Origin of the sequence: Pseudomonas sp. BF-RE-21, from assembly GCF_019947305.1 — a bacterium.
Classification (GTDB): Bacteria; Pseudomonadota; Gammaproteobacteria; order Pseudomonadales; family Pseudomonadaceae; genus Aquipseudomonas; species Aquipseudomonas migulae.
Genome location: NZ_JAGYGF010000053.1, coordinates 1 through 45359, shown reverse-complemented (window position 1 = coordinate 45359; position 45359 = coordinate 1). Strand labels below are relative to the sequence as shown.

At 60.4% G+C, this 45359-nt stretch carries 42 protein-coding genes; 18 read left to right on the top strand and 24 right to left on the bottom strand.

All coding sequences use genetic code 11. The annotated features are described in order from the left end of the window. Nucleotides 1–181 precede the first annotated feature (181 nt). Nucleotides 182–1030: a XopAW family type III secretion system calcium-binding effector gene (gene xopAW, locus KGB25_RS25025; protein WP_223437147.1), complete on the top strand. Its 849-nt coding sequence runs from the start codon at nt 182–184 to the stop codon at nt 1028–1030. Nucleotides 1031–1135: 105 nt separating this feature from the next. On the opposite strand, the gene KGB25_RS25020 is transcribed toward xopAW, so the two are convergent. From KGB25_RS25020 to KGB25_RS25000, 5 genes are all read right to left on the bottom strand, one after another. Then, nucleotides 1136–2191, bottom strand: coding sequence for an AI-2E family transporter (locus KGB25_RS25020; RefSeq protein WP_008029297.1), 1056 nt, complete (start codon nt 2189–2191; stop codon nt 1136–1138). Between the two features lie 71 nt (nt 2192–2262). Beyond that, nucleotides 2263–3069 carry a DUF4892 domain-containing protein gene (locus KGB25_RS25015; protein WP_008029299.1) on the bottom strand — a complete coding sequence of 269 codons (807 nt, stop codon included), beginning with the start codon at nt 3067–3069 and terminating at the stop codon, nt 2263–2265. A gap of 8 nt (nt 3070–3077) precedes the next feature. Then, complete coding sequence (locus KGB25_RS25010; RefSeq protein WP_008029301.1) at nt 3078–3737, bottom strand: glutathione S-transferase family protein; 660 nt, start codon at nt 3735–3737, stop codon at nt 3078–3080. Between the two features lie 50 nt (nt 3738–3787). Further along, nucleotides 3788–4642, bottom strand: coding sequence for an alpha/beta hydrolase (locus KGB25_RS25005; RefSeq protein WP_008029303.1), 855 nt, complete (start codon nt 4640–4642; stop codon nt 3788–3790). Continuing rightward, nucleotides 4639–5445 (bottom strand): alpha/beta fold hydrolase, encoded by an 807-nt coding sequence (locus tag KGB25_RS25000; protein ID WP_008029305.1) that lies wholly within the window; start codon nt 5443–5445, stop codon nt 4639–4641. The genes KGB25_RS25005 and KGB25_RS25000 overlap by 4 nt, the downstream gene beginning before the upstream one ends. Nucleotides 5446–5651: 206 nt before the next feature. On the opposite strand from KGB25_RS25000, the gene KGB25_RS24995 reads away from it, so the two are divergent. After that, nucleotides 5652–8618 (top strand): RHS repeat-associated core domain-containing protein, encoded by a 2967-nt coding sequence (locus KGB25_RS24995; RefSeq protein WP_223437146.1) that lies wholly within the window; start codon nt 5652–5654, stop codon nt 8616–8618. A gap of 30 nt (nt 8619–8648) precedes the next feature. Here KGB25_RS24995 and KGB25_RS24990 read toward each other — a convergent pair whose 3' ends face one another. The 5 genes from KGB25_RS24990 to KGB25_RS24970 form a co-directional block, all read right to left on the bottom strand. Continuing rightward, nucleotides 8649–9092 carry a hotdog fold thioesterase gene (locus tag KGB25_RS24990; RefSeq protein WP_223437144.1) on the bottom strand — a complete coding sequence of 148 codons (444 nt, stop codon included), beginning with the start codon at nt 9090–9092 and terminating at the stop codon, nt 8649–8651. 32 nt (nt 9093–9124) lie between these two features. Further along, nucleotides 9125–10792 (bottom strand): AMP-binding protein, encoded by a 1668-nt coding sequence (locus KGB25_RS24985; protein ID WP_223437142.1) that lies wholly within the window; start codon nt 10790–10792, stop codon nt 9125–9127. 197 nt (nt 10793–10989) lie between these two features. Further along, nucleotides 10990–11442: a phosphohistidine phosphatase SixA gene (gene sixA / locus KGB25_RS24980; protein WP_223437140.1), complete on the bottom strand. Its 453-nt coding sequence runs from the start codon at nt 11440–11442 to the stop codon at nt 10990–10992. Next, a complete protein-coding gene (locus KGB25_RS24975; RefSeq protein WP_008029309.1) occupies nt 11439–11786 on the bottom strand; it encodes a DUF4389 domain-containing protein in 348 nt (115 codons plus the stop codon). Before KGB25_RS24975 ends, sixA begins: the two co-directional genes overlap by 4 nt. A gap of 33 nt (nt 11787–11819) precedes the next feature. Further along, nucleotides 11820–12845, bottom strand: a complete 1026-nt coding sequence (locus KGB25_RS24970) for an NAD(P)H-dependent glycerol-3-phosphate dehydrogenase (protein WP_223437138.1) — start codon at nt 12843–12845, stop codon at nt 11820–11822. A gap of 196 nt (nt 12846–13041) precedes the next feature. On the opposite strand from KGB25_RS24970, the gene KGB25_RS24965 reads away from it, so the two are divergent. From KGB25_RS24965 to KGB25_RS24940, 6 genes are all read left to right on the top strand, one after another. Further along, a complete protein-coding gene (locus tag KGB25_RS24965; protein ID WP_223437136.1) occupies nt 13042–15165 on the top strand; it encodes a TonB-dependent receptor plug domain-containing protein in 2124 nt (707 codons plus the stop codon). Beyond that, the gene (locus KGB25_RS24960) at nt 15166–16098 is read left to right on the top strand and encodes an ABC transporter substrate-binding protein (protein ID WP_223437134.1); all 933 of its coding nucleotides are present in this window, start codon (nt 15166–15168) and stop codon (nt 16096–16098) included. Next, the gene (locus KGB25_RS24955) at nt 16095–17996 is read left to right on the top strand and encodes an ATP-binding protein (protein ID WP_223437132.1); all 1902 of its coding nucleotides are present in this window, start codon (nt 16095–16097) and stop codon (nt 17994–17996) included. The genes KGB25_RS24960 and KGB25_RS24955 overlap by 4 nt, the downstream gene beginning before the upstream one ends. 247 nt (nt 17997–18243) lie before the next feature. Then, nucleotides 18244–18759 (top strand): 3-hydroxyacyl-[acyl-carrier-protein] dehydratase FabA, encoded by a 516-nt coding sequence (fabA, locus tag KGB25_RS24950; RefSeq protein WP_003179264.1) that lies wholly within the window; start codon nt 18244–18246, stop codon nt 18757–18759. Between the two features lie 11 nt (nt 18760–18770). After that, a complete protein-coding gene (gene fabB, locus KGB25_RS24945) occupies nt 18771–19991 on the top strand; it encodes a beta-ketoacyl-ACP synthase I (protein ID WP_008029314.1) in 1221 nt (406 codons plus the stop codon). A 403-nt stretch (nt 19992–20394) separates the two neighbouring features. After that, nucleotides 20395–20583, top strand: a complete 189-nt coding sequence (locus tag KGB25_RS24940) for a hypothetical protein (RefSeq protein WP_192420389.1) — start codon at nt 20395–20397, stop codon at nt 20581–20583. Between the two features lie 70 nt (nt 20584–20653). Here the strand turns inward: KGB25_RS24940 and KGB25_RS24935 are convergent, their stop codons facing one another. From KGB25_RS24935 to KGB25_RS24900, 8 genes are all read right to left on the bottom strand, one after another. Continuing rightward, complete coding sequence (locus KGB25_RS24935) at nt 20654–21196, bottom strand: DUF2058 domain-containing protein (RefSeq protein ID WP_008041629.1); 543 nt, start codon at nt 21194–21196, stop codon at nt 20654–20656. 28 nt (nt 21197–21224) lie between these two features. Beyond that, nucleotides 21225–22058, bottom strand: coding sequence for a nucleoside triphosphate pyrophosphohydrolase (gene mazG / locus KGB25_RS24930; protein WP_223437130.1), 834 nt, complete (start codon nt 22056–22058; stop codon nt 21225–21227). Nucleotides 22059–22182: 124 nt separating this feature from the next. Continuing rightward, complete coding sequence (relA, locus tag KGB25_RS24925) at nt 22183–24426, bottom strand: GTP diphosphokinase (RefSeq protein ID WP_008029318.1); 2244 nt, start codon at nt 24424–24426, stop codon at nt 22183–22185. 122 nt (nt 24427–24548) lie between these two features. After that, nucleotides 24549–25901 carry a 23S rRNA (uracil(1939)-C(5))-methyltransferase RlmD gene (rlmD, locus tag KGB25_RS24920; protein ID WP_008029319.1) on the bottom strand — a complete coding sequence of 451 codons (1353 nt, stop codon included), beginning with the start codon at nt 25899–25901 and terminating at the stop codon, nt 24549–24551. Continuing rightward, entirely contained in the window at nt 25901–26803 is a 903-nt protein-coding gene (gene cysM / locus KGB25_RS24915) for a cysteine synthase CysM (protein ID WP_008029320.1), read from the bottom strand. The genes rlmD and cysM overlap by 1 nt, the downstream gene beginning before the upstream one ends. A 108-nt stretch (nt 26804–26911) precedes the next feature. Further along, entirely contained in the window at nt 26912–27934 is a 1023-nt protein-coding gene (locus KGB25_RS24910; RefSeq protein ID WP_223437128.1) for a YhcG family protein, read from the bottom strand. 184 nt (nt 27935–28118) lie between these two features. Further along, nucleotides 28119–29525 carry a sensor histidine kinase gene (locus tag KGB25_RS24905; protein ID WP_317850755.1) on the bottom strand — a complete coding sequence of 469 codons (1407 nt, stop codon included), beginning with the start codon at nt 29523–29525 and terminating at the stop codon, nt 28119–28121. Continuing rightward, entirely contained in the window at nt 29512–30234 is a 723-nt protein-coding gene (locus KGB25_RS24900; RefSeq protein ID WP_223437125.1) for a response regulator transcription factor, read from the bottom strand. Before KGB25_RS24900 ends, KGB25_RS24905 begins: the two co-directional genes overlap by 14 nt. Nucleotides 30235–30448: 214 nt before the next feature. Between KGB25_RS24900 and KGB25_RS24895 the strand changes: the two genes are divergently transcribed. Then, on the top strand, nt 30449–33202 hold the full coding sequence (locus tag KGB25_RS24895; protein ID WP_008029326.1) for a response regulator: 2754 nt from the start codon (nt 30449–30451) through the stop codon (nt 33200–33202). Between the two features lie 201 nt (nt 33203–33403). Next, nucleotides 33404–34393 (top strand): 2-hydroxyacid dehydrogenase, encoded by a 990-nt coding sequence (locus KGB25_RS24890; RefSeq protein WP_207286450.1) that lies wholly within the window; start codon nt 33404–33406, stop codon nt 34391–34393. Nucleotides 34394–34398: 5 nt separating this feature from the next. On the opposite strand, the gene KGB25_RS24885 is transcribed toward KGB25_RS24890, so the two are convergent. Further along, a complete protein-coding gene (locus KGB25_RS24885) occupies nt 34399–34776 on the bottom strand; it encodes a hypothetical protein (protein WP_008041639.1) in 378 nt (125 codons plus the stop codon). Nucleotides 34777–34910: 134 nt separating this feature from the next. Between KGB25_RS24885 and KGB25_RS24880 the strand changes: the two genes are divergently transcribed. Next, nucleotides 34911–35345 carry a hypothetical protein gene (locus KGB25_RS24880; RefSeq protein WP_008029332.1) on the top strand — a complete coding sequence of 145 codons (435 nt, stop codon included), beginning with the start codon at nt 34911–34913 and terminating at the stop codon, nt 35343–35345. Next, nucleotides 35345–35749, top strand: coding sequence for an META domain-containing protein (locus tag KGB25_RS24875; RefSeq protein WP_008041642.1), 405 nt, complete (start codon nt 35345–35347; stop codon nt 35747–35749). Before KGB25_RS24880 ends, KGB25_RS24875 begins: the two co-directional genes overlap by 1 nt. 161 nt (nt 35750–35910) lie before the next feature. Here KGB25_RS24875 and KGB25_RS24870 read toward each other — a convergent pair whose 3' ends face one another. After that, the gene (locus KGB25_RS24870) at nt 35911–36378 is read right to left on the bottom strand and encodes a TlpA disulfide reductase family protein (RefSeq protein WP_223437123.1); all 468 of its coding nucleotides are present in this window, start codon (nt 36376–36378) and stop codon (nt 35911–35913) included. 114 nt (nt 36379–36492) lie between these two features. Here KGB25_RS24870 and arsC point away from each other — a divergent pair, with 114 nt between their 5' ends. Genes arsC through KGB25_RS24855 form a run of 3 tightly spaced genes read left to right on the top strand, consistent with a single transcriptional unit; the run spans nt 36493 to nt 37866 of the window. Beyond that, nucleotides 36493–36846, top strand: a complete 354-nt coding sequence (gene arsC, locus KGB25_RS24865; protein ID WP_008029340.1) for an arsenate reductase (glutaredoxin) — start codon at nt 36493–36495, stop codon at nt 36844–36846. After that, nucleotides 36843–37439, top strand: coding sequence for an NAD(P)H:quinone oxidoreductase (gene wrbA / locus KGB25_RS24860; protein ID WP_223437121.1), 597 nt, complete (start codon nt 36843–36845; stop codon nt 37437–37439). Before arsC ends, wrbA begins: the two co-directional genes overlap by 4 nt. A 1-nt stretch (nt 37440) precedes the next feature. Next, complete coding sequence (locus KGB25_RS24855; RefSeq protein ID WP_008029342.1) at nt 37441–37866, top strand: DUF2069 domain-containing protein; 426 nt, start codon at nt 37441–37443, stop codon at nt 37864–37866. A gap of 91 nt (nt 37867–37957) precedes the next feature. Here the strand turns inward: KGB25_RS24855 and KGB25_RS24850 are convergent, their stop codons facing one another. Both KGB25_RS24850 and ttcA read right to left on the bottom strand, forming a co-directional pair. Further along, complete coding sequence (locus KGB25_RS24850; protein WP_008029344.1) at nt 37958–38632, bottom strand: DNA-3-methyladenine glycosylase I; 675 nt, start codon at nt 38630–38632, stop codon at nt 37958–37960. Between the two features lie 121 nt (nt 38633–38753). Continuing rightward, nucleotides 38754–39578, bottom strand: a complete 825-nt coding sequence (gene ttcA / locus KGB25_RS24845; RefSeq protein WP_008029346.1) for a tRNA 2-thiocytidine(32) synthetase TtcA — start codon at nt 39576–39578, stop codon at nt 38754–38756. Nucleotides 39579–39956: 378 nt separating this feature from the next. Between ttcA and KGB25_RS24840 the strand changes: the two genes are divergently transcribed. Both KGB25_RS24840 and KGB25_RS24835 read left to right on the top strand, forming a co-directional pair. Further along, nucleotides 39957–40559: a Yip1 family protein gene (locus KGB25_RS24840; protein ID WP_008029348.1), complete on the top strand. Its 603-nt coding sequence runs from the start codon at nt 39957–39959 to the stop codon at nt 40557–40559. A gap of 149 nt (nt 40560–40708) precedes the next feature. After that, a complete protein-coding gene (locus KGB25_RS24835; protein ID WP_008029350.1) occupies nt 40709–41203 on the top strand; it encodes a SprT family zinc-dependent metalloprotease in 495 nt (164 codons plus the stop codon). Between the two features lie 112 nt (nt 41204–41315). Here KGB25_RS24835 and KGB25_RS24830 read toward each other — a convergent pair whose 3' ends face one another. Together KGB25_RS24830 and KGB25_RS24825 are read right to left on the bottom strand one after the other, a co-directional pair. Then, nucleotides 41316–42497 (bottom strand): CaiB/BaiF CoA transferase family protein, encoded by a 1182-nt coding sequence (locus KGB25_RS24830; RefSeq protein ID WP_223437119.1) that lies wholly within the window; start codon nt 42495–42497, stop codon nt 41316–41318. A 145-nt stretch (nt 42498–42642) separates the two neighbouring features. Beyond that, the gene (locus KGB25_RS24825) at nt 42643–43977 is read right to left on the bottom strand and encodes a dicarboxylate/amino acid:cation symporter (protein ID WP_008029353.1); all 1335 of its coding nucleotides are present in this window, start codon (nt 43975–43977) and stop codon (nt 42643–42645) included. A 338-nt stretch (nt 43978–44315) separates the two neighbouring features. Here KGB25_RS24825 and KGB25_RS24820 point away from each other — a divergent pair, with 338 nt between their 5' ends. Further along, a complete protein-coding gene (locus KGB25_RS24820) occupies nt 44316–45314 on the top strand; it encodes an AraC family transcriptional regulator (RefSeq protein WP_223437117.1) in 999 nt (332 codons plus the stop codon). Nucleotides 45315–45359: the final 45 nt, after the last annotated feature.

Here is a 45359-nt window from a genome sequence, read left to right as displayed (position 1 = left end):
GGGTCAGTCAACATCAATGCTGAATGATCCACCGCTTTCGCGAGCAAGCCCGCTCCCACAGGGTCTGAGTCTGACCTGTGTGTACCAATCGGTACAAACCCCACATACCCACGACAACTTGCTCCTTGAGGCTGCATAAGCCGGTGCACCCACCGGTTTTCCATTCCAGGGAGTGAGCCCAATGATCGGTAGCGTCAGCAACTACACGAGCTATACCAGCACCAGCAGCACCACAACCAGCAATGCTCGCAGCCAGCAATTCCAGAAAGAACTGCTCGCCAGGCTCGACACCAACAGCGACGGTTCGGTGGATCAGGACGAGCTCACCAGCGCTCTGTCACAGAAAACCGAGGACGGCCTGCTGGTCAGCCTGAGCAAGAACTTCGCCGATCTGGACAGTGACGACAGTGGCAGCCTGAGCAGCGAAGAAATGGCTGCGATGGCACCACCGCCACCACCAACGCGTGATCAGGCACCGAACACCGAACTGGCCGACGCGCTGATCAGCGCACTGGACACCGACAGTGACGGCGCCATCAGCAGCGATGAGCTGAGCAGCGGCCTGACCAACGCCGGCAGCAGTGCCGACAGCACAGAGATTTTTTCGGCGCTGGATAAAAACGAAGACGGCGTCGTCAGCAAGGACGAACTCGCCGCCAGCCTCGCCCCGCCGCCGCCACCTCCGCAACAGGTGTCCAGTGACGAGTTGTTCAGCCAACTCGACGCGGACAGCGATGGCAGTGTCAGCGCCGGCGAATTGAGCAGTGCGTTGCAGGCCAGCAGCACTTCAACCACCAGCAGCGACACCAGCGCCGCGTTGCTCAAGGTGCTGGACAGTGACAGCAGTGGCGGCGTCAGCAGCGACGAATTGGAAGCCGCGCTGCAGGCCGGTCGCGAGAAAAACAGCAACAGCGCCACCGATCAGGCGAACGTGACTGAAGCGCTGAATAAAATGATCGCCAACCTGAGCAAGCAGTACTCGCTCGACAAGGTGGCGACGTTGGGCAAATACCTGAACGTTACAAGCTAATTGTAGGAGCCGGCTTGCCGGCGATTGGATCACCGCGGCGTTTGAGGTGAAACGCGGTGATGCCATCGCCGGCAAGCCGGCTCCTACAATTTATCGGCCATGAGTTTACGGTCGGCGATCTTCCACCCGCGCCTGACTCTTGCTCCAGTCGGTCAACAGGCTGTACGCCACGGCCAGCAACGTCGGCCCGATAAACAGACCGATGAACCCGAACGCAATCAACCCGCCAAACACGCCCAACAGCACGATCACCAACGGCAAATTGCCGCCACGACTGATCAGGTAAGGCTTGAGCACGTTGTCGACCCCACTGATGATGAACGTCCCCCACATTCCAAGGAACACCGCCATCCCGTATTCGCCCTTCCAGGCGAGCCACGCCGTGGCCGGAATCCACACCAGCGGTGGCCCCATGGGAATCAGGCTCAGCAAGAAGGTAACGATGCCCAGTACCAGCGCCCCCGGCACCCCGGCAATCAGGAAGCCGATCAGCGCCAGCACCGCTTGCGCCGCCGCAGTCCCGATCACGCCGTTCACCACCCGTTGCACCGTACCCGCCACCAGTTCGATGTAATAACCGGCGCGGTCACCGATCAACCGTTGCAGCAGCCCATGGACAAACGCCGCCAAACGCGGTCCGTCCCGGTAGAAAAAGAACACGAACACAATGCTGAGCGTCAGCTCGAGAATGCCGCCGCCAATCTGCGCACTGCGCGCCAGCAACCAGTTGCCGACCTGCCCCAGATAAGGTTTGAGCGACACCATCATCGCCGCGCCCTGCTGATCGATGCTGTTCCAGATCACCACCAGACGCGCACCCACCAAAGGAATACTGCCCAGCCATGTCGGCGCCTCGGGCAGGCCATCCATCTGCACGTCCTTGATGAACGCCGTGGCATCACGCACATGGTCCGCGAGGTTGAAACCCAGCCACACCAGCGGCACCGCCACCAGCAACATCCAGCCGAGGGTCAGCAATGCCGCCGCCAGGGATTCTCGCCCATTGAGCCAACGGGTCAGCAAGCGCATCAGCGGCCAACTGGCGAACGCAAGCACTGCGCCCCAGAACATGGCCGACCAGAACGGCGCCATCACCCAGAAGCTCGCACCAAACAGCACCAGCAGCAGGATCTGCACCAACAGTCGATCGTTATTGATCATCCACGTCTCGAAAAAAGTCAGTCAGCCAATAAGAGTAGGCGAACGCGGCAAGCACGTCCGCCTGTCACAGCTTATCGCAACAGTTCGATGTGCAGGCCAGAGCCTTCGACGCTGCCGGTTTCCATCCTGGCCGTACGCACACCCTGGCCGATCAGGGCCTGGCGCCAGGCTTCGGCCTTCGGCCCGGACACACTGACCCGCAACGTGGTGTCCAGGTTCAGTCCACGGGAGATCAGACGCAGCCAGGTATCGTCAGGGTCGCCGGTCAGCTTGGGGAAATCGAGCTCGCCGGTGCTCTTGAGCTCTCGAAGCAAGGTGGCGGAAGTCGGCAGCAAATCACCCAGCGGTGCTGCGGCGTCGAACTGCTCGACGTGCAAATAGGCTTTGCGATTACCGCGAGTGATGCTGTAGAGCGCCACCAGGGTGTTGTCCCGCGGCGCCGCCAGACGCAACAACAGGTAGGCCTGCTGATCGTCGGCCCCATAGAGCTTGGCATTGCCGAAGACCTCATTGGCCCACAGGCTGCTCTCGCCGCAATCACGGGCCTGGCACCAGAACAGCAACTGGGCGTCCTGCTTCTGCAAGGCTTCGCGAGCGGCCGTGAAGGCTTCGGTGGAGGAATGCTCCGCAGGCAGCTCGTAGGTCACCGAGGTGGTTTGGCCGCGGGCGCTGACCTGACCGTCGAAACGCAACTGCCCACTGATCTTGCGGATCGAGCCCAACGGGTAGATCCGTTCGAGTTCAGCGGTAGGGCGATAGTCGACGATCTGCGAATCGGCCAGGCGCGGCACGATCGGCAGGTCCTGACTGCCCGGCACATCGGCGGCAAACAGAGAAGGACTGAAACAACACAGCATTAGCAGACTGAGTGATCGCATGGACAGGCTCATCGGATCAGCATGGCCTGGGCACCCTTGACGACACTGGCGTCGTCGATGCGCTCGGGCACCAGCAAACCGCGCTGCACCGCCGGACGCGCCGCCATCGTCGCCATCCAGCGTTGCAAGGCCGACAAGCCGTCCACTGCCACACCGGACCACTCGTGACCACGGACCCACGGATAGGTCGCGATGTCGGCAATGCTGTATTCGTCCGCCAGAAACTCTACGTCTTGCAGGCGCGTGTCGAGCACTTCATACAGGCGTCGGGTTTCATGCTGATAACGGTCGATGGCGCCCTGGAGCTTTTCCGGAAAGTAACGGAAAAACACGTTGGCCTGGCCCTGCATCGGACCGATTCCACCCATCTGGAACATCAGCCACTGCAGCACCACCGAGCGCCCCTTCGGGTCCTTGGGCAACAGCTTGCCGCTCAGTTCTGCCAGATAAATCAGGATGGCGCCGGATTCGAACACGGCAAAATCGCCGTTGGCGCGGTCGACAATCGCCGGGATCCGGCCATTGGGGTTGATCTTGAGGAAGTCCGCGGACTTCTGTTCCTTTTTGTCGAAACTCAACGCATGCACCGTGTAGGGCAGGCCGAGTTCCTCGAGCACGATAGAGACCTTGTGGCCATTCGGGGTCGCAGCGGTGTAGAGATCTATCATGGTTGTCTCCCATTTCAACCCGCCCAGCCTCGACAGTTGCCCGGCGCAAGTCAAGGAACGGCGAAGAACCGATTGAAACAGTCTGCGACAAGGTCGGCACCGGATTCGTCATTCAGGTGCAAATGATGACCGCCAGGCAGCTGTTCACGGCTAAAGGGTAGACGCTCCAGCAACTCGGGATGTTTGGCGAGCATGCCGTCGGCCGCAACGACCAGCAGCGCAGGACAACTGACGCGCTGGACGAAGGCCATGGCTTGTTCGGTGGTCAGACGCAGCGGCGATGGCAGCGTCAGACGGCTATCGGTGCGCCAGGTGTAACCGCCCGGCACTGGCATCAAGCCGCGTTGCGCCAGCAATTCGGCGGCCTCGCGACTGACCGCCACCAAACCTTTCATACGCGCTTCGATGGCGCGATCCAGGGTGTTGTAGACCGGTTTGCTTTTCTCTCGCAGGTCCAGTTGCGCTTGCAGGGCCATGCCCATGCGCTCGGCAGCATTTTCGCCTTTGTCTGTAGGAGGAATGATGCCGTCGATCAAGGCCAGGTGCGTAACCCGCTCCGGCAGCGACCCGGCGATGATCAGCGAAGCGATCGCCCCCATGGAGTGCCCCATCAGCGCAAAACGCTTCAAGCCCAGCTGTTCGGCGACTTGCAGCACATCATGGGCGTAGTCCCACATCGCGTAGCCGGCACCCGTCGGGCGATGCCCGGAATGACCGTGACCGGCCATGTCCAGCGCGATGATGCGCAGCCCTTTGAGCTTCGGCGCCAACCGGGCAAAGCTGTTGGCGTTGTCCAGCCAGCCGTGCAAGGCAATCACCGGCAAACCGTCTTCGGGGCCGAACAGGTGCGCCGCCAGCTCAATGTGCGGCAGGCTCAGGCGGACTTCTTCGACGGCATGGTTCATGCGCAATCCTGCTGATGACGAGCGTCCCAGCGGCTGAACAGGTTTTTCAGCAGCGTGGCGGTGTCCTGGGGACGTTCGAGGGGAAACATGTGGCCGCCGGGCATGGTCAGGGATTCGCCCAACGGCATGCGCCCGACAGAATTGGCGTGATGGCGCATCACCACGCGGCTTTTGTGCCCTCGCACCACCGCCAGCGGCACTTTCAGTTGCCGTGCGCGACCGGGACTGGTGTGGGGAACGCCCCGGTAGATGCTGATTTCCGTGGCGGGATCGAAACGCAGACGCAGTTTGTCGCCGACCTGATGCAGGCCGTGTTGCAGGTAAGCGTCGAAACATTCAGGGTCGAAACCGCGGAACAGCGTTTTACCGGCGAAATAACGGCGGGCACTCTCGATATCGGCGAACTCTTCGCGACGCCCCAATGTGCGGCCGGCCGGGGTCAGGCGGTCGATAAAACCGAAACGCTTGGCCGCGAGGATCACCCATTGATCGGCGCGGGTCAGCACCGGCGAATCGAGCATCACCACGCCGCGATACAGCTCGGGACAACGCAATGCCGCGTGCAGGTGCAGCACGCCGCCGAAGGAATGGCCGACGCCCCACACCGGTTCCGCCTGTTGCTTGAGGTGATGAATCAGCTCGTCCACCAGGTTGTGCCAGTTGTCATCCGCCGGGAAACGCGGGTCATGGGCATGCTGCTCCAGATGCGTCACCTGATACTCGGGCGCCAGCGCCGCGAACAACTTGCCGTAGGTCCCGGAGGGGAACCCATTGGCGTGGGCGAAAAATATCTGCTGCGACATACCGGTCGTTCCATCAAACGAAAAACAGAACCTGATTGTCCGCAAGCCCACCGGGAACCGCAATGACCGTAACTGCCAGGAATGATGACAGTCGTGCCGTGGCTATGAGCGGCACGGTGGGTCGGACCTGTTATTTATGACAGTTGACAGTCAATCCTCATGACGCGGATAAGAGCACTGTCGCCAAGCCTCAGGCAATGCCTGTCATGACCCACGCCAACACGCCCGCTATTGCAGTGATCGACTCCCGCGGTCTGGGCGTGCGTGCCGTGGCGTATTACCGCCGCGACAATTCTGCAGTCGAAAGCTGCATCACCCAGCAGGTCCACGATGTTGCCGGGCGTGCCGTGCTGAGCCGCGATCCACGGTTGTTTCGTTTACATCAGGCAGGCCAGAGCGCCGCCAATCAAATCAACGCGTTCAGCCTGTCGGGCGCCCTGTTGTTGTCCGAAAACACTGATGCCGGCTGGCGCCTGGGCTTGCTCGGCGAGGACGGACAAGGCGTCGAAGGATGGGATCAGAAGCTCGCCCATAGCCGCCTGCACTACGACGGGCAGCGCCGGCCGATCGCTTCATTCGAGAACGCCCACGGTGAAGCGCAACGCTGCATCGCGAGGTTTGCCTACGCGGCTGCCCGCGCCGATGAAAGCCTTAACCTGTGTGGCCAACTGATTCGCCAGGACGACACCGCAGGCACTTTGCACTACCTCTCGTTCGGCATTGGCGGCACACCGCTGCAACACAGCCGAACTTTTGTCGAAGATCCGCAATGGTCCGTGGATTGGCCCGCGACGGAGAGCGAACGCGATGGTTTTCTGGAGGATGATCCAGCGATCACTCGCCTTCACTGCAACGCCGTGGGCGACCCCATCAGGCAGACCGACGCAAAAGGTAATACTCAAGCGTTCATTCAGACCCGTGCAGCCGAGCTGAAAGAAGTTCGCCTGACACTGGCCGGGCAGACCGAGGAAAAAACCCTGGTCAGTGATATCCAATACAACGCTTTCGGTCAGATCGAGCGACAACGTGCAGGGAATGGCGTTATTTCGTGTGCGACTTTTCGCCCTGAAGACGGGCGCCTGGAACATCTGAAGGCTTACGTGCCAGATCAACCTGCGATCCAGGACCTGACTTACGAGTACGACGCCACAGGCAATATCACGGGCCTGACCGACACTGCCGACCCGATTCGCTTTCACCGCAATCAGCGGATCGAACACACCCATCGCTACCGTTATGACAGCCTTTACCGACTGATAGCCGCCACCGGCCGACAGCTTCGCAATGCCTGCGGCGGGCCGCAGTTACCGGCGTTCCAATCTGCGCCCGACCCCGGGCAACTGGAAAATTACACGCGTATTTACACCTACGATGCCGCCGGCAACCTGGAGGTCATGCAGCATCAGGCCGACAGTGCCAGCCGCACCGAACGTACTGCCATCGCCGCTTCCAGCAATCGCAGCCTGCCTCAAAAGACCAATGGCGAGTTACCCGACGACAACGACATTGCCGCCGGTTACGACCTGAACGGCAACCGCATGACCCTCCAACCGGGACAAGACTTGCTGTGGGATTTACGCAACCAATTGCGCCAGGTCGATCGAGTGGTGCGAGAGGACGAGCCTGACGACACCGAGATTTACCTCTATGACGGCAGCGGCCAACGCCTGCGAAAGATCCGTCAGGCCTACACCGGCACGTTGACCCGCATCCACGAAACCCGCTACCTGCCGGGTGTGGAAATTCGCTCGTGCACTGACGAAATCCTTCATGTCATCACGGTGGAGGCCGGGCGCGGCAAAGTGCAGGTACTTCATTGGGAGAAAAAACCTGCGTCAGGCATTCCCCAGGACCCGCATCGCTACAGCTTCACCGATCATCTGAAGTCCAGCACCGTCGAGCTGGATGAAGCTGCGCGATTGATCACGTGGGAAAGCTACTACCCGTACGGTGGAACCTGCTGGTGGGCGGGGCGCAGCAAGCTGGAAGCCAGTTACAAAACCATTCGTTATTCAGGGCAGGAACGGGATGTTACGGGGTTGTATTACTACGGGTTTCGCTACTACTTGCCTTGGTGTCAGCGGTGGCTGAGTGCGGATCCCGCGGGGACCGCTGACGGGTTGAATCTGTATGCGATGGTTCACGCAAATCCGGTGGGGCATGTAGATATCGCCGGACTGATAGATGACCACACGCTACAAACCAGTAACCTGCGCGATGCGTCTTCATCTGCCTTTGTGCGTGATTTCGTTTCCAGGGGTATGTCCGGCGTGGTGCAAATGTCGACCATTGCGGCGTTGAACACCTTGCCCGCCAGTCGTGCTACCAACGCTGCACTGGAGACAACCGCCGGCCTGCTTGATGGGATTGCCGTCGGGATTGTCGGTGGTGGTTTGGCTGCACGGTATCATCGTAACGCAATGGTATTCGGTGCCATCGGCGGCGCTTTGATAGGCGTTTTACCGGCGGCATTGAGTCATGACAGTGATTCAACGGACGAATCAGAGGTGGAACTGAACCAGACAGCCATCAACCGAATAGGCGCAGATGCAGGCGCTTTCATTCGAGAACTCTTACAACAGATACTCAGGGGGCATGGAGCAAACTTTTCCTGGGGCAATGTCAGCCTGGGAGATCGGGCGCCGACCGTTCATCGAACAGTCTCGGCCTATGCGGTAACTAACGCACTCAATGGCGCGTTCGGTCGATTTGTCCCAGAGTCCATTCGCAGTTGGCTAGGTCCTTTGATTGAAGGGGCGGACGGGTTTGTCGGCACGTGGTTGCGGGGAAATCATCCAGATACAAACTATGCAGCGGGTACGTCGCCAATTCAAAGTCCACCGCTCCTCGATACAGCCTTAGGGACGATCGGCAGGGTTACCTCCAGCCTGTTCATTTTCGGCGTGAATACCGCGGTTGAAGCTGCGACGGCCAGCATCACCGGCCTGAGTGCCTCCGAACGCGGGGATTCGCTGAACATGCTAAGTGGAGCCATCGCCGGTGCCTTCATCGGGCTCGCTGACTATCGAGCTGTGGTCATGCCAGCCGCTCTGGACGGATACAGTGTATTTGATCCGCAGGCCGCAGCTCGCATTAGTCCAGACGTCCAGTCAACGGCGCCTAGATTCAGCAGCCGTTCTGTCGTCCGGCGCCATAGCGTTCATGACATCTGAAGCCGTCAGTCCAGACCCGGTTCGAAAGGATTATCGGGCCGGCGGGCTCTCCCCCAACGGCACCACCGCCATGGTCAACCGCGACACACAACTGGCCTTGCCCTCATCGCTGGTCAACCGAATGTCCCAGACATGGGTCGTGCGCCCGATGTGAATCGGCTTGGCCACCGCCGTCACCCGTCCGCTGCGCAGCCCCCGCAAATGGTTGGCGTTGATCTCAAGGCCTACGCAGTAAAACTTGCTGGCATCGATGCACAGATAACTGGCCATGGAGCCGACTGTTTCAGCCAACACCACCGAAGCACCGCCGTGCAGCAAACCATAAGGCTGGTGAGTGCGGTGGTCGATGACCATGCTCGCGGTCAGGGACTCTTCGTCGAAGGCTTCGAAGCGGATATCCAGCACTTCGCCGATGGTGTTTTTCTGAGTTGCGTTCAACTGCTCGATGTTGGGAGTGGTACGCCACAAACTCATTGCACACATCCTTTGTTGGTTTTGTTCGTGGCTCAATCCTGCCACAGCACCGCTTCGCTATGCTCGCTCCATTCTTCGAACCGGGGGCCGTAAGCCGCTTCGATCACGTTGCGCTTGATCTTCAGGGTTGGCGTCAGGAAGCCGTTTTCCACCGCCCAGCTGTCTTTGACGACAACGAGCCGGCGCAGGCGCTCATGTTTGTCGAGGGCGCCGTTGACCTCTTCGAGAAGTTTTTCCAGGCTTGAATGCAGGCCGGCACGCGCGGTTCCGCCGGCGTCCTGCTGCCCGACTGCCGAGAGCACGCACAACCCCAGCGGCGCGCTCAACCCATCGCCGACCACGCACACTTGCTCGATGCGTGAATGCACCGCCAAACGGTTTTCGATCGGTGCCGGTGCCACGTACTTGCCTTTGCTGGTCTTGAAGATTTCCTTCAGGCGGCCGGTCAGGCGCAGGTTGCCTTCGGCGTCCTGTTCGCCCTTGTCACCGGTGCGCAGGAAGCCGTCCTCGGTGATGGTGTCGGCGGTTTTTTCCGGTTCCTTGAAATACCCGAGCATGGTAGCGCCACTGCGCACCAAGACCTCGCCCGATTCGGCGATCTGCACTTCAACGTCGGGGCAAGGCTTGCCGATCCAGCCCGGTTTGTTGTCGCCGGGCCGGCCGATGTGGGAATAACCGCAGCTTTCGGTCATGCCGTAGACCTCCAGCACGTCCAGCCCGAGTTTGCGGTACCACAGCAACAACGTCTGCGGCACCGGCGCGGCGCCGGACAACGCGACGCGCAAGGCGTCCAGCCCCAGCCCCGCGAGCACTTTGTGCCCTACCCGTTTGCCGATGAAGGGCAGCCCGAGCAGGAAGTCGAGGCGTTTTGCCGGGATCTTGCCGTACACGCCCATCTGGAATTTGGTCCAGATGCGTGGCACGCCGAACAGCGCAGTCGGCCGCGCACGCTGCAAATCAGTCAGGAAGGTGTCGAGGCTCTCGGCAAAGAACACGGTTTGCCCGGTGTAGATAGACGCCAGTTCGACGAACATGCGTTCGGCGACGTGGCACAGCGGCAGGTAAGACAGCAATCGATCCGACTCATTGAGGCCGAACAACTGCGTGCCACGGGTGGTGGCGAACCCCAGATTACCGAAGCTGTGCATGACGCCTTTGGGCATGCCGGTGGTGCCGGAGGTGTAAATGATGGTCGCCAGTTGGTCAGCGGCAGGCTTGGGGTCGTCCTGGATCGGTGAGCAGGCTTGCAGGTCGGCCCAACTGAAATCGAAGGTACCCGGCGGGTGCAACGGCAGGCTGATGGTCGGCAAGTCGGGATTGACCCCGCGGGACATGCCGGGCCAGTCATCGAGTTTGCCGATGAACGCCAGCGCCGCTTCGGAGTGTTCGAGTACTTGCGCGACGGATTCGGCAGTGAGGTTCGGGTACAACGGCACCGACACATGCCCGGCCATCCAGATCGCCAGGTCGGCGATGATCCAGTGGGCGCAGTTTTTCGAGATCAGGGCGATGTGGCTGCCTTGCGGAAGTTCACGGGCGCGCAGCCAGTGCGCGGCGCAGCGGGCCTGATGGCCGACGTCTTCCCAAGTCAGGGTCTCGACCTGGCCACCACCCGTGGGCTGGACCAGAAAGCGCTGGCGGGGATGACGGGCTTCGCGCTCGTAGAAGACGTCCAGCGGCAAACGAAAAGCAGCAGACATGCGACTCGCTCCTTTATTTTTGGTCTGGAGCAAGCGTAGTCAACCAAGCGATTGCTTGGTTGACTATTTCATTACAAAAAATCAGTACTGCAGCCGAACACTGTAGGAGCGAGGCTTGCCCGCGAAGGGGCCCTTGAAGGCGCTAAAAGCTTCGCGGGCAAGCCACGCTCCTACAAAAGCAAAAGCAGCAAAAAGTGTTATGGGTGCTTGAGGCTGTTGAGCGTCATCGACCCAATCAACAACTCGCTATGCTCAAGTTCGGCCAGGCCGGCGGTGCTGACTTTTTCCGGTGGATAGCCGGCGCCATGTTGCAGGTAGCTCAGCAAGTTACCCACCAGCGGGTTGTGACTGACCAAAAGGACGTCACTCACCGACACCAACTGCTCGGCCACTTTATCCGGGTCGGTTTCCGGGGTCAGCCAGTCGACTGTACGAATCTCCGGTTCGAAGCCCAGAGCCTCACGGACCAGTTGCGCAGTTTCCTGCGCTCGCAGGTAAGGGCTGGCATAGATCGCGGTGACGGGCTGCCCCATCAACCGCGCAGCGCTGCGCAGCACTTCTTCACGACCGTGGGTAGTCAATGTCCGTTCGGAGTCCGGACGCGAGCCGTAAGGCTCGGCTTCCCCATGACGCAATACCCAGAGTTTCATAGCTTGGGTTCCTCATCTCGGGCCGGATGCGGCGCAGGCGCCACGACGTGTGGCGCTTCACCTTCCGGTGTACGCGGCGTCGGCCAGTCGGCGAACGGCCAGGGTTTCTGGTCGCTGTGAAACGTGCCGAAACGACCGATCTGCGCCAGGAACTGGCTCAGGCTGTCGCCGAAATTCATCAGGCTGGCGCTCGGGGCGCCATAGATCAAACGATAGACCAGTTGCACCAGCACCACGGCGCCGAGGATGAACTGCGCCACCTGCCAGACCAGCAGGAAGACGATCATCCACAACACCCGCAGCAGGATGGATTCGTATTGGGCTTCTGTTTTCGGATCGTTCATGTCTCGCTCTCCTGCTCCTTATGAGGAGCGTGATCAGTTAAAACCACTGGTGGAAATAAAGTCGACGTCGGTTTTCGGTTCGCCACGCATCAGCAGTTCAATGACCTGATTCAGCGTGCGCCCTTCGAACAGGATCGCGTGCAGCCCGGCGACCAGCGGCATGTAGACGCCAACTTCCTGGGCCTTGGCCTTGAGCACTTTCAGGGTGTTCACACCTTCGGCGACTTCGCCCAGGCGTGTCACCGCGTCTTCCAGGCTCAAGCCCTGACCGAGGGCGAAGCCGACCTGGTAGTTACGGCTTTTTGGCGACGAACAGGTGACGATCAAGTCCCCCACCCCGGCCAGTCCCAGGAACGTCATGGGGTTGGCGCCCTGATTCACCGCGAAGCGGGTCATTTCCGCCAGCGCCCGGGTGATCAGCATGCTCTTGGTGTTTTCGCCCATGCCCAGCGCCACCGCCATGCCGGCGATGATCGCGTAGACGTTTTTCAGCGCCCCGCCCAACTCCACGCCGAAACGGTCGGCGCTGGCGTACACGCGAAAGGTGCGCCCGTGCAGCGCTTCCTGAACCCGTTGGCAGAGTTCTTCGTCTTCGCTGGCGACTACCGTGGCGGTCAGCGCGTGCTCGGCGATTTCACGGGCCAGGTTCGGGCCGGACAGCACGCCGATGCGCGCTTGCGGGGCGATTTCTTCGAGGATCTCGCTCATCAGTTTAAAGGTGTGGGCTTCGATGCCTTTGGTCAGGCTCACCAGCAATTTGCCGCTCAAGCGTTCGGTGTGCGGAACCAGCACCGCACGCAACGCGCTGGAAGGCAGCGCGACAAAACACAGATCGCAGGCGTCCAGCGTGGCTTGCAGGTCGGTGACCGCTTCCACTCCCGGCAGAATCTTGATGCCCTTGAGGTAACGCGGATTCTCGCGATTGACCCGAATGGCCTCGGCCTGCTCGGGGTCACGCATCCACTGCCGGACCTGATGCCCGTTCTCGGCCAGCAGATTAGCCACGGCGGTACCAAAACTTCCGCCTCCCAGGACCGCAATTGGGCGCTGTTCAGTCATATGCAATCCGTTAATCCATACCAATGGCGATGTCGGCATTATACGGAGCGGCCCAGTGGCGGCCAGCCCCCGCGTCAATTACCGGCACTTGTAGAAAGAAGACGGATAAATCCGAGGAAAATGCCGGCATCGTGACTGAAAAAGTCGACCCGCTCGGTTAACATGCGCGCCCATTAATCGCTATCAAGGATGTGTTGTGTCGTTTGGCCCCGCTGCACCTCGCTCTCCGCTGGTCCTGGCGCTGATATTCAGCCCGCCATTGCTGGCCGACGACCTGTTTCTCGACAACGAGCCGGTGCCGCAAGTGCTGACGGCTACGCGTCTTAAACAGTCGCCGGCGGCGGTTCCGGGAAGCATGACGGTGATCGACAGCGAACTGATCAACGCCAGTGGTGCCCGTGACATCAGTGAATTGCTGCGATTGGTGCCGGGGATGATGGTCGGCAACATCAGCGGCAATCAGGCGGCGGTGAACTATCACGGCACCAACGCCAGCGAAGCGCGGCGCATGCAGGTATTGATCGACGGGCGTTCGGTGTACCGCGCCGGCCTGGCCACGGTCGACTGGAGCGACATTCCGGTGGCTATGGAAGACATCGAACGCATCGAGGTTTTCCGCGGCCCGAACACCGTCAGCTATGGCGCCAATGCGTTGATGGCGGTGGTCAACATCATCACCCGCAACCCGGCCGACAGCCATGGTACGCGGGTCAAAGTCACTCGTGGTCAGCGCGGCATCGATGACTTTTACGCCAGTCAGGGCGTGGGTTGGGACGGTGGCGACATGCGCCTGTCGCTGTCCGGCCAGCAGGACGACGGCTTTGACTCGGACCGCCGCGGCGCCGATTACCGCGACAGCCGCCGCTTGAACCGTTTCAACCTCGCCGTCAGCCAGGCGCTCAACGAACAGCAAAGCCTCGATTGGCAATTGAATGCCAAGGACGGCAGCAACCAGCGGCCTTATACCTACCGCCCGGTGTTTTCGGGGATTACCGCCGCCGGGAACAATTCCGACGTTGTGGCCAAGGACTATGCCGGTTCCCTGCGCTGGAACCTCGATGTTAATCCTGATCACAGCCTTTATATCCAGGGCTCGGCCCAGCACTGGGATCGTCAGCAGACCTGGCGCGCCTGCGACGCCGAAGTTTCGTTCAGCCCTGAACTGACCGAGCTCTGGCAGCTCAATCCGAATTACACCGAGCGCCTGGCGCGCAACATCGAGCGTTACGTCGGCCCCGGCGCACCGTCCGGCACGCCGGCAGAACAAGCCTTGGCGAATAAAGTGCTGGACCAGTGGCGCAACGGCGCCCGCCAAACCTTGTGCGGCGACATCGACCAGAGCACCCGCGAGACGCGCTACGACCTCGAACTGCAAGACACCCTCAGCCTGTCCGACAGTCTGCGACTGGTCAGCGGCCTGAACTATCGTTACGACCGGGCAGATTCCGAGACCTACTTCAATGGCACGCTCGACGACACGACATGGCGCGCGTTCGGCCAGCTCGAGTGGCGCGCAAGCGAACACTGGCTGTTACAGGGCGGTGCAATGTTCGAAGACACGCAATTGATCGGCAGCTCGCTGACGCCGCGCGTGGCGGTCAACTATCTGATCAATCCGCGCCACGGCTTGCGTGCGGTGTATTCGGAAGCCATCCGCTCGCCGGACATGTTCGAGAACAACGTCAACTGGAGTTACCGGGTGACCAACCTGCAACCCGCTGCCTACGGCCAGAACAGCGCCCGCTATTTCGTCAAGACCCGCGGTCCCGGCAATCTCGACCAGGAACACATGCGCTCGCGGGAACTGGGCTACAACGGCTACTTCGCTGAGTGGAGGCTGGCGGTGGACGTGAAGGTGTTTCACGACGAAATCACCGGCATGATCAGCGAACCGCTACGCAACAATCAGTACATCGCCAGCAACGCCAACAGCTCGCGCTTCACCGGTACGGAAACCCAGCTCGACTGGCGCCTGAGCAGTGCCGATCGCTTGCGCCTGACCTACGCCTATGTCGATGCCGAGGCAAGCAACCCGCTGGATGCGCAACAGACCGCGCGCAACAGCGGCTCCGCCGGTTGGCTGCGCGATTGGGGCCACGGCTGGAACAGTGCGCTCTTCTACTATGGTGACGACGCGCTCAACGGCTATCGCTTTGAGCGGGTCGACACGCGCATCGCCAAGCGCGTTGGCCTGGGCAAGGCCAGCCTGGAACTGGCCGGCGTCCTCCAACAGCGCCTGGACAATCAACCCACGACGTTCATCGACAACCGCTACGACGAGCGGCGAGTGCTCTACTTCAGCGCGGAGCTGGCGTTCTAAATGTTGCGCTCTCTATCACGGATGATGCCAAACCCTGGCCGCCTGCTGGCCGGGTTGTGCCTGGTGTTTGCCGGGTGGCTGGGTAGCCTTTCGGTCAACGCTGCCGAAATTCTGCTGACCGGCGCCGACGACAGCCCGGGCATGCAGTCGTTTGCCAAGGCCCTGAGCGACCTGCGCCCGGCTGACAACGTTCGCTTTCAGCCACTGGCCAATCTGCCGACACCGGACAAATTGCCCGCCGGCACCCGGTTGATCCTGCTGGATCTGCCGAGCCTCGACTGGCGCCTGCAAGACGCCCGAGGCCCGGCGACGCTGGTGCTGCGCATCAGCCGCCTGCAAGCCCGCCAACGCCTGGGGGCAACCGTGCCGGCGCATTTGAGCCTGTTGTGGAGCGACCCGCCGCTGGATCGGCAATTACGCCTGACCCGAATCCTGTTGCCTCAGGTCAAACGGGTCGGGGTGCTTTACGACAGCCATAGCGAATTTCTCCTGGGCGAACTGCGCGAGATCGCCAAGCCCCTGGGTTTCGAAATCGTCACCGAGCGCTGGGACAATACCCATGACAGCCGACCGTTGCAGACGCTGCTGAAAAACAGTGACGTGCTGCTGGGCCTCGACGATCCCGACCTGTACAACCCCAAAACTGCGAAAAACCTGCTGCTCAGCAGCTACACACGGCAAACCGCACTGATCGGTCCCAACGCCGGGTTCGTCAAGGCCGGAAGCCTGACCAGCACCTACAGCGACCAGAGCGACTGGCTGGCGATTCTCGACGATCTGCTCGACCGGCCACCGGCCACGTGGCCGCGCACGCACTACGCCAATCGCTTCAAAGTATTGAGTAACCCACAAGTGGCTCGTTCGTTAGGCATTGAACAGATTAATGAAGCGTTGGTCGCAACACAGTTGGCCGAAGGAGAACGCCGCCCATGACTTTCCGTCGTCGTTGGGACATCAACACGCGAACCCAGATCATCAGCCTCGGCCCTGCCCTGCTGCTGACCTTGCTGCTGATCAGTTTCTTCACCTTCGTGCGGATCCAGGACCTGCGTCAGGAGCTCAATCACACCGGTCAACTGATCGCCAACCAACTGGCGCCGGCCGCCGAGTACGGGGTAATTTCCGGCAACAACGAGGTGCTTGAAAGTTTGCTCAAGGCCACCCTGGCCACGCCCAATGTGCGCTTTCTGGAAGTCCAGGACAGCGCCAACCGGATTCTGGTGTACGTCGAGCACCCCTCGGAAACCTACACCCGCTCGCAACAGGTCGAAGTGTTCCAGGCGCCGGTGCGCTTGCAACGCATCGCACTGCACAATGATTTCTTCCAGGGCGGCAAAGCCACTGGCGCCGCCCCCGCCGAGGATTATTTGGGGCGGGTGATCGTCGGCCTGTCGAACGATGCCTTCAGCAAGCGCCAACAGGAAATCCTGTTCAAGGCCGGTGTCCTCGCGCTGTTCGCCCTGCTGTTCACTTTCCTGATTGCCCGGCGCCTGGCCGGCAGCCTGTCGCAGCCGATCCGCGACATCGGCAACGCGGTCAAGGCGATCCAGAGCGGCGACTACAAAACGCCATTGCCGATTGTCGACGACACCGAACTCGGCGCGCTGTCGCAGCACATCAACAACCTCGCCAGCGGTCTGGAACAGGCCAGCCGCGAACAGCATCAGGCCATGGCGCAGTTGATCCAGACGCGCGAAGAGGCGGAAAAAGCCAACAACGCCAAATCGGACTTCCTGGCGATGATGAGCCATGAATTGCGCACACCGATGAATGGCGTGCTCGGCATGCTGCAACTGCTGGAAACCACCGACATGACCGCAGAGCAGGTCGAGTACGCGGCGCTGGCCTCGGAGTCCACCGAGCACTTGCTCAAAGTCATCAACGACATTCTCGATTTCTCGCGCATTGAACGTTCGGAGCTGGAACTGGAGCACATCCCGTTCAACCTCGCGGACCTGATCGGCAGTTGCGCCCAGTCGTTCTCGCACAGCGCGATGCAGCGCGGGCTCGATCTGGCGTTGCTGATTCCCGAGGACATGCGTGACTTGCAGGTGCAGGGCGACCCGACGCGGATTCGGCAAATCCTGGTGAACCTGGTGGGCAATGCGCTGAAGTTCACCGAAAAAGGACGCGTCAGCATCGAGCCGCAGTGGCAGTCGCTGGATCACGAGTTGTTGTGGTTCACCTGCACCGTGCGCGACAGCGGGATTGGTATCTCGGCCGAAAGCCTGGAATTGATGTTCAACGCGTTCCAGCAGGCCGACAGTTCTATTTCAAGGCGTTACGGCGGCACCGGGCTGGGGCTGCCGATTGCCCGCACCCTGGCAGAACGCATGGGCGGAACCTTGCGCGCCCAGAGCGAGGAAGGTCGCGGCTCGGTGTTCACCCTGGAAATCCCGCTGGCGCTGTATAAACAGAAGCTGCCGGTACTGACACCGCGCACACCGACCGGCAGCGGTGACGGTGAAGGGCGCAATGTGCTGTTGGTCGAGGACAACCCGGTCAACCAGACCGTTATCGAAGCAATGTTGCGCAGTCTGGGCTTTACTGTCAGCGTCGCCACCGACGGCGCTCAAGCGGTGCGAAGTGCCGAAAGTCTGATTTTCGAAGCGATTCTGATGGACTGCCGACTGCCGATCATTGACGGCTACGAGGCCACCCGCCAGATCCGCCAATTACCCGGCTGCACTGACCTGCCGATCATCGCGCTGACCGCCAACGCCTTGCAGGGCGACCGCGAAGCCTGTTTATCGGCGGGAATGAACGATTACCTGGCCAAGCCCTTCAAACGCACTGATCTGCAGCAGATTCTGCAACGATGGGTGCAGTAGTGCAGGCCTTTCGACCATCTGCGACTGGCGTGAAAGGCGAAAGTGCGGCAGTCTTAGGCACCCGAACAGGCCCGAAAAGGGGCTTGAATAATAATTTCAGTGCACAAGTGTACATTCATGTCCTTGGTGCTGTGACTTTCACCACAACGCAATAGTCTATGAGTAGGCTGCCGATTCGAGGCATGAACGCTTCGATCGGTCGGGAAGATTTGCCCCACCTGCCGCATGGGACTATTGAGGAGCTCGCATGACCAAACAAAACGCCTTTACTCGGGAAGACCTGCTGCGCTGCAGTCGCGGTGAGCTGTTCGGCCCAGGTAACGCGCAACTGCCCGCCCCGAACATGCTGATGGTGGATCGCATCACCCTGATCAGCGAAGAAGGCGGCAAGTACGGCAAAGGTGAATTGGTCGCCGAGCTGGATATCACTCCGGATCTGTGGTTTTTCGCCTGTCACTTCGAAGGTGACCCGGTGATGCCAGGCTGCCTGGGCCTCGACGCCATGTGGCAACTGGTCGGTTTCTTCCTCGGCTGGCAAGGTCTGCCGGGCCGTGGCCGCGCCCTGGGTTCGGGCGAAGTGAAGTTCTTTGGTCAGGTTCTGCCGACCGCGAAGAAAGTGACCTATAACATTCATATCAAGCGCGTCCTCAAAGGCAAGCTGAACCTGGCCATCGCCGATGGTTCGGTGACTGTCGACGGTCGCGAGATCTACACCGCCGAAGGCCTCCGGGTCGGCGTTTTCACCTCCACTGACAACTTCTAAGGGTTATCCGCATGCGCCGCGTCGTTATCACTGGTCTGGGCATCGTTTCGTGCCTGGGCAATGACAAAGAGACCGTCTCCGCTAACCTGCGTGCAAGCCGCCCTGGCATCCGGTTCAACCCGGAATATGCCGAAATGGGTCTGCGTAGCCAGGTTTCCGGCTCCATCGACCTTCCCCTCGAAGAACTGATCGATCGCAAGATCTATCGCTTCGTCGGCCACGCGGCGGCTTACGCCTATCTGGCCATGAAAGACGCCATCGCCGACTCCGGTCTGACCGATGAGCAAGTCTCCAACCCGCGTACCGGCCTGATCGCCGGTTCCGGTGGCGCCTCCACGCTGAACCAGATGGAAGCGCTGGACATCCTGCGCGAGAAAGGCGTGAAGCGCGTTGGTCCATACCGCGTGACGCGGACCATGGGCAGCACCGTTTCCGCCTGCCTGGCCACGCCGTTCCAGATCAAGGGCGTGAACTACTCGATCTCCTCCGCCTGCGCCACCAGTGCTCACTGCATTGGTACTGCGGTCGAGCAGATCCAGTTGGGCAAGCAGGACATCGTATTTGCCGGTGGCGGTGAAGAAGAACATTGGAGCCAGTCGTTCCTGTTCGACGCCATGGGCGCCCTGTCCACCCAGTACAACGAAACCCCGGAGAAGGCCTCCCGCGCCTACGACGCCAAGCGTGACGGTTTCGTCATCGCCGGCGGTGGCGGCATGGTGGTGGTCGAGGAGCTGGAACACGCTCTGGCTCGCGGCGCGAAAATCTACGCGGAAATCGTTGGCTACGGCGCAACTTCCGACGGCTACGACATGGTTGCCCCAAGCGGTGAAGGCGCCATCCGTTGCATGCAGATGGCCATGTCCACCGTTGACGCACCTATCGACTACCTGAACACCCACGGTACCTCGACTCCGGTCGGCGACACCAAGGAAATGGAAGGCGTGCGTGCGGTATTCGGCGACAAGGCTCCGGCCATCAGCTCTACCAAGAGCCTGTCCGGTCACTCCCTGGGCGCCGCTGGCGTTCACGAAGCGATCTACTGCCTGCTGATGATGGAAGGCAACTTCATGGCGGGTTCCGCCAACATCGACGAGCTGGACCCAGCAGTGGCAGACATGCCGATCCTGACCAAGACTCGCGAAGACGTCGCCTTCAACACCGTGATGAGCAACAGCTTCGGCTTCGGTGGTACCAACGCTACTTTGGTACTGAAGCGCTGGCAGGGTAAGTAATACCCCGCCGCTACGCTGCACACAAAAACGCCCCGACTGGTTCGGGGCGTTTTTTTTGTGATTGAAAAATACAGTCAAACACTACCCTGTGGGAGCGAGCCTGCTCGCGATGACGGCTATACATTCGATATCAATGTATCTGTCAGGACCGCTATCGCGAGCAGGCTCGCTCCCACAGGTTCAGTAGTTAACTCGCAAATTTCTTTCTCACGAACATGAAGCTTTTGTCATGAAACCCAAAGCCCTGCGACCGAACGTCGCGTATTACGCGGGCTGCAGCACTTTTGCAGAATTCACAAGAGTGCGTTACCAAACGCAGTCGTTTACTTAGCAAGCTAACCAAACATATAACTGAGTCCTGCACACGCCTTGCTGCAGATATCACAGAGATTGGAGCTAGCAGATGACTGTAAAAGTAACTGAACGCGACGATTCACATAAATCCCACGAAGGCGTAGCCGCCGGCATCCGGATCTGGGACGTACACCAACAAGGCATGTTGGTTGGGATGTTCCACTCCGAAACCGACGCCCACAGCTACAAGGCCGAACTGGAAACACTGGAGCAGCAACGAGAGCTCCGATCCGCATAAGCAACGACAGCATTGAAAACGACAAACCCCGCCATGAGCGGGGTTTGTCGTTGTAGCAGTCGTTAACCGCTTACCACATCAGATCATCAGGAATCTGATAGGCCGCGTACGGATCGTCTTCAGCCGCCGCTTCTTCGGTCTGCACGTTCAGCTGCACGATGCGCTGCGGATCGCGTTCCTGGATCTTCAGGGCCGCCTCACGCGGGATCACTTCGTAGCCGCCGGCATGGTGCACGATCGCCAGCGAGCCGTTGCTGAGCTTGTTGCGCATCAGCGCGTTGACCGACAGGCGCTTGACCTTCTTGTCGTCAACGAAGTTGTAGTAGTCCTCGGTGGTCAGCTTCGGCAGGCGCGAGACTTCGATCAATTGCTTGACCTGCGCGGCACGGGCCTTGGCCTCGGCTTTCTCTTGCTGCTGACGGTTCAGCTCCTGGTCACGCTTGACCTTCTCGGCCAGTGCTTCCTGCGCCAGACGCTGCTGGGTGTCGTCCTGTTCGATCTGACCTTTATGGACCAGACGCTGCTGCTTCTGCTTCTCTTTGCCGACCTGTTTGGCCTGCTTTTGGTTGACCAGCCCTGCCTTTAGCAACTGGTCGCGAAGGGAAATGCTCATGGTGCTTATTTCTCACTTAGGCCACTGCTCAACCGCAGCTGGGCAAATTCTTTTCCTGACGTTTGGCTTCGCCCCACAAGGCGTCCAACTCTTCGAGGGTGCAATCTTCTATGGGACGGTGGGTGTCGCGCAATGCCTGTTCGATAAAACGGAAGCGTCTTTCGAATTTGCTGTTGGCACCGCGCAAGGCGGTTTCCGGATCGACCTTTAAATGACGCGCCAGATTGACCACGGAAAACAGCAGGTCACCGACTTCATCGGCAATCGCTGCCGAGTCGTTGTCGGCCATGGCTTCGAGCACTTCATCGAGCTCTTCGCGAACCTTGTCCAACACCGGCAACGCATCCGGCCAGTCGAAACCGACCTGCCCTGCACGCTTTTGCAACTTGGCCGAACGGGATAACGCCGGCAACGCGGCGGGCACGTCGTCGAGCAAGGACAGTTGTTGCGGCGCCGCGGATTTCTCGGCGCGCTCTTCAGCCTTGATTTCTTCCCAGCGCTGCTTGACCTGCTCTTCACTCAGACGCGGAACATCCATCGGCGCGTACAGATCGCCGGTGGGGAACACGTGTGGATGACGACGGACCAACTTGCGGGTGATGCTGTCAATGACGCCGGCAAATTCGAAGCGCCCTTCTTCCCGGGCCAGTTGACTGTAATAAACCACCTGGAACAGCAAATCGCCCAGTTCACCCTGCAAGTGATCGAAGTCTCCGCGCTCGATGGCGTCGGCGACTTCGTAGGCTTCCTCAAGGGTGTGCGGGACGATGGTCGCGTAGGTTTGCTTGATGTCCCACGGGCAGCCGAACTGCGGGTCACGCAGACGGCTCATCAGGTGCAACAAATCTTCAAGTGAATACATCTTTTAGTAATCTCTACGCTCTGTAGGAGCGAGGCTTGCCCGCGAAAGCTGCATGTCTGACACACCGTTTTCGCGGGCAAGCCTCGCTCCTACAGATATCACCATCAATTTCCGTGAAGGTTTCTCACGGCGTACGGTTACGCCGGGTTTCGATGATGTTCGGCAACTGGGATATCCGCCCCAGCAACCGCCCAAGCGCATCCAGCCCCGGGATCTCGATGGTCAGGGACATCAACGCGGTGTTGTCCTCTTTGTTCGAGCGGGTGTTGACCGCCAGCACGTTGATCCGTTCGTTGAGCAGCACTTGCGAGACGTCACGCAGCAATCCGGAACGGTCGTAGGCACGGATGATGATGTCCACCGGATAGGTGAGCACCGGCACCGGCCCCCAGCTGACCTGGATGATCCGCTCAGGCTCGCGCCCGGCCAGTTGCAGCACCGAGGCGCAGTCCTGACGGTGAATGCTCACGCCACGGCCCTGGGTGATGTAACCGACAATGGCATCGCCCGGCAACGGCTGGCAGCAGCCCGCCATTTGCGTCATCAGGTTGCCGACGCCCTGGATCTGAATGTCGCCGCGTTTGCCCGGTTTGTAGCCGGTGGCCTTGCGCGGAATCAGTTCCAGCTGCTCGTTGCCGCGTTCCGGCTCGACCAGTTGCTGCGCCAGGTTCACCAGTTGCGCCAGGCGCAAATCGCCTGCGCCCAACGCGGCGAACATGTCCTCGGCAGTCTTCATGTTGGCCTTGTCGGCCAGCTTGTCGAAATCCACCGCCGGCAAGCCAAGGCGACTGAGTTCGCGTTCGAGCAGGGTTTTACCGGCCGCGACGTTCTGATCGCGCGCCTGCAATTTGAACCAGTGAACGATCTTCGCCCGCGCCCGCGAGGTGGTGATGTAACCCAGGTTCGGGTTCAGCCAGTCGCGGCTCGGGGTGCCGTGCTTGCTGGTGATGATCTCGACTTGCTCACCGGTTTGCAGGCTGTAGTTGAGCGGTACGATGCGCCCGTTGATCTTCGCGCCACGGCAGTTGTGACCGATCTCGGTGTGCACGCGGTAGGCGAAGTCCAGCGGCGTCGCGCCTTTCGGCAAGTCGATGGCGTGACCGTCGGGGGTGAAGATGTACACCCGGTCCGGCTCGATATCGACCCGCAGCTGTTCCGCCAGGCCGCCGATGTCGCCCAACTCTTCGTGCCACTCGAGCACCTGACGCAGCCAGGAGATTTTCTCTTCGTAGTGGTTGGAGCCGGACTTGACGTCGGTGCCCTTGTAGCGCCAGTGCGCGCAAACGCCCAACTCGGCCTCTTCGTGCATGGAATGGGTGCGGATCTGCACTTCCAGCACCTTGCCCTCAGGCCCGATCACCGCCGTGTGCAACGAGCGGTAGCCGTTCTCTTTCGGGTTGGCGATGTAGTCGTCGAATTCTTTCGGGATGTGCCGCCACAAGGTGTGGACGATGCCGAGCGCGGTGTAGCAATCGCGCATTTCCGGCACCAGCACGCGAACGGCGCGAACGTCGTAGATCTGGCTGAACTCCAGACCCTTGCGTTGCATTTTGCGCCAGATCGAATAGATGTGTTTGGCCCGGCCGCTGATGTCGGCATCGACGCCGGTGGCCTGCAATTCGACTTTCAGCTGGTTCATCACATCGGCGATGAAACGCTCGCGATCCAGGCGCCGCTCGTGCAGCAACTTGGCGATCTGCTTGTACTGATCGGGCTCGAGGTAGCGGAAGGACAAGTCCTCCAGCTCCCACTTGATGTGACCGATGCCGAGACGGTGGGCGAGCGGCGCGTAGATGTCGAAGACTTCCCGGGCGACGCGGTTGCGCTTCTCGTCGTCGGCGGTTTTCACCGCACGGATCGCGCAGGTGCGTTCGGCCAGTTTGATCAGCGCGACACGCACGTCGTCGACCATGGCCACGAGCATCTTGCGCAGGTTTTCCACCTGGCCCTGAGTGCCCATCACCATGGATTTACGCGGACTCAGGCTGTCGCTGATCGCCGCCATGCGTTGCACGCCGTCGATGAGTTTGGCCACCACGGGACCAAAGCGCTGGCTGACCGCCGGCAACTGGATCTGGCCTTCGCGCACGCCTCGGTACAGGACCGCAGCGACCAGCGAATCCTGATCGAGCTTGAGATCGGCGAGGATCTCGGCAATTTCAAGGCCGGTGCGGAAACTGGAGTTTCCCTCAGACCACAAATTCTTCGCCGCATTGGCTTGTTGTTCTGCCTCGCGAGCGTACTCGCAGGCTTCTTTCAAGGCTTCGCGATCCAGTGCCAGATCGACACTGACCGCATGATCGAGCCAAGCCTCGAGATTGATACTGCCGTCGGTGTTGATCGGCTGGTGTGCTCTCACCTGTACCATCTTGCTTACCTTCCCTACGACGCAGATTCAATGCGTCAAATCGCTGACCTTCGCTGCCCATGAGCCCACGTCGGGCTGGTACGCGGCTGCACGGGCGGGCCAGTCGGACCAGACGAGCCTTCCTAACTCGCTTCAAATAACGCCATGGCTTCGACATGCGCCGTCTGAGGAAACATATCGAGAATCCCGGCACGTTTTAACCGGTAGCCCTGCTTGATCAATTCCACTGTGTCGCGCGCCAGCGTTGCCGGATTGCATGACACATATACCAACCGCTCGGCACCCATCGACTTGAGCTTGCGCACCACCTCGAAAGCGCCGTCACGGGGTGGGTCCAAGAGTACCGCACAAAAGCCTTCGCGCGCCCATTCGGCATCGGTCAAAGGCTGGGATAAATCGGCCTGAAAAAACTTCGCATTATGAAGATTGTTGCTAGCGGCGTTCGCGGCTGCGCGCTCGACCATCGCCTGCACACCTTCGACTGCTACCACTTCGCGAACCGCTTTGGCCAGCGGCAAGGCAAAGTTACCCAACCCACAGAATAGATCGAGAACACGCTCATCCGCTGTCGGCTTCAACCAGTCCAGCGCCTGGGCAACCATCGCTTCGTTGACCGCCGCGTTGACCTGAATGAAGTCTCCCGGCCGGTACGCCAGGTCCAAATCCCACTGTTCAAGGCGATAGCCCAAAGACTGATCGGCTTGAACCGGTTGTGGTTCGCCCTCTCCATGCAGCCACAATTGAGCTTCATGAAACGAGCAGAAATCCTTGAGGATCGTCAGATCGGATTCGGACAACGGCGCCATGTGCCGCAGCAAAACCGCCAACGACGAACCACTGAACAATTCCACATGCCCCAGCGCCTGAGGCTTGCTTAAGCGACGGAGCATTTCCGGCAAGCGGGTCATGATCGGTTGCAAGGGCTGTACCAGCACCGGGCATTCGTTGATCGCAACGATGTCCTGACTGCCAGCGGCGCGGAAACCGACTTCGAGCTTTTTCGCTTTCATGTCCCAGCGCACCGCTACACGGGCGCGACGGCGGTAAGCGAATTCCGGACCGCTTAACGGCGCGGCCCATTCTTCGGGCTCGACACCGGCGACCTTCGACAATTGCTCGGCGAGCATGCGCTGTTTCAGGGCAAGTTGTTCGGTGTGCGGCAGATGTTGCACGCTGCAACCGCCACAGCGACCGGCATGCGGACACGGTGCCGGGCGACGCAGTTCGCTGGCCTGGAACACACGCTCGGTGCGCGCCTCGACTACTTTGCCGTGGGCGCCCAACACGCGCGCCTCGACCTCTTCACCGGCCAATGCGCCGATGACGAACCAGGTGCGACCTTCGAAAAACGCGATACCGCGACCGTCATTCGCCAGGCGCTCTATAGTCAGGCGCTGCTTTTTGCCGGTCGGAATTTGCGGGGCCTTGCTGCCGCCGGTGGGCTGGAAGCGCAGGCCTCTCTCGTGCTTGGCCATCAGTTGGGCGCGTCGAAAATGCCGGTCGACAAGTAACGGTCGCCACGGTCGCAGATGATCGCGACGATCACCGCGTTTTCAACTTCTTTGGACAGGCGCAGCATCGCTGCCACGGCACCGCCCGAGGACACGCCGCAGAAGATGCCTTCTTCGCGAGCCAGACGACGGGTCACGTCCTCGGCTTCGCTTTGCGCCATGTCGACGATGCGGTCCACGCGATCGGCCTGGTAGATCTTCGGCAGGTATTCCTGCGGCCAGCGACGGATGCCCGGGATCGCCGAGCCTTCCATCGGTTGCAGGCCGATGATCTGCACGTTGTCGTTCTGCTCTTTCAAGTAGCGCGACACGCCCATGATGGTGCCCGTGGTGCCCATCGAACTGACGAAATGAGTGATGGTGCCCTCGGTCTGACGCCAGATTTCCGGGCCGGTGGTGGTGTAGTGCGCTTCCGGGTTATCTCCGTTGGCGAACTGGTCCAGCACCTTGCCACGGCCTTCGGCTTCCATTCGCTGAGCGAGGTCGCGTGCGCCTTCCATGCCTTCTTCCTGGGTCACCAGGATCAGCTCGGCGCCATACGCCGTCATCGCGGCTTTGCGCTCGGCGCTGGAGTTGTCCGGCATGATCAGGATCATCTTGTAACCCTTGATCGCGGCGGCCATGGCCAGGGCGATCCCGGTGTTGCCCGAGGTCGCTTCGATCAGCGTATCGCCGACGTGGATCTGCCCGCGCAACTCGGCGCGGGTAATCATCGACAGCGCCGGCCGGTCCTTGACCGAACCCGCCGGGTTGTTCCCTTCGAGCTTGAGCAAAAGGGTATTGCTGGTGGCGCCGGGCAGGCGCTGCAAACGGACCAGCGGAGTGTTGCCGACGCAATCGGCGATGGTTGGGTACTGCAAGGTCATGGCGTATTCGCAATCCAGACTGCGGGGGCGCCTATCATACCGGCAAACGTTGGAAGGCCATATCACGCAAAGTGCGGTGCTTATGGCTTATGGGAATAAGCGACTGATTCAGCCTTCTTTCACCTGCGCAGCATTCAAGGCATAGAACTCATGCAGCTTGGCCTGCAGCAATTGTTTGTCCGGTAGCTGAACCTGATACTCGGCAATCAGCGCTGGCGACAGACTGCGATTAAGGGCGTACTCGACCACTTCATCTTCCTTGCTGGCACAAAGCAATACCCCAATGGCAGGGTTTTCGTGGGGCTTGCGCTCACCACGATCCAGCGCTTCCAGATAGAAATTCAGCTTGCCCAGGTACTCCGGTTCGAAACGACCGACCTTTAGTTCAATGGCCACCAGACAGTTGAGCCCACGGTGGAAGAACAACAGGTCCAGGGCGAAATCCCGGCCGCCAACTTGCAGCGGGTATTCGGAACCGACAAAGCAGAAATCGCGGCCAAGCTCGATCAGAAACTCCTTGAGGCGTGCCAGTAAACCCCGATGCAGATCGGTTTCGGCGTGGGTGCCGGGCAGGTCGAGAAACTCGATCATGTAAGCGTCGCGGAATATCTCAAGTGCCGAGGGGTGAGTTTGTTTCAGCGCGGCGGAGGCTTTTGCCGGTTGGGTGATACTGCGTTCGAACAGTGCAGCCTTTAACTGGCGTTCCAGCTCGCGCTTCGACCACTTTTCCTGAACGGCCATACGCAGATAAAACTCGCGCTCTTCCGGGTGTTTGCTTTGGCTTAGGACGATCATGTTATGGGTCCAGGGTAATTGTCTCACCAGTGGTGAGACAATTGCGTCGCCCCGATAAGTCTCGTAGAACTGGCGCATACGGAACAGATTTGGCCGGGTAAAACCACGCAACCCGGGTTGCGTCCGGGCCAGATGCTCAGCCAACTGACTGATCACGGCATCCCCCCATTCAGCCAGTTCCAGCTTGCGACTGATATAACCACCAACCTGCCAGTACAACTCGATCAGCTGGGTATTCACCGTCTGTATCGCCTGTTGCCTGGCACCGTGAATCAGTGCAAGCACTTCATTGAAACGGTCGTCGGTTGTGTTGCCGGGAACGTGGATTGCAGTCATGCCTGATTCCTTGAACATGAGTTAAAGCGTGAGCTTAAACCGTCAAAGATGCTGGAAATGACCGGTGATACCCTTTGGGAAATGTCGTACACAATCTCGGGAACGCTCCGGCAAAATCAGAGCGTTGGTGAATGGGAGGGCCTCTTCGCGAGCAGGCTCGCTCCCACAGGGAATCAGGGGGTGATCACACAACTTGCGGTCGGCACACATCCACTGTGGGAGCGAGCCTGCTCGCGATGGCGTCATCAGCCACCAACCGCATGTTCAGCCGCAACCCTGTCCCAGTGTTCTCAGCCCAAAGCCGTCCGCCCTGGCGCTGCACCGCATTCCTCGCAATGCTCAACCCCAACCCGAACCCGCCATTCCCCGGTCGCGAACCATCGAGTCGAGTGAACGGCGAGAAGATCCGCTCCAGATCCTCTTCAGCCACCCCGCCCCCTTCATCCTCCAGCCACAGATGCCAGTAACCGCCTTCACGTCGTCCATCCAGACGCACAATGCCGCCCTTCGGTGAATGGCGAATGGCATTGCGCAGGATGTTTTCCAGGGCCTGGGCCAGGGTGTTGAGATTGCCGCGCACCCAGCAGGATGAATCCACCGCGCACTGCAATTGGTCGGTGGGGCAGCAGCTTTCATAGCAGGCGTTGTCCGTGAGCATTTCCCACAGTGCCTGAATCTGGATCGCCTCGTCGGGCAAGGGCGTGCGCTCGGTGTCGAGCCAGGCCAGTTGCAGCGTGTCTTCGACCAACCGTTGCATGCCATCGACTTCGCGACCAATGCGTTCGCGCAGTTGCACCAGACTTTGCTCACCCTCGCTCGCCACGCGCAAACGGCTCAAGGGGGTACGCAATTCGTGGGACAGGTCGCGCAGCAACTGTTGTTGCAGGGCCACCGTGCTTTGCAGGCGCTCGGACATGTGATCGAACGCGCGGCCCAGTTCACCCAGTTCATCGCAGCGATTGGTCGTGCGGCTCGACAGGCGCACGCCCAACTGGTCGGCGCGCCACGCATTGGCCTGCTCGCGCAGTTGATTGAGGGGCACGACCAGCAATCGATACAGCCCGACGCACAACAGCAAGGTGAACAGTCCGGGAATCACGCCGTTGGTGATGACGCGCCAGAACACCCGGTAGCGCCCCGGCTTGAACCGCTGGGGCAGTTCGATCACCACGCTGCCGACGGATGAGTCGCCGGGAAACGGTACGCGCAGCCACGGCAGGCGTTTTTTGTGAATGGGCCAGTCCAGGCCACGCAGAAAAGTCAGGCGCTGGATTTCCTGGTCCGTCAGCGATTGGCTGCTCAACGACTGCAAATCGCCGCCAATCACACCCACCCAGCCCTTTTCACGCTGTCGCATATCCTGCAGCCAGGCATCGACACCTGCGCTCTGCCCCTGCTCCCATGCCTGTTCGGCTTCGGCAGCAAAGCGCGTCAGAGTGCCTCGGGCTTCGTCAGAGAGAAACTGGTTGCGCTGTTCCATGTAGCGGCCCCAGGACCAGCTCAGCCAGATCATCAGCAGACAGAACGCCACCAGCAGACAGGCGAGTTTCCAGAACAGCGAATGCCTGCCCGGCAGGTCAGACCACTTCATGGTCAGCACTCAGGACATAGCCCTTGCCCCACACCGTGCGCACTTCCCGTTCGGTGTAGCCGATGGCCTTGAGCTTGCGACGGATCTGGCTGATGTGCATGTCGAGGCTGCGGTCGTGAGCCGCGTAACCCCGTTGCAACACGTGCTGATAAAGGAAGGCTTTGCTCAGCACCTCATCGCCGTTGCGGTGGAGGGTGTCCAGCAACCGGTACTCGCTGCGGGTCAGGCCGGCGGCGTGTTCGCCATAGAACACCTCGAAGCATTCATCGTCGAAACGCAGACTGTCCGCCGCCAAGGCAACCGGCGCCACGGCCGGGCGGCGATCCAGTGCGACGCGCCGCAGGATCGCTTCGATGCGCACGCGCAACTCGGCCATGCTGAAGGGCTTGGGCAAATAATCATCGGCGCCGAGGCGGAAACCGCTGATGCGATCGGCTTCGGCGCCCAGTGCCGACATCAGCACCACCGGGGTGGAATGGCTCTGGCGCAATTGGGTCAGCACATTCAAACCGTTCATGCCCGGCAGCAGAATGTCCATCAGCACCACATCGAAGGCTTGCTCACGGGCAATCGCCAGGCCTTCCTGGCCGTTTTGGCACCAGGTCACCTGGAAACCGCTACGGCCCAGTTGCTCGTGCACATAAGCACCGAGCACCAGGTCGTCTTCGATGGAGAGGATTCGGGGATGGCCAATAGAGATGGGAGTCATGAGTATCTGCAAATAATTCTCAGTTGATGATTATTCAAGATTGCCTCGCCGGGGGCAACCCAAGGTTTGCCAGCCACGCAAAAGCGCTGGACTGCCCGACGAATGACGTCATCAATTTTACGAGGATTGCCCGCAAGCAAATCGCTACACTGCGCAAGTGGCGTGTACCGGATGTATGCGCAGGTTCTTAAATGGCTGGATGCAGGAGAGAGGCGTGCTCAAGAAACTGGGAATAAAAGGCCGCGTGCTGTTGCTGACCTTGCTTCCGACCAGCCTGATGGCCTTGGTGCTGGGCGGCTATTTCACCTGGATGCAGCAATCCGACCTGCAAACCCAACTCATGCAGCGTGGCGAAATGATCGCCGAACAGCTCGCGCCCCTTGTCGCGCCGGCCATGAGCCACAAGGACACCGAACTGCTGGAGCGCATCGCCACCCAAGCGCTGGAAACGCCCGATGTGCGCGCGGTGACGCTCCTCGCCCCGGACCGCTCGTCGCTGGCGCATGCTGGCCCGACCATGCTCAATCCGGCGCCGCTGGGCAATGGTTCGCAAATGCTGCGCCGCAGCGGCAACGATGCGACGCGTTACCTGCTGCCGGTGTTCGGCAAGCACCGCAACCTGGCCGGTGACCTGATACCCGAGGAATCTGACCGCCTGCTGGGTTGGGTCGAACTCGAACTGTCCCACAACGGCATGTTGCTGCGCGGTTATCGCAGCCTGTTCGCCAGCCTGCTGTTGATCGGCGCGGGCCTCGCCGGTGCGGCGCTGCTGGCATTGCGCATGGGCCGCACGATCAATCGGCCGCTGAGCCAGATCAAACAAGCGGTGGCGCAACTCAAGGACGGTCACCTGGAAACCCGCCTGCCACCGCTCGGCAGTCAGGAGCTCGATGAACTGGCGTCCGGCATCAACCGCATGGCCGGCACCCTGCAGAACGCCCAGGAAGAATTGCAACACAGCATCGATCAGGCCACCGAAGACGTGCGCCAGAACCTGGAAACCATCGAAATCCAGAACATCGAGCTGGACCTGGCGCGCAAGGAAGCCCTGGAGGCGAGCCGGATCAAATCCGAATTCCTCGCCAACATGAGCCATGAAATCCGCACGCCGCTCAACGGCATTCTCGGTTTCACCCATCTGCTGCAAAAAAGCGAGTTGACCCCGCGTCAGCTCGACTACCTGGGCACCATCGAAAAATCCGCCGACAGCCTGCTGGGGATCATCAACGAGATCCTCGACTTCTCGAAAATCGAGGCCGGCAAACTGGTGCTCGACCACATTCCGTTCAACTTGCGCGATTTGCTCCAGGACACCCTGACCATCCTCGCCCCGGCCGCCCACGCCAAACAATTGGAACTGGTGAGCCTGGTCTATCGCGACACGCCGCTGTCGCTGGTCGGCGATCCGCTGCGCCTGAAGCAGATCCTCACCAACCTCGTAAGCAACGCGATCAAGTTCACCCGCGAAGGCACCATCGTTGCCCGCGCCATGCTCGAAGACGAGCATGAAGACAGCGTGCAACTGCGCATCAGTATTCAGGACACCGGCATCGGCCTGTCGAACGAGGACGTGCGCGCGCTGTTCCAGGCCTTCAGCCAGGCCGACAACTCGCTGTCCCGGCAACCCGGCGGCACCGGCCTGGGGTTGGTGATTTCCAAGCGTCTGATCGAACAGATGGGCGGCGAGATCGGCGTCGACAGCACGCCGGGCGAAGGCTCGGAATTCTGGATCAGCCTGAGCCTGCCGAAAACCCGCGACGACGCCGAAGACCTGCCCGCTCCGCCGTTGCTCGGACGCCGCGTTGCCGTGCTGGAAAACCACGAACTGGCCCGTCAGGCGTTGCAGCATCAACTGGAAGACTGTGGCCTGGAAGTCACCCCGTTCAACACTCTGGAAAGCCTGACCAATGGCGTGACCGGCGCACACCAGACCGATCTGGCGATCGACCTCGCCGTGCTCGGCATCACCAGCAACGACATGCCGCCGGAACGCCTCAACCAGCATATCTGGGACCTTGAGCACCTCGGCTGCAAAGTGCTGGTGCTGTGCCCGACCACCGAACAGACGCTGTTCCACCTCTCGGTGCCGAACCCACACAGCCAGCTCCAGGCCAAACCGGCCTGCACGCGCAAGTTGCGCCGGGCTTTGTCCGATCTGGTCAATCCGCGCCAGCAACGTAGCGATCCCGGCGAGCCGGTGTCCAGCCGCGCGCCGAAGGTGCTCTGCGTCGATGACAACCCGGCCAATCTGTTGCTGGTGCAAACCCTGCTCGAAGACCTTGGCGCCAAGGTGCTTGCAGTGGAAAGCGGCTATGCCGCCGTCAAAGCGGTGCAGACCGAGACCTTCGATCTGGTGTTGATGGACGTGCAGATGCCTGGCATGGACGGTCGTCAGAGCACCGAAACCATTCGCCAGTGGGAAAGCGAACGGCATTGCACGCCGCTGCCGATCGTAGCCCTCACCGCCCACGCCATGGCCAACGAAAAACGCGCGCTGCTGCAAAGTGGCATGGATGATTACCTGACCAAACCGATCAGCGAGCGGCAATTGGCTCAGGTGGTGTTGAAGTGGACCGGCCTGGCGCTGCGCAATCAGGGGCCCGAGCGTTCCAGCGACAGTCACGGCGGCAGCCACGAGTTGCAAGTGCTGGATCACGAAGAAGGGTTGCGGCTGGCGGCGGGCAAGGCGGATCTGGCGGCGGACATGCTGGCGATGTTGCTGGCATCGCTGGAAGCCGACCGCGAAGCCATCCGCTTCGCCCGGGAAACCAACGATCACAACGCATTGATCGAACGCGTACACCGCCTGCACGGCGCCACCCGTTATTGCGGCGTGCCGCAGCTGCGCGCTGCCTGCCAGCGCAGCGAAACCCTGCTCAAGCAACAGGACCCGAAGGCTCCGGGTGCATTGGAAGACCTCGACCGGGCCATCAATCGCCTCGCGGCGCATGCCCGTATCAATGCTTGATACAACGCAATCCGTTTGATTGCCACGGGCGTAAGCTCACCGCAATCCCTTGTAGGAGCATGGCTTGCCAGCGAAGGGGCCCTCAAACCCTTCTTCATTCTGGAGGGCGCCTTCGCTGGCAAGCCATGCTCCTACAGGGTATCCGGCAGGCCTGAAGTTTTCGGCGACAGGCATACAGCGTGTTTTTTCCAGGAGGACGCCATGCGTACGATTCTTTTCAGCAGCCAGACCTACGACCGCGACAGTTTTCTCGGCGCCGACCTCCCTGCCGGCATCGAGCTGCACTTTCAATCGGCGCGACTCAGCCTCGACACGGCAGCGCTGGCGGAACATCACGAAGTGGTCTGTGCCTTTATCAATGACGACCTCAGCGCCCCGGTGCTCGAACGCCTTGCAGCGGGCGGCACACGCCTGATTGCCCTGCGTTCGGCCGGCTACAACCATGTCGACCTGGCGGTGGCGAAGCGCCTGGGGTTGTCGATTGTGCGGGTTCCGGCCTACTCGCCCCACGCGGTGGCCGAACACGCGGTGGCGCTGATCCTGGCGCTCAACCGTCGTTTGCACCGTGCCTACAACCGCACCCGCGAAGGGGATTTCAGCCTCCACGGGCTGACGGGGTTCGACCTGGTGGGCAAAACGGTCGGCGTGGTCGGCACCGGGCAAATCGGCGCGACCTTCGCGAAAATCATGAACGGTTTCGGCTGCCGGCTACTGGCCTATGATCCTTACCCCAATCCACAGGTCGAAGCCCTCGGCGCACGTTATTTGAGTTTGCCCGAGCTGCTGGCCGAATCGCAGATCATCAGCCTGCACTGCCCGCTCAATGAGCAGAGCAAACACCTGATCAACCGCGAGTCACTGGCGCACATGCAAGCCGGCGCCATGCTGATCAATACCGGTCGCGGTGGTCTGGTGGACACGCCGGCGCTGATCGACGCGCTGAAAGACGGCCAACTCGGTTATCTGGGGCTGGATGTGTATGAAGAAGAGGCGCAGCTGTTCTTCGAGGACCGTTCCGACCTGCCGCTGCAGGACGATGTGCTGGCGCGCCTGTTGACCTTCCCGAACGTGATCGTCACCGCGCATCAGGCCTTCCTGACCCGTGAAGCCCTGGGTGCAATTGCCGCGACGACGTTGCAGAACATTGCAGCCTGGGCGGCAGGCACGCCGCAAAATCAGGTCGAGGGCTGAGCGGATCAGATCTTGGACAACAGGATCATCAAGGCCAGCCAGCCAAAACCGAGCAAGCGTTGGCCTGTTGAATGCCCGGGACGCAGCAGGAACCAGACAAAAAACGGTGGCAGAAAGAAAATCATCAGTTTCAGCCAAAGCTCCACCGGACGCGAACCGTTGAGCGTCGGTGCGGGAACCGCGGCCTCGACGTCGGCTTTGCGTTTACGCCCGAACGCGGCCGGCGAAACCTTGGCCACGCTCTCGTCTTGCGGTAAACGTCCGAAAGACAGTGGCGCCTTCGACGTTGCCCCTTGCGCCGTTGTCGGCGCACCGCAATGAACACAAGCAGGCGCCGTTGAACTGATGCGTTGCTTGCACTCAAAACATTCGATTAACGCCATGTCCGTTCCTTAGAAATGCAAAAGCGGCAGTTTGCCATGAGTCGGCAGGTCATTTGAACCTGATCGAAGGTCATCTGCTTGCGCAATGCTGCGTGCAGGCCCGTGCTAGCATACCGCGCATATTTGGAGGACCCATGGTCGAACACGATTTCCGCTATAACCTGATGAACCCGCAACACACCCTCACCGAATGCCGCGCCCTCGTGCCGGGGCGTTATCAAGTCACCGGCAACGGCGGCTCGATTCGCAACAATGACGTGCTGGTCGTGACCCTCAAAGGTGCCAAGGACTTGTCCATGCGCCTGACCGTCGAAACGGTTCGCCATTTGATCAACCCGCCCGGTCAATGGGTCGCGGTGGCCAGTGGTCCGGTGTTCGGTGAACTGGCGATCCACACCTGGAAAGTCAACTGCGACAGCTGCGCCAAAGAGCTGAGCTTCGAGTTCGCGGTCGACGCCAAACTGGGTAACAAGGCTGAAAAGCCTGCTGCCACTGCGCGGATCGCCGAGTTGGGCTGGACCGCCGTCGGTGAGAAGCACCTGTGCCCGAAATGCCAGGAGCCTGCGTGATGAAACGCCTTGCTCTGACCGCAATGGTCGGCGCCAGCCTGCTGGGCTGTGCCGCCGAGCCGGTAAAATTGCAGCAGAACCGCAGCTACATTCTGGAATGGATCGGCGAACGCCCGCTGATGGATTACAGCCACCTGACCGTCACCCTCGGCGAAGATGGCCGGGCCTATGGCAATGGCGGCTGCAACCACTGGTTCGCAGCGTATACGCTCGAAGACGACAAGCTGAGTTTCGGCAAGGTCGGCAGCACGCGCAAACTGTGCGCGCCGGCGTTGATGGAACAGGAAAAGCGTTTCCTCCAGGCCCTGGAAAACGTGCAGCGCTGGGATGTTTCGCCGATCGACCAGATGCGCTTCTGGCCAGCCGAAGGCAAGCCGCTGCGTTGGTGGCTTGAAGAAGGCTGAACCCTTGCCGGCGATGATGGCGGGTCAATCACCATTAATTCCGCCTGATACACGTTCCCCTGTAGGAGCCGGCTTGCCGGCGATGGCGGTGGATCCATCAACATTGATGGTGTCTGACACCCCGCTATCGCCGGCAAGCCGGCTCCTACAAAGTATTGCGTTCAGTTTTTAGCCTGTAGCGCCTCAAGCTTTGCCATCAGCCCCGCCGCCGTCTGCTCGCCCATCAACTGTTCCCGCACCTTGCCCTTGTTATCGATGATGTACGTCACCGGCAACGCCTCGCTGCGCGGCAGTTCAAACAATTCCGCCGGATCCGAAGCCAATACGGTGAACCTGATCCCCAGTTTCTCGCTGGCGCTTTTCAGCTCTTCGCCCTGCACGTTGTCGAAGTTGACCCCGAACACACCGATCTTCTTGTCCTTCAACTGCTCGGCCAGCCCGTTCAATTCCGGGATCTCGGTCCGGCACGGGCCGCACCATTCGGCCCAGTAATTAAGCACCAGCCATTGTTTGTCCAGACGTTCGGCGGCGACTTTATGGCCGTTCTGATCGATGCCATAGTCATTGCCGCAGCCCCCCAACATCAGCGCACCGATGATCGCCAATGCCGCTGCCAATCGCCTTGTCATGTCGTGATCCTTGTTCAAAATTGAATGCGCCTGCGACCCATCGCCTCCCAAGGTTCTGGATTACGCGCTGCACAGTTAGAATAGCCGTCACCTTACGCAAGATGCGACCCGCACATGACCGATCTGACGCTTTATCACAACCCGCGCTGCTCGAAATCCCGCGGTGCGCTCGAACTGCTCGAAGCCCGTGGCCTGACGCCGACCGTGGTGCGCTACCTCGAGACCCCGCTGGACGCCGCGCAATTGCAGAGCCTGCTGAAAAAGCTCGGCCTCGGCGCCCGGCAATTGCTGCGCACCGGTGAGGACGAGTACAAGACCCTCAACCTCGCCGACGCGAGCCTGAGCGAGGCGCAATTAATTGCCGCCATCGCTGCGCACCCGAAACTGATGGAGCGACCGATTCTCGAAGTCGGCGACAAAGCCGTCATCGGCCGTCCGCCGGAGAACGTGCTGGAGTTGCTGCCGTGAGCGCGCCGTACATTCTGGTTCTGTATTACAGCCGCAGCGGTTCGACCAATGAAATGGCGCGGCAGATCGCCCGTGGTGTCGAGCAGTCCGGGATGGAAGCGCGCCTGCGCACCGTGCCGGCGATTTCCACCGAGTGCGAAGCAGTGTCGCCGGACATTCCGGACGAAGGCGCGCTGTACGCCAGCCTCGACGACCTGAAGAACTGCGCAGGCCTGGCCCTCGGCAGCCCGACACGTTTCGGCAACATGGCCGCACCACTCAAATACTTCCTCGACGGCACCAGCAACCTGTGGCTGACCGGCGCCCTTGTCGGCAAACCGGCCGGGGTTTTCACTTCCACCGCGAGCCTGCACGGCGGTCAGGAAACCACGCTGCTGTCGATGATGTTGCCGCTGCTGCACCACGGCATGCTGATCACCGGCCTGCCGTACAGCGAGTCCGCGTTGCTGGAAACCCGTGGCGGCGGCACGCCTTATGGCGCCAGTCATCACGCCGGCGACGACGGCAAAAGCGGTTTGAATGAACATGAAGTGGCGCTGTGCCGGGCCTTGGGTCTGCGCCTGGCGAAGACCGCACAAAAGTTGGTGAGCTGAAATGGCGAAAAAGCCGAAGATCCTGCCTTCCATTGAATGGCTCGAACCACGGGTTCGGGCGATGCGCGTCATCAGTCTGCTGTGCTACTTCGGCCTGGTGGGATTGCTCTGCGCTTATTACCTGGTGGTCGCCGACCTGCATGGCGCGCGGCCGTGGGTGATTCTGCTGATCGAACTGGTGCCGCTGCTGTTGCTGGCGCCGGGGATGATCGTCGGCAGCGCGCGCGGGCATTCGTGGATGTGTTTTGTGGTGAACCTGTATTTCATCAAGGGCGCACTGGCCGCGTATGACCCGAACCGGCAGCTGTTCGGTTTGCTGGAGATGGGTGCGAGCCTGGCGGTGTTCTGCTCGGCGCTGTTGTATGTGCGGTGGCGGTTTCAGTTGAATCGCAAGTTGGCTGGCGAGGGCGAGATTTCCGTCGCCTGATCGGGCCCCTTCGCGGGCAAGCCTCGCTCCTACAGGTCCGTATGGTGCTCTTGTAGGAGCGAGGCTTGCCCGCGAAGGGCATCACTCGATATCAATGGTTGGCGGTGTACGCCAGCATCATCGAAATCTGACTCATCGGCCGCCCGCCGCTTTCTTCATGCCACTGGTTGAACACGCCCTGCACCGTGGCCAGGTCCCGCAGGCTGGTGGGCACTTTGTCGACGATCTTCTGCGCATTCAGCGCGGCCACCACGTCATAACTCGGCACAAAGGTGTCCTTGCCGACCATGCGCAGGAAGCGCGGTGCCGACAAGCCACCCAATTGATGACCGTGTTTTTTCAGGTAGGTCCACAAGCCGACGATATCGGTCACCGGCCAATCGGCGATCAACTCGCCAAAGCTGCCTTTCTCATGGGCCACGTCCAGCACGAACTGCGCATTGCGCGGCACGCTCTTGAGCTTGCCCAGGTGGCGGATGATCCGCGCGTCCTGCATCAGGCGTTCAAGGTGTTCGGCGCTCATCAGCACGACTTTTTCCGGGTCGAACTTGAAGAACACTTCTTCGAAGGCCGGCCACTTGGCGTCCACCAGGCTGTGCTTGAGCCCGGCGCGGAACACACGCAGCGCCATGGTCGAGAGGTAGCGATCGTCGCTGATATCGCGCAATTGCGCGGCAGTCTTCGGAACGGGCAGATGGGCTTCCAGTTCGGCTGCGGAACCGAAGCGGTTCAGACAGTATTCGTGCAGCCACTTGTAATCGCGCATGCCCTCTCCTGAGGAGTCAGTGAGTAGACCAATGTGGGAGCCAGCCTGCTGGCGATAGCGGTGGGTCAGTCAACGTCTGACATCGCTATCGCCAGCAGGCTGGCTCCCACAGTGATGGTGTTTAGAGATTTACTACGTTAACGAACCGCGACATGGCGGTTTCGTCGATCCGCAGGTTGGTGAAGTCGAACAGGTTGCGGTCCGCCAATTGCGACGGGATCACGTTCTGCAAGCTGCGGAAAATGCTTTCGGTACGGCCCGGCGTCTTGCGCTCCCATTCCTGCAGCATTTCCTTGACCACCTGACGCTGCAGGTTTTCCTGGGAGCCGCAGAGGTTGCACGGGATGATCGGGAATTGCTTGAGGTCCGAGTAGGCCTGAATGTCTTTTTCGTTGCAGTAGGCCAACGGGCGGATCACCACGTTGCGGCCGTCGTCGGCGCGCAGCTTCGGCGGCATGGCCTTGAGCGAGCCGTTGAAGAACATATTGAGAAAGAACGTTTCGACGATGTCGTCGCGGTGGTGACCGAGGGCCATTTTGGTCGCGCCGATTTCGTCGGCAAAGGTGTAGAGCGTGCCGCGACGCAGGCGCGAGCACAGCGAGCAGGTGGTCTTGCCTTCCGGAATCAGCTCCTTGACCACCGAGTACGTGTCTTTCTCGACGATGTGGTATTCGATGCCCAGGGTTTTGAGGTACGCCGGCAGCACGTCCTCTGGGAAACCCGGCTGTTTCTGGTCCATGTTCACGGCCACGATCTCGAACTTGATCGGCGCGACCTTCTGCAAATGCATCAGCACGTCGAGCATGGTGTAGCTGTCCTTGCCTCCGGACAGGCAGACCATGACCTTGTCGCCGTCTTCAATCATGTTGAAATCGGCGACAGCCTCACCGGCCTGACGGCGAAGGCGCTTTTGCAGTTTGTTCTGGTTGACCGTGAGAGTGCCCATGACGCGAGATCCGTGAGGTGTGACGAAAGGCCGGCATTTTACGCAAAAACCCGCCTCCGGCGAAGAGCCCCCTATCTCCTGTAGGAGCGAGCCTGCTCGCGATGGCGGTGTGTCAGTCCAAACAGTCATGCCTGATACACCGCCATCGCCGGCAAGCCGGTCTCGCTCCCACAGGGGATTGTTTGTGACAGTCCTAGTGGCGATTAACAGCCTTGTTTACAGCGCGATTTGCTCTAACGCCCTACAACCTGCGGGGTTAAGACCTTTCTATACTGCGTCATAAGGTCGCACACATATCCAGACCTTTACTTACTTGGCCACTTTGGCCTGTAGGCGCTCCACTGGGGGGCGACGGTAAAAACAAGAGGAGTGACTGGCATGATCCATCACGTAGTGGGGCTCTTCACCCACCCCGACCAGGAATGGAAAGAAATCCGTGGCGACCAAGAGGAAAGCATCAGCCACATGTACCTGACCCACACGCTGATTCTGGCGGCGATCCCCGCCGTGTCGGCGTTTATCGGCACCACGCAGGTCGGCTGGGTAATTGGCAGCCGGGCACCGGTGATGCTGACGCAGGAAAGCGCGCTATGGATGACGATCATGTCGTACGTGGCGATGCTCGGCGGCGTTGCCGTAATGGGCGCGTTCATCCACTGGATGGCCCGCACCTATGACGCCAACCCGAGTCTGGCACGTTGCGTTGCGTTTGCGACCTACACCGCGACCCCGCTGTTCATAGGCGGCCTTGCGGCACTGTACCCACACATGTGGCTGGGGATGATCGTCGGGACGGCGGCCATCTGCTACACGGTGTACCTGCTGTATGTGGGGCTTCCAACTTTCATGAACATTCCATCTGACGAGGGATTTCTATTTTCAAGTTCGGTGCTCGCCGTCGGTTTAGTCGTACTGGTGGCGATCATGGCGTTCACTGTCATTGTCTGGGGACTCGGCGTGGGGCCGGTCTACACGAACTAGTTACGCTCTCTACCCAAAATCAAGATCTGCCAATACAGGCCGCCGCAAGGCGGCCTTTCAATGTGGGGGGTAACGACCATTCGGCGCCCTGGCGATTCGCAAGGCCCGAGCGTTGCGGCATACTCGACGTCTCTGGAGATCCATCAAGCATGCCCGAGCAACTCAATACCCGCGTCGAAGACTGTTACCAACAAGCCGAATCCTTTTTCAAACGAACCTTCAAACGCCCCGTGGTGAGCCTCAAGCTGCGCGGGCAAAAAGCCGGTGTCGCGCATCTGCACGAGAACCTGCTGCGCTTCAATCCGCAGCTGTACCGCGAAAACACGGAAGACTTCCTCAAGCAGACCGTGGCCCATGAAGTCGCCCACCTGATCGCTCATCAGCTGTTTGGCGATCGCATCCAGCCCCACGGCGAAGAGTGGCAACTGATCATGCGTGGCGTGTACGAACTGCCGCCCAATCGCTGCCACACCTACGACGTCAAGCGCCGCAGCGTGACGCGCTATATCTACAAATGCCCGTGCGCCGACAGTGATTTCCCGTTTTCGGCGCAGCGCCATAGCCTGGTGCGGCAGGGGCGGCGGTATTTGTGTCGGCGGTGTCGGAGCACGTTGGTGTTCAGTGGGGAGATGCGGGTCGAATAAGTCGGATTTGTGGTGTTTTGGCGGGCCCCTTCGCGGGCAAGCCTCGCTCCTACAGAAGCATCGAAATCACCTGTAGGAGCGAGGCTTGCCCGCGAAGAGGCCGGGTCAGACGCTAGAGAATCACCTTGGCACGCCGCAATTCTTCAATTCGCAGCGAACTAAACCCCAACTCCCCCAACACCTGATCCGTATGCTCACCCAGCGCCGCACCGATATGCCGATGCTCGGGCAAGCCATCCGAAAACTTCAACGGACACGCCATCTGCGTCTGGCTCGTGCCATCCCCTCGCGGCACGTCGGTCACCAATTCCCGTGCCTGCAACTGCGGATGCCGAATCGCCTCACCCAAGGTCAGCACCGGCTCGACACACGCATCGAGCTCGGCAAACAGTGCGCACAATTCGGCAAAGTCGTGTTTCTCGAATTCAGTCTGCAGCGCGTCCTTTAGCTTCTTTTGCTGGGCAGGCTGAGGTGACAGGCCCAACGCCGCCAACTCCTCCAGCCCCAGTGCCGTGCACAGTTGCTTCATGAACGGCGGCTCCAGGCTGCCCACCGATAACCAGCGGCCATCCCGCGAACGGTAATAGTCGTAGAAGCTGCCGCCGTTGAGCATCTGGTTTTCCCGGCCCGGCTCCTCGCCGCAGGCCAGGTACCCGGCCCCGGCCATGGCGTTCAGGCTGAATGCGCAGTCGGTCATGCTCACATCCAGATGCTGCCCCAACCCGCTTTGTTGCCGGGCGATCACCGCCGCCAGCAGGCCGATGACGCCGTGCAGCGAACCGCCGGCGACATCCGCCACTTGCACGCCCAAGGGCAGCGGGCCGTTGTCGGCGCGGCCGGTGTAGCTCGCCAGCCCCGCCAGCGCCAGGTAATTGATGTCGTGGCCGGCGCGATCCTTGTAGGGGCCGGTTTGCCCGTATCCAGTGATCGACACGTAGATCAGCTTTGGGTTGATGGCCTTCAACGCTTCATACCCCAGGCCCAATCGCTCCATGACACCGGGGCGGAATTGTTCCAGGACGATGTCGTAGTCCTGCACCAGTTGCTTGATCACCGCCAGCGCCTCGGGCTGCTTGAGGTCCAGCGCCAGGCTGCGCTTGTTGCGATTGAGGTATGCGTGGCTGGCCGACACGCCTTGGTCATGGGGCGGCAGCACCCGCAACAGGTCCATGCGGGTCGGCGATTCGATGCGCAAGACCTCGGCGCCCATGTCAGCCAATAACAGCGAGGCGAACGGCCCCGGCAACAGTGTCGAGAAATCCAGAACCTTGAGTGATGCCAATGGGCCAAGCATGAGCGATCTCCGTATTCGATGCCTCCAGCCTAGGCAGCCAATCGCGTTGCAGCAATCACCTGATGTGTCAGCAACTGTGACCGTTACGCTCAAATTCCAGGCATGAAAAAACCCGCCGAAGCGGGTTTTTTCATGACAACGCGTGTTACTTGACGTTGCTTGGGGTTGGGCCTTCGGCCACACCCAGGTCGTCTACTTCACGTTCGTCGGAGATACCGCGACCGCCGGAAGCCAGCTCGACTTGCAGCTTGTCTTCGTCCAGCTCTTTCACCCACTTGGCCACGACCAGGGTCGCAACAGCATTACCAACGAGGTTGGTCAGCGCACGGGCTTCGGACATGAAGCGGTCGATACCGAGGATCAGCGCCAGGCCGGCTACTGGCAGAGTACCCACGGCCGACAGGGTGGCTGCCAGCACGATGAAACCACTACCGGTCACACCTGCCGCACCTTTGGAGGACAACAGCAGCACCAGCAGCAAGGTGATCTGGTGAGTGAGGTCCATCGGCGTATCAGTCGCCTGAGCGATAAACACAGCCGCCATGGTCAGGTAGATCGAAGTACCGTCGAGGTTGAAGGAGTAACCAGTCGGGATCACCAGACCCACTACCGATTTATCCGCACCCAGGCGTTCCATTTTGATCAGCATGCGTGGCAGAGCCGATTCCGACGAGGAAGTGCCCAGTACGATCAGCAGTTCTTCACGGATGTAGCGGATCAGCTTGAGTACGCTGAAACCATGCGCGCGGCAGATGGCGCCCAATACCAGAACCACAAACAGGATGCAGGTGATGTAGAAGCAGATCATCAGCTGACCAAGCTGTACCAGCGAGCCAACACCGTAAGCACCAATGGTGAAGGCCATGGCACCGAAGGCACCGACCGGCGCGAGCTTCATGATCATGTTGATGATGTTGAACATCACGTGGGCGAAGCGATCGATAAAGTCCAGGACCGGCTTGCCGTACGCACCCAGGCGATGCAGGGCGAAACCGAAGATCACCGAGAACATCAGAACTTGCAGGATATCGCCGTTGGCGAAAGCGCCGACGATGGTGTTCGGGATCACATTGAGGATAAAGGCGACGATGCTCTGGTCTTTACCGGCCGAGATGAAGCCAGCGATTTTGCTGGTGTCCAGAGTCGTTACGTCGATGTGCATGCCGGCGCCCGGTTGCACGACGTTGACCACGACCAGACCGATCAGCAAGGCAATAGTGGAAACGATTTCGAAGTACAGCAGCGCATAACCGCCGGTCTTGCCGACCGATTTCATGTTCTGCATGCCGGCGATACCGCTGACGACCGTACAGAAGATGATTGGCGCGATGACCATTTTGATCAGTTTGATGAACCCGTCACCCAGCGGCTTGAGGGCCACACCGGTCTGCGGGTAGAAGTGACCAAGCAGGATGCCGATGGCGATGGCAACGATCACCTGGAAATACAGGGATTTGTACAGTGGCTGACGAGTCGTCATTGCAAAGTTCCTCAAGAGTGCGCGCTAACAACATCCATCTGTTGCCCACGACACCTGAATTGCGAACCCTCCTGCACTGGAGGGATTTGTTTTTTCGAGCTGCACGACGGCAGGCATCTGCTCGTTGTATCGCAAGCGGCGTGCCACTTTTGCAAAACCCCCTGCGAGCCTTTTGACATCAGGGGTTACAGGTTCAACGTGCCGTGGGTGCGCTATAAAACAGTGGCGGATTTCCGCCCATCCGCCAAACCTCGTCCTGCAATTTGGCGGATATCCGCCTTGTCCATTGCCTGACCCGACGACTACCATCCGTCGTTCAATAGACGGACCTGCCTTCTATGCGCGAACGTACCATCGCCAGCCATTTCGCCCGTGCCGCCCTCGGTGGCGCGCGTCGGCTGGGTCATGACTATTCAAACCTGCTGCAACAACTCGGCATCAGCCCCGAGCTGCTGGAAGAACCGCGTGCGCGCATTGCGCCTGAGCAGTTCACCCGTTTGATCCAGGGATTGTGGCTGGCACTCGACGACGAGTACCTGGGCTTCGGGCCGGTCCCGAGTAAAACCGGCAGTTTCGCGATGATGTGCCACGCGGTGATTCACTGCCGCAATCTCGATAAGGCACTGCATCGCGGCTTGTTGTTTTATAGCCTGTTCCCCGGCGGCCCGCGCCTGACCCTGACCCGCGAAAACGAAATGATCCGCCTGAGCCTGGACGATTCGCAGTTTCAGGACCCGGACCATTTCCTCACCGAGAGCCAGTTGATGGTCTGGCATCGCCTCGGCAGTTGGCTGATCGGACAGCGCATCCGCCTGGAACAAGCGACGTTCAGCTACCCGAAGCCCGAGCACGGCGCGGAATACGAGTTGCTGTTCCCCTGTCCGATGGAGTTTTCAGCGGCGCAGAGCAGCCTGCTGTTCCACAGTCGCTACCTGAATATGCCGTTGCTGCAGGACGAGCGGACCCTCAAGCATTTCCTCGAACACTCCCCCGCCGACCTGTTGTCGCGCCCGGATGACGGCGACAGCCTGAGCAGCCAGTTGCGCCGCTTGCTCAGCCGCGACAGTGCGCGCTGGCCGGACCTGGAAGCGGTGGCCGCGCACCTGCACATCAGCCCGCAGACGCTACGCCGGCATTTGCGCGAAGAGGGTTCGAGTTTTCAGGAATTGAAGGATCAGTTGCGCCGGGACATTGCGATTTATCATCTGGGGCGTGCGGACCTGTCGTTGCAACAGATTGCCGAGCAGTTGGGGTTTTCCGAGCCTTCGGCGTTTCATCGGGCGTTCAAGAAATGGACCGGGCTTACACCCGGAGCCTACCGCGCGCAGGAGAATTGAACACATAACCTGTAGGAGCCGGCTTGCCGGCGATGGCGTCCTTGA

Bases quoted from the DNA above. Each gene is read 5' to 3' on its own strand.
- KGB25_RS25010 (WP_008029301.1), bottom strand. From the start codon at position 3,737: ATGATAGATCTCTACACCGCTGCGACCCCGAATGGCCACAAGGTCTCT.
- KGB25_RS24955 (WP_223437132.1), top strand. From the start codon at position 16,095: ATGACTTTCCGTCGTCGTTGGGACATCAACACGCGAACCCAGATCATC.
- KGB25_RS24935 (WP_008041629.1), bottom strand. From the start codon at position 21,196: ATGAGCATTTCCCTTCGCGACCAGTTGCTAAAGGCAGGGCTGGTCAAC.
- KGB25_RS24975 (WP_008029309.1), bottom strand. From the start codon at position 11,786: ATGAACGATCCGAAAACAGAAGCCCAATACGAATCCATCCTGCTGCGG.
- relA (WP_008029318.1), bottom strand. From the start codon at position 24,426: ATGGTACAGGTGAGAGCACACCAGCCGATCAACACCGACGGCAGTATC.
- KGB25_RS24890 (WP_207286450.1), top strand. From the start codon at position 33,404: ATGCGTACGATTCTTTTCAGCAGCCAGACCTACGACCGCGACAGTTTT.
- KGB25_RS24840 (WP_008029348.1), top strand. From the start codon at position 39,957: ATGATCCATCACGTAGTGGGGCTCTTCACCCACCCCGACCAGGAATGG.
- KGB25_RS24985 (WP_223437142.1), bottom strand. From the start codon at position 10,792: ATGTCTGCTGCTTTTCGTTTGCCGCTGGACGTCTTCTACGAGCGCGAA.
- KGB25_RS24885 (WP_008041639.1), bottom strand. From the start codon at position 34,776: ATGGCGTTAATCGAATGTTTTGAGTGCAAGCAACGCATCAGTTCAACG.
- xopAW (WP_223437147.1), top strand. From the start codon at position 182: ATGATCGGTAGCGTCAGCAACTACACGAGCTATACCAGCACCAGCAGC.
- KGB25_RS24910 (WP_223437128.1), bottom strand. From the start codon at position 27,934: ATGACTGCAATCCACGTTCCCGGCAACACAACCGACGACCGTTTCAAT.
- KGB25_RS24830 (WP_223437119.1), bottom strand. From the start codon at position 42,497: ATGCTTGGCCCATTGGCATCACTCAAGGTTCTGGATTTCTCGACACTG.
- fabA (WP_003179264.1), top strand. From the start codon at position 18,244: ATGACCAAACAAAACGCCTTTACTCGGGAAGACCTGCTGCGCTGCAGT.
- KGB25_RS25015 (WP_008029299.1), bottom strand. From the start codon at position 3,069: ATGCGATCACTCAGTCTGCTAATGCTGTGTTGTTTCAGTCCTTCTCTG.
- arsC (WP_008029340.1), top strand. From the start codon at position 36,493: ATGACCGATCTGACGCTTTATCACAACCCGCGCTGCTCGAAATCCCGC.
- ttcA (WP_008029346.1), bottom strand. From the start codon at position 39,578: ATGGGCACTCTCACGGTCAACCAGAACAAACTGCAAAAGCGCCTTCGC.
- KGB25_RS24825 (WP_008029353.1), bottom strand. From the start codon at position 43,977: ATGACGACTCGTCAGCCACTGTACAAATCCCTGTATTTCCAGGTGATC.
- KGB25_RS25000 (WP_008029305.1), bottom strand. From the start codon at position 5,445: ATGTCGCAGCAGATATTTTTCGCCCACGCCAATGGGTTCCCCTCCGGG.
- KGB25_RS24820 (WP_223437117.1), top strand. From the start codon at position 44,316: ATGCGCGAACGTACCATCGCCAGCCATTTCGCCCGTGCCGCCCTCGGT.
- rlmD (WP_008029319.1), bottom strand. From the start codon at position 25,901: ATGGCCAAGCACGAGAGAGGCCTGCGCTTCCAGCCCACCGGCGGCAGC.
- cysM (WP_008029320.1), bottom strand. From the start codon at position 26,803: ATGACCTTGCAGTACCCAACCATCGCCGATTGCGTCGGCAACACTCCG.
- KGB25_RS25005 (WP_008029303.1), bottom strand. From the start codon at position 4,642: ATGAACCATGCCGTCGAAGAAGTCCGCCTGAGCCTGCCGCACATTGAG.
- KGB25_RS25020 (WP_008029297.1), bottom strand. From the start codon at position 2,191: ATGATCAATAACGATCGACTGTTGGTGCAGATCCTGCTGCTGGTGCTG.
- KGB25_RS24960 (WP_223437134.1), top strand. From the start codon at position 15,166: ATGTTGCGCTCTCTATCACGGATGATGCCAAACCCTGGCCGCCTGCTG.
- fabB (WP_008029314.1), top strand. From the start codon at position 18,771: ATGCGCCGCGTCGTTATCACTGGTCTGGGCATCGTTTCGTGCCTGGGC.
- KGB25_RS24900 (WP_223437125.1), bottom strand. From the start codon at position 30,234: ATGACTCCCATCTCTATTGGCCATCCCCGAATCCTCTCCATCGAAGAC.
- KGB25_RS24880 (WP_008029332.1), top strand. From the start codon at position 34,911: ATGGTCGAACACGATTTCCGCTATAACCTGATGAACCCGCAACACACC.
- mazG (WP_223437130.1), bottom strand. From the start codon at position 22,058: ATGTATTCACTTGAAGATTTGTTGCACCTGATGAGCCGTCTGCGTGAC.
- KGB25_RS24905 (WP_317850755.1), bottom strand. From the start codon at position 29,525: ATGAAGTGGTCTGACCTGCCGGGCAGGCATTCGCTGTTCTGGAAACTC.
- KGB25_RS24875 (WP_008041642.1), top strand. From the start codon at position 35,345: ATGAAACGCCTTGCTCTGACCGCAATGGTCGGCGCCAGCCTGCTGGGC.
- KGB25_RS24850 (WP_008029344.1), bottom strand. From the start codon at position 38,632: ATGCGCGATTACAAGTGGCTGCACGAATACTGTCTGAACCGCTTCGGT.
- KGB25_RS24855 (WP_008029342.1), top strand. From the start codon at position 37,441: ATGGCGAAAAAGCCGAAGATCCTGCCTTCCATTGAATGGCTCGAACCA.
- KGB25_RS24970 (WP_223437138.1), bottom strand. From the start codon at position 12,845: ATGACTGAACAGCGCCCAATTGCGGTCCTGGGAGGCGGAAGTTTTGGT.
- KGB25_RS24835 (WP_008029350.1), top strand. From the start codon at position 40,709: ATGCCCGAGCAACTCAATACCCGCGTCGAAGACTGTTACCAACAAGCC.
- KGB25_RS24990 (WP_223437144.1), bottom strand. From the start codon at position 9,092: ATGAGTTTGTGGCGTACCACTCCCAACATCGAGCAGTTGAACGCAACT.
- sixA (WP_223437140.1), bottom strand. From the start codon at position 11,442: ATGAAACTCTGGGTATTGCGTCATGGGGAAGCCGAGCCTTACGGCTCG.
- KGB25_RS24940 (WP_192420389.1), top strand. From the start codon at position 20,395: ATGACTGTAAAAGTAACTGAACGCGACGATTCACATAAATCCCACGAA.
- KGB25_RS24870 (WP_223437123.1), bottom strand. From the start codon at position 36,378: ATGACAAGGCGATTGGCAGCGGCATTGGCGATCATCGGTGCGCTGATG.
- KGB25_RS24995 (WP_223437146.1), top strand. From the start codon at position 5,652: ATGACCCACGCCAACACGCCCGCTATTGCAGTGATCGACTCCCGCGGT.